Annotated in this window: 57 protein-coding genes (1 of these 57 running past the window's edge); 22 read left to right on the top strand and 35 right to left on the bottom strand. The window is 63.4% G+C overall.

Annotated elements, in window-relative coordinates; translation table 11 throughout:
* Nucleotides 1-91: 91 nt before the first annotated feature.
* A complete protein-coding gene (locus AAG793_RS10780; protein WP_341908001.1) occupies nt 92-511 on the top strand; it encodes a hypothetical protein in 420 nt (139 codons plus the stop codon).
* A gap of 215 nt (nt 512-726) precedes the next feature.
* Here AAG793_RS10780 and AAG793_RS10775 read toward each other — a convergent pair whose 3' ends face one another.
* The 7 genes from AAG793_RS10775 to AAG793_RS10745 all read right to left on the bottom strand — a co-directional run bounded on the left by AAG793_RS10775 (nt 727) and on the right by AAG793_RS10745 (nt 8,665).
* Entirely contained in the window at nt 727-1,464 is a 738-nt protein-coding gene (locus AAG793_RS10775) for an amino acid ABC transporter ATP-binding protein (RefSeq protein WP_341907998.1), read from the bottom strand.
* A 47-nt stretch (nt 1,465-1,511) separates the two neighbouring features.
* On the bottom strand, nt 1,512-2,198 hold the full coding sequence (locus tag AAG793_RS10770; protein WP_341907995.1) for an ABC transporter permease subunit: 687 nt from the start codon (nt 2,196-2,198) through the stop codon (nt 1,512-1,514).
* Nucleotide 2,199: 1 nt separating this feature from the next.
* Complete coding sequence (locus AAG793_RS10765; protein WP_341907991.1) at nt 2,200-2,922, bottom strand: amino acid ABC transporter permease; 723 nt, start codon at nt 2,920-2,922, stop codon at nt 2,200-2,202.
* Between the two features lie 107 nt (nt 2,923-3,029).
* Nucleotides 3,030-3,920, bottom strand: coding sequence for an amino acid ABC transporter substrate-binding protein (locus AAG793_RS10760; protein ID WP_341907988.1), 891 nt, complete (start codon nt 3,918-3,920; stop codon nt 3,030-3,032).
* Nucleotides 3,921-4,159: 239 nt separating this feature from the next.
* Nucleotides 4,160-5,578 (bottom strand): aspartate ammonia-lyase, encoded by a 1,419-nt coding sequence (locus AAG793_RS10755; protein WP_341907985.1) that lies wholly within the window; start codon nt 5,576-5,578, stop codon nt 4,160-4,162.
* 209 nt (nt 5,579-5,787) lie between these two features.
* Nucleotides 5,788-6,750: a LysR substrate-binding domain-containing protein gene (locus AAG793_RS10750; protein WP_341907982.1), complete on the bottom strand. Its 963-nt coding sequence runs from the start codon at nt 6,748-6,750 to the stop codon at nt 5,788-5,790.
* A 76-nt stretch (nt 6,751-6,826) separates the two neighbouring features.
* Nucleotides 6,827-8,665: an ABC transporter ATP-binding protein/permease gene (locus AAG793_RS10745; RefSeq protein WP_341907979.1), complete on the bottom strand. Its 1,839-nt coding sequence runs from the start codon at nt 8,663-8,665 to the stop codon at nt 6,827-6,829.
* Between the two features lie 52 nt (nt 8,666-8,717).
* On the opposite strand from AAG793_RS10745, the gene AAG793_RS10740 reads away from it, so the two are divergent.
* The 5 genes from AAG793_RS10740 (at nt 8,718) to AAG793_RS10720 (ending at nt 12,784) form a co-directional block, all read left to right on the top strand.
* On the top strand, nt 8,718-9,152 hold the full coding sequence (locus AAG793_RS10740; RefSeq protein ID WP_341907976.1) for an acyl-CoA thioesterase: 435 nt from the start codon (nt 8,718-8,720) through the stop codon (nt 9,150-9,152).
* Between the two features lie 42 nt (nt 9,153-9,194).
* Nucleotides 9,195-10,151 (top strand): complex I NDUFA9 subunit family protein, encoded by a 957-nt coding sequence (locus AAG793_RS10735; protein ID WP_341907972.1) that lies wholly within the window; start codon nt 9,195-9,197, stop codon nt 10,149-10,151.
* A 302-nt stretch (nt 10,152-10,453) separates the two neighbouring features.
* Nucleotides 10,454-11,137 carry a glutathione S-transferase family protein gene (locus AAG793_RS10730; RefSeq protein WP_341907969.1) on the top strand — a complete coding sequence of 228 codons (684 nt, stop codon included), beginning with the start codon at nt 10,454-10,456 and terminating at the stop codon, nt 11,135-11,137.
* Nucleotides 11,138-11,162: 25 nt separating this feature from the next.
* Complete coding sequence (locus AAG793_RS10725) at nt 11,163-11,468, top strand: NIPSNAP family protein (RefSeq protein WP_341907966.1); 306 nt, start codon at nt 11,163-11,165, stop codon at nt 11,466-11,468.
* A gap of 68 nt (nt 11,469-11,536) precedes the next feature.
* A complete protein-coding gene (locus tag AAG793_RS10720; RefSeq protein ID WP_341907965.1) occupies nt 11,537-12,784 on the top strand; it encodes a multifunctional CCA addition/repair protein in 1,248 nt (415 codons plus the stop codon).
* A gap of 35 nt (nt 12,785-12,819) precedes the next feature.
* Here the strand turns inward: AAG793_RS10720 and AAG793_RS10715 are convergent, their stop codons facing one another.
* The 10 genes from AAG793_RS10715 to AAG793_RS10670 all read right to left on the bottom strand — a co-directional run bounded on the left by AAG793_RS10715 (nt 12,820) and on the right by AAG793_RS10670 (nt 24,244).
* Entirely contained in the window at nt 12,820-13,326 is a 507-nt protein-coding gene (locus AAG793_RS10715) for a thioesterase family protein (RefSeq protein WP_341907962.1), read from the bottom strand.
* 51 nt (nt 13,327-13,377) lie between these two features.
* Nucleotides 13,378-14,160: an enoyl-CoA hydratase gene (locus AAG793_RS10710; protein WP_341907960.1), complete on the bottom strand. Its 783-nt coding sequence runs from the start codon at nt 14,158-14,160 to the stop codon at nt 13,378-13,380.
* A gap of 69 nt (nt 14,161-14,229) precedes the next feature.
* Nucleotides 14,230-15,066: a thioesterase family protein gene (locus tag AAG793_RS10705; protein WP_341907958.1), complete on the bottom strand. Its 837-nt coding sequence runs from the start codon at nt 15,064-15,066 to the stop codon at nt 14,230-14,232.
* Between the two features lie 49 nt (nt 15,067-15,115).
* Entirely contained in the window at nt 15,116-15,994 is an 879-nt protein-coding gene (locus tag AAG793_RS10700; RefSeq protein ID WP_341907956.1) for an alpha/beta fold hydrolase, read from the bottom strand.
* 159 nt (nt 15,995-16,153) lie between these two features.
* Complete coding sequence (locus AAG793_RS10695; RefSeq protein WP_341907954.1) at nt 16,154-17,353, bottom strand: acetyl-CoA C-acyltransferase; 1,200 nt, start codon at nt 17,351-17,353, stop codon at nt 16,154-16,156.
* Between the two features lie 23 nt (nt 17,354-17,376).
* A complete protein-coding gene (locus AAG793_RS10690; protein ID WP_341907951.1) occupies nt 17,377-17,889 on the bottom strand; it encodes a DUF4442 domain-containing protein in 513 nt (170 codons plus the stop codon).
* Between the two features lie 145 nt (nt 17,890-18,034).
* Entirely contained in the window at nt 18,035-20,449 is a 2,415-nt protein-coding gene (locus AAG793_RS10685; protein WP_341907948.1) for a 3-hydroxyacyl-CoA dehydrogenase/enoyl-CoA hydratase family protein, read from the bottom strand.
* A 133-nt stretch (nt 20,450-20,582) separates the two neighbouring features.
* The gene (locus tag AAG793_RS10680; RefSeq protein WP_341907945.1) at nt 20,583-22,379 is read right to left on the bottom strand and encodes an acyl-CoA dehydrogenase C-terminal domain-containing protein; all 1,797 of its coding nucleotides are present in this window, start codon (nt 22,377-22,379) and stop codon (nt 20,583-20,585) included.
* A 16-nt stretch (nt 22,380-22,395) separates the two neighbouring features.
* A complete protein-coding gene (locus AAG793_RS10675; RefSeq protein ID WP_341907944.1) occupies nt 22,396-23,169 on the bottom strand; it encodes a TetR/AcrR family transcriptional regulator in 774 nt (257 codons plus the stop codon).
* 103 nt (nt 23,170-23,272) lie between these two features.
* Nucleotides 23,273-24,244: a LysR family transcriptional regulator gene (locus AAG793_RS10670; protein WP_341907939.1), complete on the bottom strand. Its 972-nt coding sequence runs from the start codon at nt 24,242-24,244 to the stop codon at nt 23,273-23,275.
* Nucleotides 24,245-24,356: 112 nt separating this feature from the next.
* Between AAG793_RS10670 and AAG793_RS10665 the strand changes: the two genes are divergently transcribed.
* From AAG793_RS10665 to AAG793_RS10655, 3 genes are read left to right on the top strand one after another with little or no spacing between them, the layout of a single operon-like run.
* Nucleotides 24,357-25,322: a 3-hydroxyacyl-CoA dehydrogenase NAD-binding domain-containing protein gene (locus AAG793_RS10665; protein WP_341908417.1), complete on the top strand. Its 966-nt coding sequence runs from the start codon at nt 24,357-24,359 to the stop codon at nt 25,320-25,322.
* A gap of 22 nt (nt 25,323-25,344) precedes the next feature.
* Nucleotides 25,345-26,166, top strand: a complete 822-nt coding sequence (locus AAG793_RS10660; RefSeq protein ID WP_341907937.1) for a 3-keto-5-aminohexanoate cleavage protein — start codon at nt 25,345-25,347, stop codon at nt 26,164-26,166.
* A gap of 58 nt (nt 26,167-26,224) precedes the next feature.
* The gene (locus AAG793_RS10655) at nt 26,225-27,223 is read left to right on the top strand and encodes a tripartite tricarboxylate transporter substrate binding protein (protein WP_341907935.1); all 999 of its coding nucleotides are present in this window, start codon (nt 26,225-26,227) and stop codon (nt 27,221-27,223) included.
* An 84-nt stretch (nt 27,224-27,307) separates the two neighbouring features.
* On the opposite strand, the gene htpX is transcribed toward AAG793_RS10655, so the two are convergent.
* The 4 genes from htpX to pyrC form a co-directional block, all read right to left on the bottom strand.
* Complete coding sequence (gene htpX / locus AAG793_RS10650) at nt 27,308-28,183, bottom strand: protease HtpX (protein WP_341907931.1); 876 nt, start codon at nt 28,181-28,183, stop codon at nt 27,308-27,310.
* 100 nt (nt 28,184-28,283) lie between these two features.
* On the bottom strand, nt 28,284-29,027 hold the full coding sequence (locus AAG793_RS10645; protein ID WP_341907928.1) for a DUF3025 domain-containing protein: 744 nt from the start codon (nt 29,025-29,027) through the stop codon (nt 28,284-28,286).
* Nucleotides 29,028-29,063: 36 nt separating this feature from the next.
* Entirely contained in the window at nt 29,064-29,840 is a 777-nt protein-coding gene (locus AAG793_RS10640; RefSeq protein WP_341907925.1) for an NYN domain-containing protein, read from the bottom strand.
* Nucleotides 29,837-30,880, bottom strand: coding sequence for a dihydroorotase (pyrC, locus tag AAG793_RS10635; protein ID WP_341907922.1), 1,044 nt, complete (start codon nt 30,878-30,880; stop codon nt 29,837-29,839). Before pyrC ends, AAG793_RS10640 begins: the two co-directional genes overlap by 4 nt.
* Nucleotides 30,881-31,025: 145 nt before the next feature.
* Between pyrC and AAG793_RS10630 the strand changes: the two genes are divergently transcribed.
* Nucleotides 31,026-31,574: a toxin-activating lysine-acyltransferase gene (locus tag AAG793_RS10630; RefSeq protein ID WP_341907920.1), complete on the top strand. Its 549-nt coding sequence runs from the start codon at nt 31,026-31,028 to the stop codon at nt 31,572-31,574.
* Nucleotides 31,575-31,702: 128 nt separating this feature from the next.
* Here the strand turns inward: AAG793_RS10630 and AAG793_RS10625 are convergent, their stop codons facing one another.
* On the bottom strand, nt 31,703-31,867 hold the full coding sequence (locus AAG793_RS10625) for a hypothetical protein (RefSeq protein WP_341907918.1): 165 nt from the start codon (nt 31,865-31,867) through the stop codon (nt 31,703-31,705).
* A 281-nt stretch (nt 31,868-32,148) separates the two neighbouring features.
* Here AAG793_RS10625 and AAG793_RS10620 point away from each other — a divergent pair, with 281 nt between their 5' ends.
* On the top strand, nt 32,149-32,460 hold the full coding sequence (locus AAG793_RS10620; RefSeq protein ID WP_341907915.1) for a cupin domain-containing protein: 312 nt from the start codon (nt 32,149-32,151) through the stop codon (nt 32,458-32,460).
* A gap of 37 nt (nt 32,461-32,497) precedes the next feature.
* On the opposite strand, the gene AAG793_RS10615 is transcribed toward AAG793_RS10620, so the two are convergent.
* Nucleotides 32,498-33,568: a DUF6352 family protein gene (locus AAG793_RS10615; protein WP_341907913.1), complete on the bottom strand. Its 1,071-nt coding sequence runs from the start codon at nt 33,566-33,568 to the stop codon at nt 32,498-32,500.
* A gap of 264 nt (nt 33,569-33,832) precedes the next feature.
* Between AAG793_RS10615 and AAG793_RS10610 the strand changes: the two genes are divergently transcribed.
* From AAG793_RS10610 to AAG793_RS10590, 5 genes are all read left to right on the top strand, one after another.
* The gene (locus AAG793_RS10610) at nt 33,833-34,606 is read left to right on the top strand and encodes an ABC transporter ATP-binding protein (protein WP_341907910.1); all 774 of its coding nucleotides are present in this window, start codon (nt 33,833-33,835) and stop codon (nt 34,604-34,606) included.
* Nucleotides 34,607-34,694: 88 nt separating this feature from the next.
* Complete coding sequence (locus AAG793_RS10605) at nt 34,695-35,399, top strand: ABC transporter ATP-binding protein (RefSeq protein WP_341907907.1); 705 nt, start codon at nt 34,695-34,697, stop codon at nt 35,397-35,399.
* A 73-nt stretch (nt 35,400-35,472) separates the two neighbouring features.
* Complete coding sequence (locus AAG793_RS10600) at nt 35,473-36,687, top strand: ABC transporter substrate-binding protein (protein WP_341907905.1); 1,215 nt, start codon at nt 35,473-35,475, stop codon at nt 36,685-36,687.
* A 69-nt stretch (nt 36,688-36,756) separates the two neighbouring features.
* Nucleotides 36,757-37,644 (top strand): branched-chain amino acid ABC transporter permease, encoded by an 888-nt coding sequence (locus AAG793_RS10595; RefSeq protein ID WP_341907902.1) that lies wholly within the window; start codon nt 36,757-36,759, stop codon nt 37,642-37,644.
* Between the two features lie 213 nt (nt 37,645-37,857).
* Nucleotides 37,858-38,814: a branched-chain amino acid ABC transporter permease gene (locus AAG793_RS10590; protein ID WP_341907900.1), complete on the top strand. Its 957-nt coding sequence runs from the start codon at nt 37,858-37,860 to the stop codon at nt 38,812-38,814.
* A 30-nt stretch (nt 38,815-38,844) separates the two neighbouring features.
* On the opposite strand, the gene AAG793_RS10585 is transcribed toward AAG793_RS10590, so the two are convergent.
* The 5 genes from AAG793_RS10585 to AAG793_RS10565 form a co-directional block, all read right to left on the bottom strand.
* A complete protein-coding gene (locus AAG793_RS10585; RefSeq protein WP_341907897.1) occupies nt 38,845-39,711 on the bottom strand; it encodes a transglutaminase family protein in 867 nt (288 codons plus the stop codon).
* 271 nt (nt 39,712-39,982) lie between these two features.
* Entirely contained in the window at nt 39,983-40,699 is a 717-nt protein-coding gene (locus AAG793_RS10580) for an SDR family NAD(P)-dependent oxidoreductase (RefSeq protein WP_341907895.1), read from the bottom strand.
* Between the two features lie 5 nt (nt 40,700-40,704).
* On the bottom strand, nt 40,705-42,123 hold the full coding sequence (gene dbpA, locus AAG793_RS10575) for an ATP-dependent RNA helicase DbpA (RefSeq protein ID WP_341907892.1): 1,419 nt from the start codon (nt 42,121-42,123) through the stop codon (nt 40,705-40,707).
* 56 nt (nt 42,124-42,179) lie between these two features.
* Nucleotides 42,180-43,148 carry a pyridoxamine 5'-phosphate oxidase family protein gene (locus tag AAG793_RS10570; protein ID WP_341907890.1) on the bottom strand — a complete coding sequence of 323 codons (969 nt, stop codon included), beginning with the start codon at nt 43,146-43,148 and terminating at the stop codon, nt 42,180-42,182.
* The gene (locus AAG793_RS10565) at nt 43,145-43,825 is read right to left on the bottom strand and encodes a glutathione S-transferase (protein ID WP_341907887.1); all 681 of its coding nucleotides are present in this window, start codon (nt 43,823-43,825) and stop codon (nt 43,145-43,147) included. Before AAG793_RS10565 ends, AAG793_RS10570 begins: the two co-directional genes overlap by 4 nt.
* A 119-nt stretch (nt 43,826-43,944) precedes the next feature.
* Between AAG793_RS10565 and AAG793_RS10560 the strand changes: the two genes are divergently transcribed.
* The 3 genes from AAG793_RS10560 to AAG793_RS10550 all read left to right on the top strand — a co-directional run bounded on the left by AAG793_RS10560 (nt 43,945) and on the right by AAG793_RS10550 (nt 46,652).
* Complete coding sequence (locus tag AAG793_RS10560; RefSeq protein ID WP_341907884.1) at nt 43,945-44,862, top strand: LysR family transcriptional regulator; 918 nt, start codon at nt 43,945-43,947, stop codon at nt 44,860-44,862.
* Nucleotides 44,863-44,929: 67 nt separating this feature from the next.
* A complete protein-coding gene (gorA, locus tag AAG793_RS10555) occupies nt 44,930-46,312 on the top strand; it encodes a glutathione-disulfide reductase (protein ID WP_341907882.1) in 1,383 nt (460 codons plus the stop codon).
* 4 nt (nt 46,313-46,316) lie between these two features.
* Complete coding sequence (locus AAG793_RS10550; protein ID WP_341907879.1) at nt 46,317-46,652, top strand: hypothetical protein; 336 nt, start codon at nt 46,317-46,319, stop codon at nt 46,650-46,652.
* A gap of 22 nt (nt 46,653-46,674) precedes the next feature.
* Here AAG793_RS10550 and AAG793_RS10545 read toward each other — a convergent pair whose 3' ends face one another.
* Genes AAG793_RS10545 through phnG form a run of 7 tightly spaced genes read right to left on the bottom strand, consistent with a single transcriptional unit; the run spans nt 46,675 to nt 52,632 of the window.
* Nucleotides 46,675-47,814 (bottom strand): alpha-D-ribose 1-methylphosphonate 5-triphosphate diphosphatase, encoded by a 1,140-nt coding sequence (locus AAG793_RS10545; RefSeq protein WP_341907877.1) that lies wholly within the window; start codon nt 47,812-47,814, stop codon nt 46,675-46,677.
* 13 nt (nt 47,815-47,827) lie between these two features.
* Nucleotides 47,828-48,556 (bottom strand): phosphonate C-P lyase system protein PhnL, encoded by a 729-nt coding sequence (gene phnL / locus AAG793_RS10540; protein ID WP_341907875.1) that lies wholly within the window; start codon nt 48,554-48,556, stop codon nt 47,828-47,830.
* Between the two features lie 40 nt (nt 48,557-48,596).
* Complete coding sequence (gene phnK / locus AAG793_RS10535) at nt 48,597-49,442, bottom strand: phosphonate C-P lyase system protein PhnK (protein ID WP_341907872.1); 846 nt, start codon at nt 49,440-49,442, stop codon at nt 48,597-48,599.
* The gene (locus AAG793_RS10530; RefSeq protein WP_341907870.1) at nt 49,439-50,338 is read right to left on the bottom strand and encodes an alpha-D-ribose 1-methylphosphonate 5-phosphate C-P-lyase PhnJ; all 900 of its coding nucleotides are present in this window, start codon (nt 50,336-50,338) and stop codon (nt 49,439-49,441) included. Before AAG793_RS10530 ends, phnK begins: the two co-directional genes overlap by 4 nt.
* Nucleotides 50,335-51,501, bottom strand: a complete 1,167-nt coding sequence (locus tag AAG793_RS10525) for a carbon-phosphorus lyase complex subunit PhnI (RefSeq protein WP_341907866.1) — start codon at nt 51,499-51,501, stop codon at nt 50,335-50,337. The genes AAG793_RS10530 and AAG793_RS10525 overlap by 4 nt, the downstream gene beginning before the upstream one ends.
* Nucleotides 51,502-51,559: 58 nt before the next feature.
* A complete protein-coding gene (gene phnH, locus AAG793_RS10520; protein ID WP_341907863.1) occupies nt 51,560-52,159 on the bottom strand; it encodes a phosphonate C-P lyase system protein PhnH in 600 nt (199 codons plus the stop codon).
* Complete coding sequence (gene phnG / locus AAG793_RS10515) at nt 52,156-52,632, bottom strand: phosphonate C-P lyase system protein PhnG (protein WP_341907860.1); 477 nt, start codon at nt 52,630-52,632, stop codon at nt 52,156-52,158. Before phnG ends, phnH begins: the two co-directional genes overlap by 4 nt.
* Before the next feature lie 99 nt (nt 52,633-52,731).
* On the opposite strand from phnG, the gene phnF reads away from it, so the two are divergent.
* The 3 genes in view from phnF to phnN are tightly spaced (each overlapping or abutting the next) and all read left to right on the top strand, a layout consistent with a single transcriptional unit that may run on beyond the window.
* Nucleotides 52,732-53,499, top strand: a complete 768-nt coding sequence (gene phnF, locus AAG793_RS10510; RefSeq protein WP_341907858.1) for a phosphonate metabolism transcriptional regulator PhnF — start codon at nt 52,732-52,734, stop codon at nt 53,497-53,499.
* The gene (locus AAG793_RS10505; RefSeq protein ID WP_341907855.1) at nt 53,496-54,200 is read left to right on the top strand and encodes a DUF1045 domain-containing protein; all 705 of its coding nucleotides are present in this window, start codon (nt 53,496-53,498) and stop codon (nt 54,198-54,200) included. Before phnF ends, AAG793_RS10505 begins: the two co-directional genes overlap by 4 nt.
* Nucleotides 54,197-54,699 carry the 5' portion of a phosphonate metabolism protein/1,5-bisphosphokinase (PRPP-forming) PhnN gene (gene phnN, locus AAG793_RS10500; RefSeq protein ID WP_341907853.1) on the top strand. Its footprint extends 136 nt past the window's final position, so 503 of the gene's 639 nt are visible here — the first part of the coding sequence; its start codon is at nt 54,197-54,199; the stop codon falls past the right edge of the window. The genes AAG793_RS10505 and phnN overlap by 4 nt, the downstream gene beginning before the upstream one ends.

Genomic DNA, 54,699 nt, shown 5'->3' with positions numbered 1-54,699 from the left:
CCCGAACTGATGGTGACCGGTGGAGTCGGCACAAGCCCAAAGGGGCGGCTGCAACGACCACAACAACGATTCATGCTCAGGGAAATCACGAGTGAAACAACTCTTCAGTTGGCTGACCAGCTCCCGCGGCTTCGACTCCACCGAGTTTCCACCCCTGGTCGACGAAGACCTGATCACCTACGACTGGGCCTGCATCATTGAGCGCAGCCTGGAGCGGCTGGGTATCGCCGAAGACAGTGTCGCAATCGAAATCAGGGTCACTGGCTACCTGCCCAAAGGCCTGCCCTGCTATTCCGGCTTCATCAAGATCATGCGCTGGATGCCACAGGTGACGCCCATCCTTCTGCTCAACCTGCCCCTGATCGACGACCGCATCCGCAAGGACATTCAGGCACTCGACCAGAGCAAGCAGGCCCACTTTGCAGGGCTGTGGATTCATGCCTCCGCCCACATGCGGGACGCACCGCCGGCGTTCATGCGGCCGCAGTCATCACCGGTCTCCGCACTCTGAATCAAGGACATGCGCGAGAAGGTGTTTGCAGGGCAGACTATCCACCAACTGGTTTCCGTCGCAGCCGGGAAATCAGAGATCATCCACTGGCCAGCGGTCACGCCACCGCCTGAGCCGACTAAAGCAGCTGGCAAGAAGTAACCACTGACCCATAAAAAAAGCCCTCGAGAAGAGGGCTTTTTCACGATGCTGAAAAGTTTCAGCGACGGGCACTTTCAGTGTTGCAGGATCTTGTTGAGGAAGTCCTTGGTGCGCGCCTGACGGTTCTCGGGGTGGCTGAAAAACTCGTCCTTGGAGCAGTCTTCCAGAATGCGGCCGCCCACGTCCATGAAAATCACGCGGCTGCCGACTTTGCGGGCAAAGCCCATCTCGTGCGTGACCACCATCATGGTCATGCCTTCCACGGCCAGGCCCATCATGCAGTCGAGCACCTCGCCCACCATTTCGGGGTCAAGCGCAGAGGTGGGCTCGTCGAACAGCATGGCAATCGGGTCCATGCTGAGGGCGCGGGCGATCGCCACACGCTGCTGCTGGCCGCCCGAGAGCTGGCCGGGGAACTTGTCCTTGTGTGCCATGAGGCCCACGCGGTCGAGGTACTTGAGGCCATGGGTCTTGGCTTCATCGATGCTGCGGCCGAGCACCTTGACCTGGGCCAGGGTGAGGTTCTCGGTCACGCTGAGGTGGGGAAACAGCTCGAAGTTCTGGAACACCATGCCCACGCGTGAGCGCAGCTTGGGTAGATCGGTTTTCGGGTCGTGAACGGCCTGGCCGTCGACGAAGATCTTGCCTTTCTGGAAGGGCTCCAGCGCATTGATGGTCTTGATGAGGGTGGACTTGCCGGACCCGGAAGGTCCGCACACCACGACCACTTCGCCCTTCTTGATGCTGGTGGTGCAGTCGTTGAGCACCTGCACCTCGCCGTACCATTTGGAAACTTCTTGCAACTCAATCATGTTCTTCTCCAGTGTGCCCTGATGACCTGTACGCAGTGGGGGCGGTCTTAACGAATGATGGCGATCTTGCTGTTCAGACGCTTGACCATGTAGGACAGGCTGTAGCAGATCACGAAATAGACAACGGCGGCCAGCAAGTAGGCCTCTTCAGGGCGCCCGTAGATCTTGCCTGCGGTGCTGAAACCCTTGAGGAGGTCATAGGCGCCGATTGCATAGACCAGCGAGGTGTCCTGGAACAGGATGATGGTCTGCGTGAGCAGGATGGGCACCATGTTCCGGAAGGCCTGCGGCAGGATGATCAGCCGCATGTTCTGCGAGTACGTCATGCCCAGAGCGCGGCCGGCATTGACCTGTCCGCGCGAGATGGACTGGATACCGGCACGCATGATTTCGCTGAAGTAGGCAGCCTCAAATGCAATGAAGGTGATGATGGCCGAGATTTCCGCGCGGTAGTTGCTGCCACCCGGAATCATGTTGTAGAAGCTGGCTGGCACCAGCAGGAAGAACCACAGGATCACCATGACCAGCGGCACCGAGCGCATGCCATTGACGTAGATGGTGGCGGGCACGGCCAGGAAGGCCTTGCCCGACAGGCGCATCAACGCGAGGATGGTGCCGAAAATGATGCCGCCAATGGTGGCAATCACGGTGAGCTGCACGCTGAAGATGAAGCCCTTGATGACGAACTTGGAGATGATCTCCCAGTTCACGAAGCTCAGGTCGAGTCCGAACATGTCAGTGCCCTCCGCCTGTGGCGCCTGCCACTACAAAACCCGGAATGCGCACGCGCTTCTCGACAAAGGCCATCACGCGGTTCACGATGAACGCGGACAGCGCATAGGCAGCCGTCACGGCCAGATAAATCTCGATGCCGCGCGAGGTCTCTTCCTGGGCCTGCATGGCGAACATGGTCAGCTCTGCGATGGATACCGCAAAAGCCACGGAAGAGTTCTTGAGCAGGTTCATCGACTCGCTGGTGAGCGGCGGAATGATGATGCGGAAAGCCATCGGCAGGATGACGTAACGGTAGGTCTGCAGGGTCGTGAAGCCCATGGCCATGCCGGCGTAGCGCTGGCCACGCGGCAGCGCCTGCACGCCCGCCCTTACCTGCTCGGCGATCCGTGCTGATGTGAAAAATCCGAGAGCGAAAACCACCAGCACGAAGCTGGGCAGGTCTTTCATGGCCGGAATGATTTTGGGAATGACGAAATACCAGATGAAGATCTGGACCAGCAGGGGGATGTTGCGGAACAGCTCCACCCATATGTTTCCGAGGCGAACCAGCACAGGGCTGTTGGGCAGCGTGCGAACGGTGCCGACCAGTGCCCCCATCACCATGGCCACAACCCATGAGGCGCCGGCAACAGCCAGGGTCCAGCCCCACGCGTCAAACATCCACTGGAGGTAAGTGCGCCCTCCACCGTCGTCAGTTAGAAATACCTGCCAATCCCACGTCATTTCGGCTCCAGCAAAGGGTTGTGTTGTCTGTTGTTGTTTTAAGCGACAGTAAACGAGAAACCCCGCCAGGGCAATCAGCCTGGCGGGGTTATTGACTCAATGCCGGTTTACTTCTTGGCGTAGGCTTCCATCGGATTGTCGTTTGGATTGTCCCAGGCGGCCTTGGTACTGGCGCTCAGGGCCAGGCCCACGCGGGTGTTCTTCGGAGGAATTGGCTCCAGGAACCACTTGTTCCACAGCTTGTTCATGTCGCCGGACTTGATCATGGCCTTGACGGTGTCATCAGCCAAACGCTTGAGCAGCGGGTCGTCCTTGCGGATCATGATGGCGATGGGTTCCACGCTCAGCACTTCGCCAACGATGCGGAAGTCAGCCGGGTTCTTGGCAGTGGCGATGTTGCCAGCCAGAATGGAGCCGTCCATCACGAAAGCATCAGCGCGGCCGGACTCGAGCAGCAGGAAGCTGTCAGAGTGGTCTTTGCCGAAGACTTCCTTGAAGTCGATACCGGTGGCGCGCTCGTTCTTGCGCAGGGTCTGCACAGAGGTGGTGCCGGTGGTGGTGGCGACGTTCTTGCCGTTCAGCTGGGCGATGGACGTGATGCCCGAGTTGGCCTTGACTGCAATGCGGACTTCTTCAACGAAGGTGGTCACGACGAAAGCCACGTCTTTCTGACGGGTGGCGTTGTTGGTGGTGGAGCCGCACTCGATGTCCACAGTGCCGTTCTGCACGAGGGGAATGCGGTTCTGCGAGGTCACGGGCTGGTATTTGATTTCCAGCTTGCGCTCGGCTGCCTTCTCCAGATTGGCCAGGATACGCTGGCAGATCTCGACGTGGTAGCCGGTGTACTTGCCATCACCCAGGGTGTAGGACAGGGCACCGGACGAATCACGCACGCCCATGGTGACCACGCCAGAGGCCTTGACCTTGGCGAGAGTGTCGGCAAAAGCGCCGCCGGTGGCGAGCAGAGCGATAGACAGAGCGACTAGCTTGAGTTTCATGGAACTTCCTTTGATGAATGAAACGGTTGACGAAATATTTTAGGGATTTGCCAATGGTGCAGGACGCAGGTTTACCCGTGTCAGACAACCACCGGTATCACTTGGCGGGAAACTCGGCATGACTTCAACACGCCGGGCGATACCGCGAGCGGGTCTCGCTTCTGGTGCGCGCAGGGCGCAATCGGCGGGGCAGAACATCACGATCAATCCTTGTAGCAGTCTTTGTGCCAAGCGCTGACTCAGGCGACGAGCCGCAAGGGCTGCGTCAGCTTGTCGGGCACCAGCAGTGCCTCGACCTCGGCCTGGGTCATGATGCCGAGCGACTCGGCAATCTCGGCAATCGGCGCGCCGCTGGCAATAGCGGTCTTGGCAATCAGGGCCGCCTTTTCATACCCAATGATGGGGTTCAGGGCGGTCACCAGCGTGACGGACTCGCGCACCCGCTTGGCCAGCAGTTCGTGGTTGGCCTCAATACCGGCGACGCAGTGGGTTTGCAGCGTGAGACAGGCCTGGCTGAGGTGCTCAATGCTCTTGAACAGGCTCCAGCCCATGATGGGTTCGAAGGCGTTGAGCTGCAGTTGCCCGGCCTCGGAGGCCATGGTGACGGTCATGTCGTTGCCAATCACCTCAAAAGCCACCTGGTTCATGACTTCCGGAATCACCGGATTGACCTTGCCCGGCATGATGGACGAGCCCGCCTGGCGCGGTGGCAGGCGGATGTCGCCAAAACCGGCTTGCGGACCGCTGGAGAGCAGGCGCAGGTCGTTGCAGATCTTGCTGAGTTTGGTGGCAATGCGTTTGAGTACACCGGACAGCTGCACAAAAGCACCGGTGTCCTGCGTCGCCTCGATCAGATTGGCGGCCTTGACCACCGGAATCCGGCTTTCTTCGGCCAGATATTTGCAGGCGAGTTCGGCATAGCCGGCCGGCGCGTTGATACCGGTGCCAATGGCGGTGGCACCAAGATTGATTTCCTGAATCAGGGCGCGGGCCTCCTGCAGGCGGGCCTCGTCTTCCCCGACCATGACGGCATAGGTCAGGAATTCCTGCCCCAGGGTCATCGGCACAGCGTCCTGCAACTGGGTGCGGCCAATCTTGAGCACATCCTGAAACTCGGTGGCCTTGGCTTCGAACCCGCGGCGCAAGGTGGCCATGGAGGCGAGCAGGCGGTCAATGGCCGACCACAGCGCGACGCGCATGGCGGTCGGGTAGACGTCGTTGGTGCTCTGCGACGCATTCACATGGTCGTTGGGGTGCAGGATGTCGTAGCGGCCCTTTTCGTAGCCAAGCTTTTCGAGCGCGAGGTTGGCGATCACCTCGTTGGCATTCATGTTGGTGGAGGTACCGGCGCCGCCCTGGATCACATCCACCACGAACTGGTCGTGGTACTGGCCGCCGACCAGCTTGTCGCAGGCGCTCATGATGGCGCTGGCTCGCTTGTGATCAAGCACACCCAGCTCGGAATTGGCGCGGGCAACGGCCTTTTTCACGAAGCCAAAGGCGCGCACCATGTCTGGCATGGCCGAAACCAGCGTGCCGGAAATCGGGAAGTTCTCGACCGCCCGTGCGGTGTGCACACCCCAGTACGCGTGCGCCGGGATGAGTTTTTCGCCCAGAAAGTCGTGTTCTGTACGGGTTGTCGCAGAGGCTTCAGCCAAGGGGGAACGAGCAGGAAAGGAAGAAACAGGGGTCACAGGGATCACGAGGGCCACGAAAAGCCATCAAATTGGGAACGTGACGAACTGTAAGTTTGCGAATGTCAAAACACCAATGCCATTTCAGCGAGCTTTGATGCATTTTGCTTATAACCAGCAAGGGTTACTACTAATGCACCGAGAGCGCTCCCGCCCCGCCGTGTGCGGCAGGGTCAGCGGGCGGTCCCCAGAAGGCTGCTGCGGCTGAGTACTTTTTCCTTGCTGTTGCTCTGGGCCTGAAGGTAGGCCCACAAGGCCTGGGCATGGCTTTTGGCGCCTTCCTTGGAGGTGGGTCGCTCCCGGTAAACCCGCACGTCCATGGTCATTTCCAGATTGGAACCGGCGCTGACGAGTTTTTTGGCCCGCAGCTCCTTTTTGACCGCACTCAGCGGCAGGAAGGCAATCCCGTGCCCTTCCAGTGCCATGGCCTTCAGGCCTTCGGCCATGTCGGTCTCGTAGACGCGGTCCAGATGGATGGCGGTGCTCGATTGTTTGAGGATCATGTCCACCATGCGGCCCAGGTAGGCGCCGGGGGCGTAGCCGAGGTAGGGCAAGGGCTGACCGGGCTTGCCCGGCAGGCTGAACTCGGGTTCGCCCGCCGCATTGGCCCGCACAAAGGGGGCCAACAGCTCCTGGCCCAGCGACACCATCTCGTATCGGTCGGGATCCAGCTGGAAAGGCTGTGAGTCGTGGTGGTAGGCAATCAGCAGATCGCAGCTGCCTTCAACCAGACGCAGCACGGCGTCATGCACATTCAGGGCAATCAGGCGGCTTTTGATGGGACCGAACTTCTCGCGCAGGCTGCTCACCCAGGCCGGGAAAAACGTGAAGGCCAGTGTGTGCGGTACCGCAAACTCGATCACGTCCTGCGCCGCAGAGGTGTGGCCACGCAGCATGGCGCGCGTGGACTGCAGGCCCTGCAGCATTTCGAGCGACTGGCTGTACAGCGTTTCACCGGCGGGCGTGAGCCGCGTGGGGTAAGAGCTGCGGTCCACCAGATCAGTCCCTGCCCATGCCTCCAGCGCCTGAATGCGCCTTGAAAACGCGGGTTGCGTGACATGCCGCAACTGGGCAGAGCGGCTGAAACTGCGGGTTTCAGCCAAACTGACGAAATCTTCCAGCCATTTGGTTTCCATGGGCGGATTATGCGATTACCGTGCCAGCCCCCGCCTACGGGGATTCCATGGGTCGCTTCAGGCGTTCAGCTGGGCGTCAGGCGTCAGGCGAGCTTTGCTGCAGCGCCCACATGCGGGCGTAAGCGCCTTCCATCGCGAGCAACTGCGTGTGCGTGCCGCGCTCCACAATGCGGCCGCCGTCCATCACCAGAATCTCATGCGCGTCCACCACCGTCGAGAGTCGATGCGCGATCACCAGCGTGGTTTTGTTCTGCGCGGCGGTGCGCAGTTCAGCCTGAATGGCACGCTCGTTGGCCGAGTCCAGCGCGGACGTCGCCTCGTCAAAAATCACCACCGGCGGGTTCTTCAGCAGCGTGCGGGCAATCGCCACGCGCTGCTTTTCACCGCCCGAGAGCTTCAGCCCGCGCTCACCGACCATGGTCTGGTAGCCCTGGGGCGTCGACGCAATGAAGTCATGGATGCGCGCAGAGCGGGCGGCCTCTTCCACTTCTGCATGGGTCGCGCCCGGTTTGCCGTAGGCGATGTTGTATTCCACCGTGTCGTTGAAGAGCACGGTGTCCTGCGGCACGATGCCAATCGCCTGGCGCACGCTGGCCTGGGTCACCTGCTTGATGTCCTGATCGGCAATGGTGATCTGCCCTTGCTGAATGTCATAAAAGCGGTACAGCAAGCGCGCCAGCGTGGACTTGCCAGCCCCTGACGACCCCACCACCGCCACCGTCTTGCCCGGTGGAATGTCGAAGCTCACGCCGTGCAGGATGGGCCGCGCCGGGTCGTAGGCAAAGCTCACGTCCTTGAAGCGGACAGCGGGCGTGAACTCAATGCGCAGCGGCTGGGCGCCGGGCATGTCGGCAATTTCGCGCTCGCGCTCCATCAGCAGGAACATCTTGTCGAGGTCAGTCAGGCTCTGCTTGATCTCGCGGTAAATCACGCCAAGAAACCCGAGCGGAATATATAGCTGGATCATGAAGGCATTGACCATGACCAGATCGCCCAGCGTCATGCGCCCGTCGACCACGCCCTGCGTCGCACGCCACAGCATGGCCACGAGACCAATCGCAATGATGAGCTGCTGCCCGGTGTTGAGCAGGCTCAGCGTGTTCTGGCTCTTGATGGCCGCCTTGCGGTAGCGCTTGAGGTTCTCGTCGTAGCGCTGCGCCTCGAATTCCTCGTTGTTGAAGTACTTGACGGTTTCATAGTTCAGCAGTGAATCGATCGCCCGGCTGTGCGCCGAGGAATCCAGCTCGTTCATGGTCTTGCGGAACTGGGTGCGCCACTCGGTCACCGTAACGGTGAAGAAGATGTAGAACACCAGCGCGATGCCGGTGATGCCGGCGAACCAGGCGTCGAACTTCACTGCCAGCAAGACCAGCACCAGCGTCACTTCGATCAGCGTGGGAACGATGCTGTAGAGGGAATAGGAAATCAGCGAATGCACGCCGCGTGTGCCGCGCTCGATGTCGCGCGTCATGCCGCCGGTCTGCCGCTCCAGGTGAAAGCGCAGGCTGAGCGCATGCAGGTGGCGGAACACCTCCAGCGAGATGCGCCGCGCCGCACCTTCAGTGGCCTTGGCAAAGACCAGCTCGCGCAGCTCGGCAAACAGCGTGGTCGACAGGCGCAGCAGGCCGTAGCCGATCAACAGTGCCACGGGCACCACCAGCACCGCCTGCACGTCGGTGGCCTTGACGTTCATGGTGTCCACGAGGTTTTTCAGCAGCAGCGGCACGCCCACGTTGGCCAGCTTGGCGCCGACCATGAAGCTCAGCGCCGCCAGCACGCGCCATTTGTACTCCCACAGGTAGGGAAACAGCTTCTTCAGTGTGTCCGCATCGGAGCGTGTGCGCTGCGGCGCGGCGGGCGCGCCATTCGCCGGCACGGGCGGGGTGAATTCAACAGTGGAAGCACGGGAGCGCATGGGCGACAATCATTTCTATTGGTGTTTTACTCAATTTCCACAGATTGTGCCTATGTCCCCTGAAACAAGCATTCCGCACGACACCCGCGCCGCGACCGGCTCCGTGGAGTTGCCGACCGACAAGGAGCTGGTGCTCAAGGTCATTCCCATGCCGGCCGACTGCAACGCCAACGGCGACATCTTTGGCGGTTGGGTCATGGCGCAGGTCGACCTGGCCGGCTCGGTGGTACCCGCACGCCATGTTGACGGGCGCCTGGCCACGGTGGCGGTGAACCAGTTCATCTTCAAGCAGCCGGTGCGTGTGGGCGACATCCTGTCGTTTTTTGCGAGCGTCACGCGCATCGGCAACACCTCCATCACGGTGCAGGTCGAGGTGTACGCCGAACGCTTCCGCGCGCAGGGCCGGTATGTGAAAGTCACTGAAGCCAGCCTGACTTATGTGGCGATTGACGACGACGGCAAGCCACGGAAAATTGTCCGCAACTGAAATTGACATTGGAAGTCTGGCCGAGAGGCCGGATGGGGCTTTATGAACAACGTACTTCTTCTGGGGGGCACCGGCTTTGTCGGGCGCCATGTGTGTGAAAAACTCGCCCGGCTGCAATGCCGCGTGACGGTGGCCACCCGCCGCCGCGAGCGGGCCAACCATCTCCTGATGCTGCCGCTGGTGAATGTGGTGGAGGTCAATGTCCACGACGCCGCCGCGCTGACCGCGCTGGTCGCAGGCCACGACGCGGTGGTGAATCTGATGGCCATCCTGCACGGCACTGAAGCGGCGTTCGAGAAAGCCCATGTGCAGTTGCCACTGGCGATTGCCAAGGCCTGTGAGGCGGCGGGAACGCGCCGCCTGGTGCACGTGAGCGCGCTGGGCGCCTCGGCCAGCTCGGCCTCGATGTACCAGCGCAGCAAGGCCCGTGGTGAAGCCATCCTCAAGGAGGCAGGCCTCGACGTGACGGTGCTGCGCCCCAGCGTAATTTTTGGCGCCGAAGACAAGTTTCTCAACACCTTCGCGAGCCTGCAGCAGATCTTTCCGGTGGTGCCGCTGGCCTCGGCGGGCGCGCGCTTCCAGCCGGTGTGGGTGGAAGACGTGGCCGGTGCCGTGGTGAGCTGCCTGCAGGACGCCGACACCATTGGCCAGACCTTCGAGGTGTGCGGACCCGATGTCTACACACTCAAGCAACTGGTCGAGCTGGCTGGCCAGTACGCTGGCATCAACGGCGGCAAGGGCCGGCCGGTGTTGCCGCTGCCCGATGCACTGGCGCGCATTCAGGCCCGGCTGATGGAGCTGGCCCCGGGCGACCCCTTGATGAGTCGCGACAACCTCGACGCCATGCAGACCGACAACGTGGCCTCCAACCAGTTGCCCGGCCTGCAGGCGCTGGGCATTGTGCCGTCGTCGCTGGAGGCGATTGGGCCCTCTTACCTGGGCGACCAGGGTCTGCGCAGCGGGTTGATGGCGAAGCGTAAAACTGCTGGAAGGTTTTAGCCCCCACGCTGGAACTGGAGCCCCCACGGTCGTTCGCTTCGCGTAACTCCCTGCCCCCCGAGGGGGCCGCCCGCCTGTGGCCCGGCAGAGCCGGTTCCACGGCTCAGCTAGTGAAGACATGTCTCTGCCGTCATCTTACGAACCGTTTGTCCTGAGGTATCGAAGGACCGTCCCTGACGCGCAACCGCAGGTCTGGGTCCTCATCAATTCCCGGCTTTTTCGGCATCAATGCGCCGGCTGGGCCGCGTTAGCATGGCAGTCGATTCTGATTTCGCTGTCACACACTGCTCACCGGAGATCCCATGCTCAAGCTCTACATCGGCAACAAGAACTATTCGTCCTGGTCCATGCGCCCATGGGTGGTACTCAAGCAGGCGGGTATTCCGTTCGAGGAGATCAAGCTGCGCTTTGACTCCTTCGACCCCACATCGACCTTCAAACAGAAGATTGCCAGCGTGAACCCGGTGGGCAAGGTGCCGGTGCTGGAACACGACGGCTTCATGGTGTGGGACACGTTGGCGATTACCGAGTACCTGGCCGAGCAGTTCCCGGAAAAACACCTGTGGCCTGCCGATGTGAAAGCACGTGCGCGGGCCCGCAGCATCTGCGCCGAGATGCACAGCGGCTTTGGCGCGCTGCGCGCGGCCTGCCCGATGAACATCGAGGCCGATCTGGCCACCACTGGCCAGCTGATCTGGCGCGACAAACCGGCGGTGCGCGCTGACGTGGCGCGTTTGACCACCATGTGGCGCGAACTGCTGGCTGAACACGGTGGGCCACTGCTGTTTGGCGGTTTCACGATTGCCGATGCCTTCTTTGCACCGGTGTGCATGCGGCTTCGCACCTATGGGTTGCCCGTGGATGCCGACATTGCCGCTTACGCTTCCCGCGTAGCCGCTCTCCCCGGCGTGAAGGCGTGGATCGACGATGCACTCGCGGAGAACGACTTCCGTGATTTCGAAGAACCCTACCGCCTCAAGCCCTGAACGCCCCTGAAGGACTTCCACGCCCATGGTCACCATTTACCTGCGCTACGTGCTGGACCCCACACGCCTCAAAGAGTTCGAACACTACGGCAAGCTGTGGATACCGCTGGTCGAGAAGTTCGGCGGCAAGCACCACGGTTACTTCCTGCCGTCGGAGGGCGCCAACAACATTGCGCTGGCGCTGTTCACCTTCGAGAGCCTGGCCACTTACGAAAGCTATCGCCAGCGATCTTTCGCCGACCCGGACTGCCAGGCGGCGTTCAAGTACGCGGAAGAAACCCGCTGCATCCTCAGCTACGAGCGCAGCTTCTTCCGGCCGGTGTTTCAGTGATCGCGTACTAGGCTATTGCCCCTAAGACATCACCTTCAGCAAGTACCTTGAGCCGCTAAACTGCCTCGATGCAGATTTACATGGTCGGTGGCGCGGTGCGCGATGCCTTGCTGGGCTTGCCGGTGCAAGACCGCGACTGGGTGGTCGTGGGCGCCACACCCGAAGCCATGGCGGCACAGGGCTACGTGCCGGTGGGTAAGGACTTCCCGGTGTTCCTGCACCCCGACACACGCGAGGAATACGCCCTCGCCCGCACCGAACGCAAGACCGCCCGTGGCTACCGCGGCTTTGCAGTGCACGCCGAGCCCGGCGTCACGCTGGAGCAGGACCTGGCACGGCGCGACCTGACCATCAATGCGATTGCGGCTCCAGCAGGCGCATCGCCGTCCACCGCCGACCTAGCGGCGCTGATCGATCCCTACAACGGCCAGCAGGACCTTGCTGCCAAAGTGCTGCGCCACGTGACCGATGCGTTCCGTGAAGACCCGGTGCGCATCCTGCGACTGGCGCGCTTTGCCGCGCGCTTTCCGGATTTTTCCGTCGCACCTGAAACCCGGGACCTGATGCAGCACATGGTGGCCGATGGCGAGGTCGATGCGCTGGTGCCCGAGCGGGTGTGGCAGGAGCTCTCACGCGGGCTGATGGCCGACAAACCTTCACGCATGTTCGAGGTGCTGCGCGACTGCGGCGCGCTGCAGCGCCTGTTGCCAGAGGTTCAGCGGCTCTGGGGTGTGCCCCAGCGTGCCGACTACCACCCGGAGGTAGACACCGGCATTCACCTGATGATGGTGCTGGACATGGCGGCCCGCCTGGGCGCGCCGCTGCCGGTGCGTTTTGCCTGCCTGTGCCACGACCTGGGCAAAGGCACCACGCCCGCTGATGTGTTGCCACGGCACATCGGCCACGAAGAGCGCAGTGCGCGCCTGCTCAAGGATGTGTGCAACCGCCTGCGTGTGCCGGTGGAGTGCCGCGAGATCGCCGACGTGGTGGCGCGGGAGCACGGCAACATCCACCGCTGCCTCGACTTCACCCCCGCAGCGCTGGTGCGGCTGCTGGAGCGCTGCGACGCCTTCCGCAAGCCGCAGCGTTTTGCCGATATTTTGCTGGCCTGCGAATGCGATGCACGCGGGCGGCTCGGGCTGGAAGAGTCCCCCTACCCACAGCGCCAGAAGCTGCTGGATGCGCTCACTGTCGCCCAGTCGGTGCCCACAGACCAGGTGGCAGCAACCGCACAGGCCGCAGGGCAGGATGGCCGGCAGATCGGGGAGCAGATTCATGCCGCCCGGGTGGCCGCCCTGACCCAAGCCTTGCACTGACCCAAGCCTCGGCGTGAGGCTGAGCGCCGCGGCGCTCAGGACACGATGTAAGCGGCTGCGCCGGTCGAGAACAGTTTGCCGTCGGCACCCAGAAATTCCATGCGCGTGCTGGCCACGCGTGAACCCAGACGCAACACCTCGGCGCGCAACTCAAAGTGGTCGCTGATGCCCGGGCGCAGGTAGTCGATGCGCAGGTCGATGGTGCCGAGTTTGGCAAAGCGGTGCAGGCGCTGCGCCGGCGCCTCGTCCATGTGCCGGGCGCCGATGGCGGCCATCACGGCCAGCCCGCCCATGGCATCCAGCCCTGCCGCAATCACGCCGCCGTGAATGCGGTTGTGCGCGTAGTGCCCCACCAGATCGGGTCGCATGTCGATGCGCGCCGTGGCCCGTTCAGCTGTCAGCGATGTGATGCGCAGGCCCAGCAGGTGGTTGAAGGCGATCTTTTCTTCAAACAGCTGGCGAAGCCCGGCAATGAAATCTTCTTCAAATTCCACAGGGGCCAGCGGCCCCGTGTGAGCGCTTTTCGCGGTCGTTTTGGTCATGCTGTGATTGTGGCTCATGCACTCTGCAACAAGCCCGGGGAGATGCCCCGGTCAGAGTGCAGAGAAATCTGGCTTGCGCTTCTGCATGAAAGCGGTGAAGGCCTCGCGGGCGGCGGGCTCCTTGAGCATACGGCCGAAGCTGGCCGCTTCTTCGTTCATGCGCTCGGCTACCAGCGCCGTGCTGCCCTTTTTCATCAGGCGCTTGGTTTCGATCAGCGAGGTCAGCGGCTTGGCCGCGAGCTTGCGGGCCTGTGCCTGCGCCAGCGCGTTGGCCTCGGTGGGCGGCACGATGCGGTTGATCATGCCGATCTCCAGCGCGGTTTCAGCAGTGATGGGCTCGCCCAGCAGCAGGGCCTCGGCCGCACGCGGATAACCCATCAACTGCGGCACCAGCAGGCTGGAGGCCGCCTCGGGGCACAGGCCAAGGTTGACGAAAGGCATCGCAAACGCCGCGTTGTCGCCCGCGTAGATCAGGTCGCAATGCAGCAGCAGCGTGGTGCCAATGCCAACGGCTGGCCCGCAGACCGCAGCCACCAGCGGCTTGGGGAAGGTGCTGATCGCCCGCAGGAAGCGGAACACTGGCGACTCGGGCGTGGACGGCGGGTTGTTCAGAAAGTCACCAATGTCGTTGCCGGCCGAGAAGATGGTCTCGTGCCCCTGAATCACCAGCACGCTCACTGAGTCGTCAGCGCGTGCACCTTCCAGCACATCGGCCATCGCCGCATACATGGCGGCGGTGATGGAGTTTTTCTTGTCCACGCGGTGCAGCGTGAGAGTGAGCACGCCGTTGTCGGTATGGCTGAGGATTTCGGGAATGCTGGAGGTGGTGCTCATGGTGGGTCCGTATAGGGAAAGTGATTGGCAGTCAGTGGGCAAGGCGTCAAAGTAGCGGTGGCCGGCACGTCATTCCTTGTAGTAGACCATCTGGCTGCTCGTGGCCAGCAGTGTGCCAGCCGCGCTACATATCTGCGCGGTCTGGTCAAAAAATCCGTTGTTGAAAACCTGCCCGCGCGCCTGCGCCAGCAGGTAGCCGTCGCCGCAGGCGGCCAGTTGCTGGCTGCTGGCATGGAAGTAGGTGGTGATGGAGACGGTGCCCGCCGGCACGCGCACAGCACGGCGCAGCCAGACGCGGGGATAGAAGGCATCGGACATGGCCGTCAGTGCGCAGAAGTCGAGCGGGCGCGGCGGGTCGTCGCGCACCCACAGCTGCGTGAGGCTGGCCTCTTCAGGCCGGTCACCACCCTGGCAGGCGCCGTTCCAGTCGCGCGGAATCATGCCGCGCACGGCACGCATGTCGTAGCGCTGGGTCCAGGCCGAGGTTGAGAACTGCAGGCGCGGCAAACCGTCAGGCGGGCTGACCGCAGGCATCGGCATGTCGTTCACGCCCCAAGTTTCGCGCCGCGCCGCAGTCACGGCGGTCGCCGTCATGATGGCCTCGCCGGAGGTGTCCTGCATCAGGCTGATGCGCCAGTGCTGCGTCGAGCGGTTGGTCCGCACCGGCTCGGCGACCACGGTAAACGGGCCCTCGCCCATGGCAGCGGCGTAGTTCACCGTCAGCGCAATCGGCTCGCCCAGCAGCGCCGGGTGCTGCAACACGGCCTGTAGCGCCGTGGCAGCTGTGGTGCCGCCGAACGGCCCCACCATGTTCCAGTAGTCCGGGCTGCTGTGCCCGTGCCAGGTGTTCGGCTGTTCGGCTGCTGCAGTCAGGCCAATGGCGCGGTCGAAGGGGTGTGTTGCCATGGCCTCAATTGTGCGGCAGCGTGCGGTTCAAGCAGACCTCCATCGGGTCTCAGGCAGTCGTGTTTGCGACGCTGCCCATGCGCTCAAACATCCGCCGGGCATGCGGCCAGAGTGTCTGGCTGAACTGTTCCCTGAAGAAGCCGAAATGCCCGATGCGCCGCGCTTTCACATCGGCCGGCGCGATGCGCTCCACGCTGCGCGGCGCGTTGGCATACAGGTTGATCAGGTTCTGCGTGCCGCGCCAGGTCATCAGTTCGTCGTCGGTGATGGCCACCGCCTGCACCGGGAAGGTGACCTGTTCATAGCTGCGCCGGGCCGCCTCGCCTTCTGCACCCACGCTGTATTGGGGATTCAGACACCAGCGACGCCACTGCAACATCACACCCGCAGGCAGGTCGCCCACCTTGCGGAGCGAGCGCCCGGGAAAGTAGCCGCACAACCGAGTGGCCAGCGGCACCAGCACGTACCAGAAATACAGCACCATGCGACGTAATTGCGGCGCATTATCACGCCAGTAGCCGCTGCCGGCAGCGATGCTGACCAGCCCGCTCACCTTGTGCTGGTTGCGCAGAAAGCCCGGCAATTGCGCGCCGAGGCTGTGGCCCAGCAGATAGAGCGGTGCATCCGGCAAGGCGGCCTTGGCCGCATCGACCACCGCTTCGTAATCGCGCGCCCAGTCCAGCAGATCGGCCTTGAAGCCGCGCAGACCGCCATTTGGTGTGTCAGTGGGCGAGTCACCCGAGCCGCGGTAATCAAACGTGGTGACGCGAAAGCCCTGGCCCGACAACCACTCGGCGAAAGGCGCGTAATAGGACTGCTTCACGCCCATGGCACCGCCGATCACCACGCTGGTGTGGGGCGCTGACGTGGTGTCATACACCCGCAGGGAAATCTGCGCTGTTCCTGTGTTGAGCGTCTGTGTCTGCATGATTACCTCCGAACAACTGACTCAAAGACCTCGGCCTTCACGGCGTAGCGAGCGGGATACCGTGCGAGGCGCGGGTGCCCGAAGAAAACCGGAGCGACCTTTCGGGTCGTGAGGATTTTCTCTGGGCTGCAACGACGCAATGCGCCCGCGCAGTAGCCGTCACACCCGCTCGAAGATGCCGGCGGCGCCTTGTCCCATCCCCACACACATCGTCACCATGCCGCGCTTGAGCTGGTGGCGGTGCAGTGCGTGAATGACGGTCGCCGCGCGAATCGCACCCGTGGCGCCCAGCGGATGGCCCAGCGCAATCGCGCCGCCCATCGGGTTGACCTTGGCCGGGTCCAGCCCCAGCGTCTGCATGACTGCCAGCGACTGGGCCGCGAAGGCCTCGTTCAGTTCAAACCAATCGATGTCGTCCTGCTGGAGGCCGGCGTAGCGCAGCGCGGCGGGAATCGCCTCGATCGGGCCGATGCCCATGATGTGCGGCGGCACGCCCTTGGAGGCGTAGCTGACAAACCGTGCCAGCGGCTTGAGGCCGAAGTCCTTCACCGCCTTCTCACTGGCGAGGATCAGCGCGCCGGCGCCGTCAGAGGTCTGCGAGCTGTTGCCGGCAGTGACCGAGCCGCGCGCTGCGAACACCGTCTTGAGTTTGGCCAGACCTTCGAGCGAGGTGTCGGGGCGCGGGCCTTCATCCAGGCTCACGGTACGGGTGCTGGTGACCACTTCGCCAGTCTCCAGATTCGGGCTGCGGTCGGTCACTTCCACCGGGGTGATCTCGTTCGCAAACTCGCCCGCCTGCTGGGCCTTGATGGCTTTCTGGTGCGACGCCAGCGCGAACTGGTCCTGCGCATCGCGCGAGACCTTCCACTGCTGCGCCACCTTCTCGGCGGTCAGGCCCATGCCGTAAGCGATGCCGACGTTTTCATCGTTGGCAAACATCTGGGGGGAGAGCGACGGCGAGTTGCCCGACATCGGCACCATGCTCATGCTCTCGGTGCCGGCGGCGATCATCACATCGGCCTCGCCCACACGGATACGGTCGGCAGCCATCTGCACCGCCGACAGGCCCGACGCGCAGAAACGGTTCACCGTGATGCCGCCCACGCTGGTTGGCAGGCCGGCCAGCACCGCCCCGATGCGCGCGATGTTCAGGCCTTGCGGGCCTTCTGGAATGGCACAGCCACAGATGATGTCTTCAATCGCCTTCGGGTCCAGCGACGGCACCTGGGCGAGTGCGGCCTGCAGCGCCTTGACGAGCAGATCGTCGGGCCGCATGTTGCGGAAAAAACCGCGGTGCGATCGCCCGATGGGCGTGCGCGTGGCAGCAACGATATAGGCTTCCTGGACTTGTTTGGCCATGATGATTTCCTTCGATTTCTCGGTTAACTTTTACGTGGGCCAGCGGGAATCCAGGCCCAGACAAATTCGCATTCCACCGGATTCACACCGGCCTCGTCGGTCACCGTGACCGCGACGTTGACTTCGCCCTTGTCACTGGCCTGCATGGCCGCGCGCTGCTCATCGGTGAGGTTGGCGACGGCGTGCAGCGCACCGGTGGCGCGCTTTTTGAACGCCATCTTCAGCTCCTTGGCCAGCGGCACGCAGTCGTCGCGCACATTCATGCCCACCACCATGCCAGTGGCGGTTTCAGCCAACAGGTTCATGGCCGAGGCGTGAATGCCACCGATGTGGTTCTGCACCTTTTTCTCGTTCTTGAGCGCCACCTCGACCCGCTCGCGCCCCATGTGCACAAACTCAATGCCTGCCGTACCGATAAAAGGCACGGCACGACGCAGCACCACGTTGCGGAACCACGGACGGGCAAAGGCAGGCACGTCGGTCAGGCGTTCCAGCTGGCGTTCGAGGCGGCTCATGGGAATGGCAGAAGTGGTCATTGAGATAAAGGATTCGTGATTGAGCAAGCGTCGCGAGGGGCCATCAGGCGAGGCGCGGGCGCCCGAAGGAAACCGGAGCGACCTTGAAGGTCGTGAGGATTTGCTTTGGGCTGCAACGACGCATGGTGGCTCCGCAGTAGCTTGATCAATTACGAAGCGGTTTACCGGTGCTCATCATTGCCATCACCCGCTCCTGCGTTTTGGGATGCTCCAGCAGCGAACAGAAAGCCTGGCGCTCCAGCGTCATCAGGTACTCCTCGGTCACCAGCGTGCCTGCATCGACGTCACCGCCGCACACCACGTTGGCAATCAGGCTGGCGATGTGGAAGTCATGCGCGCTGATGAAGCCGCCGTCACGCATGTTGACCAGCTGACCCTTGATGGTGGCAAGACCATTGCAGCCCACCACCGGGAAGGGCCGGCGGTGCGGTGCGCGGTAGCCCGAATGGAACATCGCGCGGGCTTCGTTGATCGCGACAAACAGCAGCTCGTCCTTGTTCGGCACGATGACGTCGCTGTCGAGCAGATAGCCGATCTTGCGGCTCTCGATCGCGCTGGTGCCGACCTTGGCCATGGCAGCGGCGGTGAAGCCTTCGGTGAGAAAGGGGAGGATGTCCTTGTTGGTGGAGGCAGCGGCGTTTTCTGCAGCGCGGCGGGCGATGTAGGCCAGACCACCCGCACCCGGCACCAGGCCCACACCGACTTCCACCAGGCCGATGTAGCTTTCCATCGCGGCCACGCGTTTAGCAGAGTACACCGCCATCTCGCAGCCACCGCCCAGCGCCAGCCCGCGAATTGCCGACACCACCGGAACAGCGGCGTAGCGCAGTTTCAGCATCACGTTCTGCAACTCCGCTTCTGCGCCTTCAATCGCCTTGGCGCCGCCCATCATGAAGGCGGGCAGCATGGCCTGCAGGTCGGCACCGGCAGAGAACATCTCGTCATTCGACCAGATGACCATGCCCTTGTGGCTTTTCTCTGCCAGCTCCACGCCCATCGCCAGGCCTTCGGCCACGTCCGGGCTGATGGCATGCATCTTGGTCTTGATGCTGGCGATCAGCACGTCGCTGTCGCTACCTGCCAGCGTCCAGAGGCGGATCGCGTCGTCTTCATGTAGCGTGGTGCCGGCGGTCTGGAAGGCAGGCGCTTTGGCGCCCAGCACGTCTTCAGGAAAATGCTGCCGTTCATACACTGGCAACTGGCGACGGGGGATGAACTTATTGGCAGAGGCGCTCCACGAACCTTCCAGCGTGTGCACACCGCCTGCGTCCGCGACCGGGCCCTTGAACACCCAGGCGGGCAGCGGCGCCTTGCACAGGGCCTTGCCGGCGTCGATGTCTTCCTGGATCCAGGTCGCGACCTGCTTCCAGCCGGCCTGCTGCCACAGCTCGAAGGGGCCCTGCTTGGAGCCAAAGCCCCAGCGCATGGCAAAGTCGATGTCGCGTGCGGTTTCGGCAATGCTCTCCAGATGCACGGCGGCGTAATGGAACTGGTCGCGCAGGATGGCCCAGAGGAAGCGCGCTTCGGCGCCCTCGGCTTCGCGCAGCAGCTTGAGGCGCTCGCCAGCAGGCTTCTTCAGCATGCGGCCCACCACCTCGTCAGCCTTGGCACCGGCGGTGACGTACTCCATCGTCTCCGGGTCCAGGCGCAGGATGTCGCGCCCGACCTTCTTGTAAAAGCCGGCGCCAGTCTTCTGGCCCAGGCTTTTGGATTCAAGCAGTTTGGCCAGCACCGGCGGCGTGCCGTAGGTGTCGGCAAACGGGTCTTCGACCTTGCCGGGGCCGAGATTGTCCTGCAGTGTCCTGATGACATGGGCCATGGTGTCCAGCCCCACCACGTCGGCAGTGCGGAAGGTGCCCGAGCTGGCGCGGCCCAGCTTCTTTCCGGTGAGGTCGTCGACCACGTCATAGGTCAGGCCGAAATTTTCAGCTTCCTTGATGGTGGCCAGCATGCTGGCAATGCCCACCCGGTTGGCGATGAAGTTGGGCGTGTCGTGCGCACGGATCACGCCCTTGCCCAGCGCGCTGACGGCAAAGGCTTCCAGGTCGTCGAGCACGCGGGGTTCGGTGGTGGGCGTGTTGATCAGCTCCACCAGCGTCATGTAGCGCGGCGGGTTGAAGAAGTGAATGCCGCAAAAGCGCGGCTTGATGGACTCGGGCAGCGCCTCGCTCAGCTTGGTGATCGACAGGCCCGAGGTGTTGCTGGCGACGATAGCGCCTTCGGCAATGAAAGGCGCGATCTTGTGGTACAGGTCGGTCTTCCAGTCCATGCGCTCGGCAATCGCCTCGATGACGAGGTCGCATTCGCGCAGCAGCTCCATGTGCTCCTCGTAGTTGGCCTGCTGGATCAGCGCCGCGTCTTCCGGCACGCCCAGCGGCGCAGGCTTGAGCTTCTTGAGCCCTTCAATCGCCCGGGTGACGATGCCGTTCTTCGGGCCTTCCTTCGCCGGAAGGTCAAACAGGATCACCGGCACCTTGACGTTGACCAGATGAGCGGCAATCTGCGCACCCATGACACCGGCACCGAGCACGGCGACTTTCTTGACCTGAAAACGTGACATGTTCATTCCTTATCGATGACGCATTCTGTTAGGTCCCTTGCCAGTGGCAGCGTGGAACCGGCTTCGCCGGGCCACTGCTGCCGCCCCTGGAGGGGGGATGCATCTACACGAAGTGAGATGCAGGCGGGGTGAATCAAACCAACGCCGCGTCGGTATCCATCAGCGCCTTGCTGCCGGAGCGGGCGGTACGCATCAGCGTTGCCGTCTCCGGGAACAGCTTGGCGAAATAGAAGCGTGCCGTCTGCAGCTTGCCCAAATAGAAGGGGTCGGCGTTGCCGGCGGCCACTTCGCGCAATGCCACCTGCGCCATGCGAGCCCAGAAGTAGCCGAACACCAGATGCCCGGCCACGCGCAGGTAGTCGACCGCAGCGGCACCCACTTCGTCCGGGTTCTGGAAGCCCTTGAAGCCGAGTTCGGTGGTGAACTTGGTCATCTGGTCAGCGAGGTAGGCCAGCGGGTTGATGAACTCGGCCATCTTCTCGTTGACGCCCTCTTCCTCGATCAGCGCAGCGATCAGTTTGCCGAATTTTTTGAGCGTGGCGCCGTTGTTGCCCAAAATCTTGCGGCCCAGCAGGTCCAGCGACTGGATGGTGTTGGTACCTTCATAAATCATGTTGATGCGGTTGTCGCGCACCAGCTGCTCCATGCCCCATTCCTTGATGAAGCCATGGCCGCCGAACACCTGCATGCAGGCGTTGGTGGCGATGTGGCCGTTGTCGGTGAGAAAGGCCTTGACGATGGGGGTGAGCAGAGCCACCACCTCGCCAGCGTCTTTGCGCACCTTTTCGTCGGGGTGGTAAAGCTCCTTGTCGAGCAGTAGCGTGCAGTAAATCGCCAGCGCACGGCCACCTTCGGCGTAGGCCTTGGCGGTCAGCAGCATCTTGCGCACATCCGGGTGCACGATGATCGGATCGGCGGGTTTGTCCTTGGCTTTCACGCCGGACAGCGAGCGCATCTGGATGCGGTCCTTGGCATAGGCCAGCGCGTTCTGGTAGGCCACTTCCGTCAGGCCCAGCGACTGGTTGCCCACCCCCAGGCGGGCCGCGTTCATCATCACGAACATCGCGGCAAGACCCTTGTTGGGCGCACCCACCAGTGTGCCCACCGCGTTGTCCAGCACCATCTGCGCGGTGGCGTTGCCGTGGATGCCCATCTTGTGTTCGAGGCCGCCGCAGAAAATGCCGTTGCGCGCACCGAGGCTGCCATCGGCATTGACGTTGTACTTCGGCACTGCAAACAGGCTGATGCCCTTGCTGCCCTGCGGCGCGTCCGGCAGGCGGGCCAGCACCAGGTGCAGGATGTTGGGGGCGAGGTTGTGCTCACCGGCGCTGATGAAGATCTTGGTGCCCGTCAGGCGATAGGTGCCGTCAGGCTGTGGCTCGGCCTTGGTACGCAGCATGCCGAGGTCGGTGCCGCAATGCGGCTCGGTCAGGCACATGGTGCCGGTCCACTCGCCGCTGACCAGCTTGGGCAGGTAGAGTTTTTTCTGCTCTTCGGTGCCATGCGCGTGCAGCGCTTCATAGGCACCATGCGAGAGGCCGGGGTACATGGTCCAGGCCTGGTTGGCCGAGTTGAGCATTTCATAGAAGCACTGGTTGACCACAAACGGCAGGCCCTGGCCGCCGTATTCCGGGTCGCAGCTCAGCGCGGGCCAGCCGCCTTCGACGTACTTGGCATAGGCTTCCTTGAAGCCTTTGGGTGCGGTGACCTCGTGGGTGGTCTTGTCGAGCGTGCAGCCTTCTTCGTCGCCGCTGATATTGAGCGGAAAGGTCACCTCGGCGGCGAACTTGCCGCCCTCTTCAAGCACGGCGTTGATGGTGTCGGCGTCGATGTCGGCATGGCGCGGAATCAGCTTCAGTTCGTCGGTGACCTTGAGCACTTCGTGCATCACAAACTGCATGTCGCGCAGGGGCGGGGTGTACTGGGGCATGGAATGTCCTTGGAAATTAACGGGTGGGGGAACCGGGCGCTTTGATGGGAGATTTCACAGACGCTTTGCCGGAAGATTTTTTGGTGGGATTCGTTGGCTGGTCGCTGGCAGCGGCGCTGCCGTAGCGCATGAGGATGTTGGTGAAGCCCGCCTTGGCCCTGTCGATGGATCCGGGGGTCTTCAGGAAACGGGCTTCGTAGTGAAGGGCGAGAATCAGGCCGTGGATCTCGAACGCCATCTGATGTTCATCGGCATCGGAATTCAGGTGGCCGGCTTCCTTGGCCTGCACCACCGCGCGGTACATGGCCGCAAGCCAGGTGCGCACCGAACCGGCCAACGCATCGCGCACCGGGCCCGGGCGGTCGTCAAACTCCACCGCGCCGCTGATGTAAAGGCAGCCCGAGTCGATTTCGACCGAGGTGCGGTTCATCCAGTTCTGGAAAAGCGCGCGCAAACGGGGCAGGCCGCGCGCTTCGCGCAGCGCGGGGAAGAACACCTCTTCCTCAAAGCGTGCATGGTATTCGCGGATCACGGAAATCTGCAGTTCCTCACGCGAGCCGAAATGGGCGAACACGCCGGACTTGCTCATCTGCATCACCTCGGCCAGCGCGCCTATGCTCAGGCCTTCCAGCCCGATCTGTGTGGCCAGTCCGAGCGCGGCGTCCACGATGGCGGCCTTGGTCTGCTGGCCTTTTTGCTGGCTTTTCAGAAGCGCACCCGTGGTCACACCTGAGCTTGCCCCCTTGGCCGGGCGGCGCGTCGAGAGGGCAACAGGTGGAGCTAGTGTCATGGTGCTGAGGAATAAAACGAACGGTCGTTCTATTCTGCAGCACTTTCCCTTGTCGCGTATTGCAGTGGCGCCTTATTTTTCTAGAGCCCGGTCACTAGCCGAATCAAGGGTTAACCCTTGATTTGATCGGTTTCCGGGCCTCGCCGCTTGCCACGGGGCGAGCGGTGGCTGGTGCAAGCCGCGCCATTTCCTCGCGCAGCATCGCCACCAGCGCGGTCGCAGCTGGCGACAGGCTGCGAAATCGCCGGGTGACCAGCCCGATGGGCCGTGAAATATCGGGCTCCACAATGCGCCGCCGCACCACGCCGGGCATGGGCGCCACCGCTGCGGCGAGTTCAGGCAAGGCCGCCACACCCAGTCCGCTGGCCACCATGGCGGTGATACTGGCTAGGTGCTCCAATTCATAGACCGGCGCAAAACGCACGCGGTGCTGCAACAGGGCGGCGTCGGCGTACTGCCGCACGCTGGTCGGCAAGGGCATGGAGATGTGCGTGAGGTTGGCAATGTCCACCCAGCGCAGCGGGCCACGCGCGGCCGCCAGCGGATGCCCGGGCGGAATCAGCAGCACAAAGCCATCTTCTGCCAGCGGCGTGTAGTCGAGGTCGGTATAGGCCGGGTTGGCGGCAGTGAGGGCAAAATCCACTTGCCCGGCACGCACCAGATCGAAGGCGGGCCCTGACAGGCTGTCGAAGATCTGGAACTGCACACCTGGAAAGCGCAGGCGGTAACGCGCACAGGCCATTGGCACCACCGTGGCTGCCAGCGACGGCATGGCCGCCAGCCGGACATTGCCCACCTGCAGTTCCGCCACATCGCGCACCGCACGCACGGCTTCGTCGGTCTGGGTGCGCATCAGCAGCGCCTGGTCGGCAAACACCTGGCCGGCGCCGGTGAGCTGCACGCTGCGCGTGGTCCGGTCAAAGAGACGCACGCCCAGCGCCTCTTCCAGCCGGGTGATGACGCCGGACACCGCCGACTGCGACAGGTTGACCTGCGCGGCAGTGCGCCGAAAGCTCAGCGTCTGCGACAGCGACAAAAACACGTCCAGCTCACGGACCGACCAATTGATTTGCATGACGAGTCAGTTTATCGATAAAAACGGTTGGACAGCTCAATACCCGCTTCCTACACTTCGCCTACTTTCACTTCCCCCGCCCTGCCCGCAGAGCCCACCCTTCACCGTGAACCTGTTGCCCGCCCATCCCAAAAACACCCATGCCGTGGTCATCGGCGCCGGCACTATGGGTGCCGATGTCGCCGTCGTTCTGGCCCGTGGCGGCTGCCGCGTGACGGTGGTGGACACCCACGAAGGCAAGCGCGCCGGCCTGCGCGACCATGTCCGCGCCGGGCTCGAACCCCTGGGCCTGGCACGCCGTACCGACCGCGTCACCGCCGTCGCCCTGCTGAGCGATGTGCCGTGGGCTGATGTGGCGCTGGTGATTGAATGCATTCCTGAAAAGCTCGCGCTCAAGCAGGCGCTGTTTGCCGAGCTCGTGAAACTAGCGCCCGCGGGCACCGTGCTGGCCAGCAACAGCTCCAGCTTTCCGATCAGCGCCATCGCTGAAGGTCTGCCAACCCGGGCGCGCATGCTGGGCCTGCACTTCTTCATGCCGGCCCATCTGGTGCCGCTGGTGGAAGTGGTGCTCGGCCCGCAAAGCGATATGGCCCAGGCCGAGCGCCTGTGCACCTACATGCGCGGCTGCGGCAATGTGCCGGTGCTGGTACGCAAGGACAAGCCCGGCTTTCTGGCCAACCGCCTCCAGCACGCATTGGCCCGCGAGGCCTTCGCGATGATTGACGAAGGCGTGGCCACCGCCGAAGACGTAGACGCAGCAGTGCGCTTCGGCTTTGGTTTTCGCTTCCTCGCCGCAGGCCCGGTGATGCAGCGCGACCACGCGGGTCTGGACGTGCACTGCGCCGCAGCGGCCACCATGTACCCCAGCCTCAGCAAAGCCGACCAGCCGGCGCTGGCGCTGCGCGAGCGCGTGGCCGCTGGCCGTCTGGGCATGAAAACCGGTGCCGGCTTTTACGACTGGCCTGAAGACAAGCGCATGGCCGAGCAGGCCCGCTACAACCGCCTGCTGCAACAAGGTCTGGCCCTGCTGGCCAGCGAGCTGCCCACGCTCGATACCGCAGATGAGCACGAGAACTGAAGAGAAAGACCCAAGGCAACTCATGAGCATGACTCCCCTGATCCTGATGGCAGCGCCCAACGGCGCTTACAAACAGACCACCGACCACCCAGCTCTGCCGGTCACCGCCGACGCGCTGGCCCGCACCGCCAAGCAATGTCTGGACGCTGGCGCGGCCATGCTGCACCTTCACATCCGCGACAGCCAGGGGCGTCACAGCCTGGATGTGGAAGGCTACCGCGAGGCACTGGCCGTGGTGCGCACTGCTGTCGGCAAGCACATGGTGCTGCAAGTCACCAGCGAGGCCGCCAAGGTTTACCAGGCGCCGGCGCAAATCGCCATGGTGCGTGAGCTGCGTCCGGAAGCCGTCTCCGTCGGCCTGCGCGAACTGGACCAGCCCGAGATTGGCGAGGCAGGTCTCGCTGAGTTCTTCAGCTGGCTCGCCGCCAGCCGCATCATGACCCAGGTGATCCTGTACGACGTGAAAGACGTGCAACGCTGGCAAGCCCTGCGCGCCAGCGGTGTCATTCCCGACAACGCCTGGTCGCTGCTCTATGTGCTGGGCCGTTACAGCGTCGGCCAGGTCTCGGACCCGCGCGATCTGGTGCCCTTTCTTGCCGCCCATCAGGGCCCGGAGCCGTGGTCGGTGTGCGCGTTTGGTGCGTCAGAGCACGCCTGTGTCACCGCCGCTGCGGCGATGGGGGGTCATGTGCGGGTGGGCTTTGAAAACAACCTGTACCTGTACAACGGCGACAAGGCACCCGACAACGCCGCGCTGGTCGCCCAGGCCGCTCGCGCTGCCGCCAGCCTGGGCAGGCCGCTGGCCACCCCAGACGACATCCGCGCGATGTATCAGGTCGCCTGACCAGACACGCTGCAAGATTGAACCATTCGCTTTCTATCGATAACCATACGGAGACAACATGAACCGCTCGACCTTCCTGAAACAGCTCACCGCCGTCGGTGTCGCGAGCCTGGGCGTCGCCAGCCTCGGCGCGCTGCCTGCCTTTGCGCAAGACAACTACCCCAGCAAACCAATCCGCTTCATCGTGCCTTACCCACCGGGTGGCCCGACTGACCTGATGGCGCGCCTGCTGCAGACAGAGCTGCAAACCCGACTGGGCCAGACCGTGGTGATCGACAACCGCGCCGGTGCGGGGGGCAACGTGGGCAGCAACGAAGTCGCCAAAATTGCGCCTGCCGATGGCTACACCCTGCTGCTGGCCGCCAGCGGCCCGATGGCGGTGAACACCAACCTGTTTCGCAGCATGCCCTTCAATCCGCTGACCGATCTGGCGCCTGTGATCCAGATTTCATCGTTCCCGCTGGTGCTGGAAGTCAACCCTGCACTCGGCGTGAAAAGCGTCAAGGACCTGGTGGCCATGGCGAAGTCGAAGAAGCCTGAGTTGAGCTTTGCGTCTGCTGGCAATGGAACGCCGCAGCACCTGGCTGGTGAGATATTCAACACCCAGATGGGTGTGAAGATGGCCCACATCCCCTACCGCGGTGCTGGCCCAGCCCTGAACGATCTGCTGGGCGGCCAGGTGAATGTGATGTTCGACATCCTCGGCAGCTCGCTGCCGCACATCCAGGGCGGCAAGCTGGTCCCGTTGGCTGTGACATCCACCAAACGCAGCCCCTCGCTGCCCAATGTGCCCACCATGGCTGAAGCGGGCGTGCCTGGCTACGAGTTCACCGGCTGGCACGGCATTGCGGTGCGCGCCGGCACGCCACCTGCCATCATCGAAAAACTCAACAGCACCCTGAACGCCATCTTCAAGACACCCGAGTTCCGCAAGAAATGGGAAGCCCTGGGCACACCCGTGGTGGGTGGCTCGGCAGAGCAGTTCGGCGGATTGATCCGGACCGAGACGGTGCGTCTGGGCAAAGTGGTCAGGGAATCTGGTGTGACGGTAGACTGAAGCTCAACCTGATCTCGAAGTCCATATCTGACCAGAAAAAGAAAAAGCCGCTTCAAGAGCGGCTTTTTCGTGAGCATCAGCGCATCAGACCTGAGAGTTCTGCAGCGCAGCAATCCGCTCTTCAATCGGCGGGTGGGTGGCAAACAGCTTGCCCATGCCGCCGGTGATGCCCATGGCTTCCACCGCCTTGGGCAGTTCGCCGGGCTGCATGCCGCCCAGGCGTGCCAGCGCGTTCATCATGGGCTGCTTGCGCCCCATCAGCTGAGCGGCACCCGAATCGGCACGGAACTCGCGCTGGCGAGAGAACCAGGCCACGACGATGGCGGCGGCAAAGCCGAGCACGATGTCCAGCACGATGGTGCTGACGTAGTAGCCAATGCCCGGGCCGGAGTTGCTGTCGCTGCCGCGGCGCAGGAAGCTGTCGACCGCGTAACCGATCACGCGGGACAGGAACACCACAAAGGTGTTCATCACGCCTTGAATCAGGGCCATGGTGACCATGTCGCCATTGGCAACGTGCGCCACCTCGTGGGCCAGAACGGCCTCGATCTCTTCGCGCGTCATGCCTTGCAGCAGGCCGGTGGAAACTGCCACCAGCGACGAGTTCTTGAACGCACCGGTGGCAAAAGCGTTGGGCGCGCCCTCAAAAATACCGACCTCGGGCATGCCGATCCCGGCCTTTTCCGACAGCTTGCGGACGGTTTCTACAATCCAGGCCTCATCGGCGTTCCGGGGTTGGTCAATGATCTGCACCCCGGCGCTCCACTTGGCGACCGGCTTGCTGATCAGCAGCGAAATGAAGGCGCCGCCAAAACCCATGATCAGCGCAAAGCCGAGCAGGGCCGTCAGGTCAAGGCCATTGGCCGTCAGGAAGCGATTGACGCCCAGCAGGCTGGCCACAATACCCAACACCACGACAACCGCGACGTTGGTGAGGACAAACAAAAAGATGCGTTTCATGGATTCTCCGTGGGGTCGGTGGTGAAATTCCGCCGTGCACAGGATATGAGGGTCACCTCTGACTCTTCAAGTCGCGCTGCCGGGGTATGTCACTGATTTTTTAAGCTTGTTGGGGTGGCAGGCGCGGGCGGAATACAGAAGAGTCATCATAAAATGAAAAGTTCTCGTTCCCGGCGCACCAACCAGGCACGCCCAGCACCGGCAGAGGGACAAAAGGCTTGCCAGCGAGCTTGGCCGCGCTCAGGTCGGCTGCCACCCAGGCATCCAACGCCGCCAGAGACAGTTCGGTCTCCGGTACCTTGTACACATGGGCGGTGATGGCCTTTCGCGGCTGCACCAGCTTTTCGAGCAGAGCATGCCCAAAGAGCACCAACCGTGCCTGCTGCCACAGCGGCCGGTGCATAACAAACAGCCGGTGCCAATCCCTTGCCTGCAATGCGTCCCAGAGCGGCTCGGGCGCCGACAGAAACGCAGCGTTCTCATCAAACAGAGTCAGCGCGTCGCGCACCGGGCCGCGCACATTCTGCACACCCGCTTGGGCAATCTCAGCCGCCTGCAGACTGTTCAGCCGCCTCTTCGTGGCCGGAAACTGCAGCCAGCACAGGCCATTGAAGAAATCGTGCAGGTTGTCGCGCGTGGGTACAGTGCCAGTATCAAAAATAAATTGCTCGTAGGCTACACCGTGAGGTAACTCGCTCTGAGGCACGAAACGCACGGGTGAGTCCAGCGCACTGTTCAGCGTCTGATCTAGCGCTCCGCCGTGATGGTGCTGCTCCAAGACACGTTCTCCAAGCGCCCGAAGGTGCGTGAGCCAGGGCTGATTCCAGTCAATACCTTTGATCATTCGGAAACAAGTGGCGCCTACGCGTCAACGTAGCGCTCAGACTTTGTTGCTTTTGCCGACGCGCCGATCCCGAACCGACACATTATTCGAGCCCTCCCCCTGCAGCTCAAACAGATCGATCACCTTGAACAGTTTGGTCCAACTGGAATAGCCGTAGTTGCGAAAGTGGTCAGAAGACTGGTTCCGGATCTGATGACCAACTTCACTGACGCGGGCCCAGCCGTCCTCCTCGGCGGCAGCCTTAATGGCATTGCGCAGGAGAAGAATGAGTGCGGTATTCTGCTTGAGCTCTACAGGCGAAGCACGCAGGTGACCGCCGGTTTTACTCCCCGCTTCTGAATCTGGTCCAGGTTCGCTGTCGGACTCGTCGCCCAGCTTCTCGACATACAGAAACAGCGAGCAGGCGTTCAAAAATGGTTTGGGGGTCTCGGTATTTCCAAAACCGAATACTTCGGCACCCTTGGAGCGCAAATGCATGACTAGGGGTGTGAAATCGCAATCCGAAGAAACAATCGCAAACGCGTCGGGCTTGTCAACATAGAGAAGCTCTAGCGCATCGACGGTCATCGCGATATCCGTAGCGTTCTTTCCCTTGATCAGATCGAATTGCTGGATCGGGCGGATGGCGTGCTCATGCAGCTTACTTTCCCACCCCTTGAGACCGTCTTTTTTCCAGTTGCCATAGGCGCGGCGAACATGAGTGGTTCCCACAGTGGAAAGTTCGCTCAAGATGCCCTCAATTTTTGCTGCCGGCGCATTATCGGCATCAATCAGCAAAGCAATCTTGTAGCCATCTGGCCGGGTGCCCTTCATGTCAGCCTCCACGCAAGGGCTTCGCCTGAGCGCAGCGGCTTGAGCTCACCCTCACCAAACGCAAATCTCTCTGGCGGACGCCAGCTCTCGCGGGTCAGCGTGATGTGGCCCGTGTTGCGCGGCAGCCCATAAAAATCAGCGCCATTGAAGCTGGCAAAAGCCTCCAGCTTGTCGAGCGCACCTGCTGCCTCAAACGCTTCGGCATACAGCTCCATCGCCGCATGAGCCGTGTAGCAGCCCGCGCAACCGGTAGCGTGTTCCTTCAGATGTGCCGGATGCGGGGCGCTGTCAGTGCCAAGAAAGAATCGTGCGTTACTGCCAGTTGCCGCCTTAACCAGCGCCAGCCGATGCGTCTCACGCTTGAGTACCGGCAGGCAGTAGTAGTGCGGCCGAATGCCGCCCATGAAAATCGCGTTGCGGTTGTAGAGCAGGTGGTGCGCCGTGATGGTCGCACCTGTGAACCGGTCTGCCTCGTCGACATACTGCGTCGCCTCTTGCGTCGTGATGTGTTCAAACACAATCTTCAGCTCGGGGAAATCACGGCGCAGCGGAATGAGCTGCTTGTCGATGAAGACTGCCTCGCGGTCAAACAGGTCAATGTCAGGCGAAGTCACTTCGCCATGCACCAGCAGCAGCAGGCCCTCGCGCTGCATCGCCTCCAGCGTGGCGTAGGTCTTGCGCAGGTCCGTCACACCCGCATCGCTGTTCGTCGTCGCGCCAGCCGGGTACAACTTGGCTGCCACCACACCCGCATCTTTCGCCCGCTTGATCTCGTAAGGCGCCAGGTTATCCGTGAGATACAGCGTCATCAGGGGCTCAAACTGCACACCCTCAGGCACCGCCGCCTGAATGCGCTGGCGATAAGCCACCGCCTGCGCAGCCGTCGTCACCGGCGGCCGCAAGTTGGGCATGATGATCGCCCGGCCAAATTGCACCGCAGTGTGCGGCACCACAGTGTTCAACGCATCGCCATCACGCACATGCAAATGCCAGTCGTCGGGGCGGATCAGAGTGAGGGTTTGAGGGGTGGCTGAAGTCATGGGACGAATTGTCGCATTGCTGGTTTTCCACCCATTACAGTTAACATGACCCAACGGGATTGAGGTTTACGCTTGATGCCTCGAATGCGATGTTGAGCGAAGCGGATTTGAAGGTCATGAATAATCTGCTGGAGGAATAGACACCATGAAAAAACGTACTGCCGCCGCGACACCGGATGCATCACCGCCTCCAGCAAGTGACGCGAAAGCCCCAGATAACCTGGCGGCATTGGTAACGCAGGCACAGGCTCAGGTGCAGCGAACACTCACCAAGATTCCGTTGTTCGGCGCGGTGACATGGCTGCTGATGCAACAACCGGCTGGCCGCCACACGCTGCTGGGGGAACTGGAATGGCGCGTCATGCCGCCGCTGATTCTGGAGCAGTCCAAGGTGTACCTGCGGGAGGGTGCCCCCGCAGCGTTCGTGTCCTGGGCACGGCTCAGTGATGCCGTGGCTCAGCGGTATCAATCTGCACCACATCAGTTGACGATGAGCGACTGGAATTCAGGCTCGCAGATATGGCTGATCGACATGGTGGCGCCTTTCGGTGGCGCTCAGGAAATACTAAAGGACATGCGCGAAAAGGTGTTCGCTGGGCAGACCATCCACCAACTGGTTTCAGTGGCCGCAGGGAAATCCGAGATCATCCGATGGCCTGCAATCGCCTCGACACCTACTTCCAACAAAAACTGAAGGTGGTGTAGTTGCACTACAAGCACCTCCTCTGCTGTTGAAGTTATCCACGGAAACAGGCATGAAAAAGCGCCCCTCAGGGCGCTTTTTCGATTCGGGCGCTGTACGGGCCACAAACCGGTGGGGGCTCAGCCGCCCTTCTTGGGGCGCTTGCCCGGGTTCTTCTTGCTGCGGGTGGATGTGCCGCGCTCGAGGCTCACCTTCTGGCCACGGCCGGAAGTGATGGTGTAGCCCTTGGGGGGGATGGGTTTCGGGGCGCAGATGTCGGCCTCGACTCTGATTTTCTTGGGCATGGAAGACTCCGTATAAAAAAAGGCGTACCCGCGGATTTTAAGCCAGTCGGGCGGGCGGGCCTGTGAGGCCTGGAACACCCCTCCCTGCGGGTGTCTTGTTCGATGCTTGCTGGGTGGCTGGGCTGACCGTCCTCGCCCGCGATGACCGGCGATGGCAGCTTGCACGCGCGGCCACCGATGCGTAACCGGAATGAATCACCGCGCCGAAATCATGATTGCCGACCGGCAGCCGCGTAGCATCCCGTTCAGTTCCACTCGGCGGCCCGGGCCGCATCACAGCCATGAACATCATCCGCAGCAAGGACTTCACCGCCAGCCGGGCCTGGGGCGCATTGCCCGTAGCCAATATGCGCGGCATCACCACCCGCCTGCACTGGACGGACCAACCCTACAAATGGCATGTGAACGACGGCGAAGAAGTGTTCGCCGTGCTCGACGGCCGGGTGGAGATGCGCTACCGCGACGGCGGTGGCCAGTGCAGCACGGTGCTGGAGGCCGGTGACATCTTCTTTGCCGGCGAGGGCTGCGAGCACCTGGCCGTGCCGCTGGGCGTGGCGCGGGTACTGGTGGTGGAGGCCGAAGGCAGCGTTTGAGCCACCGCGTCAGGCACTACCGGCGCGCCGACACCAATCAGACTGTCGCCGCCAGCGGCAGGTTCACCAGCAGGTTCTGCGGCTTGAGCCGCACCACGCCGTCGGTGTTCATCATCAGGCCCAGATAAACCGGCTTGCCCGACACATCGGCGCGCATTTCCTGCGGGTTGGCAAAGCCGAGGCGGAACAGGCTCACCAGGCGCTGCATGCGCTCGGGCGCCACTTCACGGTCTTCGTACAGGTCGTTGAGCAGACCGGTGGCCTCCACATCCAGCCCGACATGCCAGCGCCAGGCCTCGTCGTCCACCTTCTGCAACGGGCGGATGGTGACCGCCACGCCCAGAAAGTGCTGCACCCACAACTGCAGCACACTGGCCAGCGCCTTCAGACCAGAGCGCGCGCGTGTCATCGTGAACACCAAGCCGTGGCTGAGGTCGTTGGTCACCTCGTGTGTCAGGTCCAGCAAGTGGCGGTGGCGCTGGGCGGACTGCCAGTAATCGGCGGCGTTGTCGTCAGTGAGCACCTGAAGCTCGATGGTGCGCAGGGGCGCACCCGCTTCGGCCAGAAAGCGGCCAAAGTCGCCCACGCCGCCGGTGTCCTTGAAGAGGTCGATCACCTCGCGGTCGCCGCTGAGCACCTGCCCCTCCTGATTGCTGATGCGCTGCGGGCGAAACAGCATTTCGCCAGCGCGCACCGCGTAGGCGTCTTCGGATGACTCCAGCAGGCTGTGCACCACCGCCTCGACCATCAGATCGATGAAAAGCGGCGGGATGTTGATGTGCCCCCCACCCTGGCGCGGAAACAGGCTGAGGTAGTAGGCTTCCAGCGTGCCGGCAGCCAGCAGGCCGTCGCGAAAGCGCAGGAACAGCGCGTAGCTTTCGCGGGCGTCCGCGTCTTTCATGGCTTTGATTTCTGCAGGCGTGACAGGGCGCGACGGCGCGGCCAGCAGACCCGCATGCAGGGCGCGCTCGGCCTTGCAGGACTCCGGTACGGGAGCCAGTTCGGGCCGGGCCAGAAACAGGCGGAAGTAGTCGTCGGTGGGCCTCAGCCAGCCGCGCGCGTCGCGCTGCAGCTGGGCCAGTCCGCTGGTGGGCCAGAAATTTTGCATGGCCGCCATCCTCTCACATCGCGCCGCCCAGTTTGTGCAAAAGACCTTTTCACCCGCATTGCCGACAACCCAAGGCGAGTGCACCCCGAAGACCCCGGTCAACTCACACTTCAGCGGCACGCAAAACTACTTAAGGGTCTGACCCGGTAGCCCCGTACAGGAGCGATTGATACGATCACACAGCAATTTCGGGGGCGCTGCAGGGCAGCGTCTGGCGTGTCCGCCGCCCGGCGACTGCGTTGTTCTTATTGCCGGAGAGTCAATTTGTCAGTGGAGTTCATTCTTGAAACGCGGGGTCTGGCGAAGGAGTTCAAGGGCTTCGTCGCCGTCAACGACGTGGACCTCCAGGTCCAGCGCGGGCACATCCATGCGCTGATCGGCCCCAATGGTGCGGGCAAGACCACGTTCTTCAACCTGCTGACCAAGTTCCTCACGCCCACGCGCGGCACCATCAGCTTCAACGGCCAGGACATCACGCACGAAAAACCGGCGCAGACGGCACGCCGCGGCATCGTCCGGTCATTCCAGATTTCCGCCGTGTTTCCGCACATGACCGTGCTGGAAAACGTGCGCGCCGCGCTGCAGCGCAATCTGGGCACCTCATTCCATTTCTGGAAGCCGGAATCCACGCTGTTCCACCTGCACGAGCGGGCTCATCAGCTGCTTGCCGAGGTGGACTTGACCCAATTTGCCGACGAGCTCACCGTCAACCTGCCCTATGGCCGCAAGCGCGCGCTGGAGCTGGCCACCACTCTGGCGCTGGAGCCCGAGCTGATGCTGCTTGATGAACCCACGCAAGGCATGGGCCACGAGGACGTGGACCGGGTGACTCAACTGATCAAGAAGGTCTCAGCCGGCCGCACTATCCTGATGGTGGAACACAACATGAACGTGGTGGCCTCAATTGCCGACCGCATCACCGTGCTGCAGCGTGGCGCCATCATTGCAGACGGGCCATATGCCGAGGTATCAAAGAACCCACTAGTCATCGAGGCGTACATGGGTGCCACCGATGCCGAACTGCAGGGAGCCCACTAGATGTTGGCCCCCACGCTTTTCACCTCGTGTCATGCACTGTGCACCGGGGGCGCTTTTGCACCTCTGGGGCAACACGGCGGAGTCCAGAATGTCTACTGAAGCCCTCCGGATCGACGAACTACACGCCTGGTATGGCGAATCGCATGTGCTGCATGGCGTCAACCTGTCCGTCAATGAAGGCGAAGTGGTAGCGCTGCTCGGACGCAACGGCGCCGGCCGCACCACCACCATGCGCGCCATCCTCGGCCTGACCAGCTCACGCAAAGGATCCATCCGCATCCGCGGCCAGGAAGCCGTCAAAATGCCGCCGCACCGCGTGGCCCGCCTCGGCGTGGGCTACTGCCCCGAAGAGCGCGGCATTTTCGCCAGCCTCACTGCGGAAGAGAACCTGATGCTTCCGCCGACACTTGGCGAAGGCGGCATGTCGGTGGCCGACATTTACGACATGTTCCCGAATCTGAAGGAACGCGCCTCCAGCCCGGGTACGCGCCTGTCCGGCGGCGAGCAGCAGATGCTGGCAGTAGCTCGCATCCTGCGAACCGGCGCACGCCTGCTGCTGCTGGACGAGATTTCTGAAGGTTTGGCGCCGGTCATCGTGCAAAAGCTGGCCGAAATGATCCGCACCCTCAAGGCCAAGGGCTACACCATCGTGCTGGTGGAGCAGAACTTCCGCTTTGCCGCGCCACTGGCCGACCGCTTCTACATCATGGAGCACGGCAAGATCGTGCGCGAATTCGCACAGAGCGAGCTCAAAGCCAATACCGCAATGCTCCAGGAGTTCCTGGGCGTCTAGGGCCTGCTAACGCTATTTTTGTAAATGCCACTTTCCCGTTCGCATCGAAACTGATTTTTAAAAGGAGACATACATGAAGTTCAACCGTCTGTTCACCGCCGGCGCACTCGCTGCCTCGGCCCTGTTTGGCGCTGCCGCGCCTGCATCTGCCCAGATATCCGGTGACGTCATCCGCATCGGCGTCATCACCGACATGTCCAGCGTTTACGCGGACATCGGCGGCCAGGGCAGCGTCGAAGCCATTCGCATGGCCATCCAGGACGCTGGCGGCAACATCAACGGCAAGAAAATTGAAGTTCTTTCCGCTGACCACCAGAACAAGCCTGACGTTGCCGCCAGCAAGGCGCGCGAGTGGTTCGACACCCAGGGTGTTGACATGCTCATCGGTGGCACCAACTCCGGCACGAATCTCGCCATGGCCAAGGTCGCGGCTGAAAAGAAAAAGCCCTTCATTTCTATCGGCGCAGCGACTTCGGCGCTGACCAACGACCAGTGCACCCCCTACACCCTGCACTGGGCCTATGACACGACCGCACTGGCCAAAGGCACGGGTGCTGCCGTGGTCAAGCAGGGCGGCAAGAGCTGGTACTTCCTGACCGCCGACTACGCGTTCGGTCACCAGCTGCAGGCCGACACCACCAAGGTGGTCGAAGCCAACGGTGGCAAGATCGTCGGCTCGGTGCGCGCACCGCTGAACGCCAGCGATTTCTCTTCCTTCCTGCTGCAGGCACAGGGCAGCAAGGCGCAGATCCTCGGCCTGGCCAACGCCGGTGGCGACACGATCAACTCCATCAAGGCCGCCAACGAGTTCGGCATCACCAAGACCATGAAGCTGGCGGGTCTGCTGGTGTTCATCAACGACATCCACTCGCTGGGTCTGAAGACCACGCAGGACATGTACCTCACGGACAGCTGGTACTGGAACCAGAACAAGGAATCGCGTGACTGGAGCCGCAAGTTCTTCGACAAGATGAAGCGCATGCCGTCGTCCATCCAGGCTGGTGACTACTCCGCTTCGCTGCAGTACCTGGCCGCAGTCAAGGCTGTGGGCAGCGACGACACCGAGAAGGTGCTGGGCCACATGAAGAAAGCCAAGTTCAACGACGTCTTCATGAAGAACGGCTACGTGCGGGCCGACGGCCGCGTGATTCACGACATGTACCTGATGCAGGTGAAGAAGCCTTCGGAATCCACCGAGCCATGGGACTACTACAAGGTCGTGCAGGTGTTCAAGGGCGAGGAAGCCTGGACCACCAAAGCCGAAAGCAAGTGCCCGCTCTGGAAGTAAGCGAAAGCTTGGGATAAAGACAGAGCAGAACCGGCCCCTGGAGGGCCGGTTCACCAACAGAGACACCTTATGACAGAGATCTTCGGGATACCGATCCAGGCTTTTCTCGGGCAGCTGATGCTGGGACTGGTGAACGGCGCCTTTTACGCCATGCTCAGTCTCGGACTGGCTGTGATTTTCGGGCTCCTGGACATCGTGAATTTTGCGCATGGTGCGCTGTACATGGTCGGCGCATTCGTATCCTGGATCCTGATGGACCAATGGGGAGTGAACTACTGGCTGGCCCTGGTGATCGTGCCGCTGCTGGTGGGCGCCCTGGGCGTTGTCATCGAGCGCACCATGCTCAAGCGGCTCTACGGGCTCGACCCGCTCTACGGCCTGCTGCTCACCTTTGGCCTGGCGCTGATCCTGGAGGGTATCTTCCGCGACCAGTACGGCGTGTCCGGACAGTCCTACCCGGTGCCAGAGGCCCTGCAGGGCGCCACCAACCTGGGCTTCATGGTCCTGCCGAATTACCGGGCATGGGTGGTGGTCGCCTCACTCGTGATCTGCCTAGGGACCTGGTTCCTCATTGAGCGCACCCGGCTGGGCGCCTACCTGCGCGCCGCGACCGAAAACTCGAAGCTGGTGCAAGCCTTCGGCGTGAACGTGCCCGTGATGGTCATGCTGACCTACGGGGCCGGCGCCGCGCTGGCCGCGCTGGCTGGCGTGCTCGCTGCCCCCATCTACCAGGTGCAGCCCCTGATGGGCTCCAACATCATCATCGTCGTGTTCGCCGTGGTTGTGATTGGCGGCATGGGGTCCATCCTGGGCTCCGTGATCACTGGCATGATGCTCGGCATCATTGAGGGTTTCACCCGCGTGTTTTATCCCGAAGCCTCCAGCGTGGTGGTGTTTGCGATCATGGCCATCGTGCTGATGGTGCGGCCTGCTGGCCTTTTCGGTAAAGAGGCCTAGGATGTGGCCCCCCACGCTCCCCACTTCGTGTGGTTCGCTGCCCCCCAAGGGGGCGCGTTTTCCCTTGGGGCGGCCCGGCGGAAAAACCTTGGCCCCCACGCTCCCCACTTCGTGTGGTTCGCTGCCCCTTGACGGGGCGCTACCCCTGCGGACAGGCAGAGCTAGGTCTGCGGCCTCTGCTGAAACCATGCTTCACAGTGCGATGGATATTCGATGAACAACGCCAAAAAATTGACGGGCATCACCTACGTTGCACTGCTGGCGCTGGCGCTGGTGGCGCCGCTGATCGGCTTGTATCCGGTCTTCGTGATGAAGCTGCTGTGCTTCGCCCTGTTTGCCTGCGCCTTCAATCTGCTCCTCGGCTTCACCGGCTTGCTGTCCTTCGGCCACGCCGCCTTCTTTGGCATGGCCGCTTATGTGACCGGTTGGGTGGTGAAGGCTTTGGGCTTCACGCCTGAGCTGGGCTTGGTGGCAGGCATCCTGACCGGTGCCGGCCTCGGTCTGCTGTTCGGGGTGGTGGCCATTCGCCGTCAGGGCATTTATTTCGCCATGATCACCCTGGCGCTGGCACAAATGGTGTTTTTTGTCTGCCTGCAGGCACCGTTCACCGGCGGCGAGGATGGTCTTCAGGGTGTGCCGCGCGGCAGCCTGTTCGGCGTGCTGCCGCTGACCTCGGACATCACCATGTACTACGTCGTGCTGGCGATCTTCGTGGCCTGCTTCCTGGGCATCATGCGTGTCGTCACCTCCCCCTTCGGGCAGGTGCTGAAAATGATTCGCGAGAACGAGCCTCGCGCCACGTCGCTGGGCTATGCGGTGGACCGCTACAAGCTGCTGGCCTTTGTGCTGTCTGCCGCACTGTCAGGCCTGGCCGGCGGACTCAAGACCATCGTCATGGGGTTCGCCTCGCTGACCGATGTGCACTGGTCGATGTCGGGCGAGGTGATCCTGATGGGTCTGCTCGGCGGCGTAGGGACCTTCTTCGGACCCGTCATGGGCTCGACGATTGTGATCTCGCTGCAGAACCTGCTGGCCGACAAGGTGGGCGCCTGGGTCAATGTCATCATCGGGGTGATCTTCGTGCTGTGCGTGCTGGCTTTCCGCAAAGGCGTGGTCGGCGAGTTGCAGGCCTGGCGCGAGCGGCGCCGGCGTGCCGCCGCCGAGGCCTGAAACAGGCAGGCCAGCAAGCACGCAGCGAACTCAGGCGCTGTCGGTCGACAGCGCGCTGTTCACCCGCTGCGGCATCACCACTTCGCCGTGCGCGTTGGCAACCGGCTGAATCTGTATCACCGGCGCCCCGGAGCTGACGGTGCCAAACATCATGGCAAATGCCGCATCGGCTGCATCGCGACCGGTGGCAAAGCGCACAAAACCCATCGGAATCGCTGTGCCTGACGGATCGAACAGGTACCAGCGGTGCCCGAGGTACACCTCCACATAGGCGTGAAAGTCTGTCGGGCCCAGCGACGGGTCGGCGCCGAAATCAATGCCAGTGGCAAATCGTGCTGGAAGGTTGATGGCGCGGCACAGCGCAATCATCAGGTGCGCAAAGTCGCGGCACACGCCGACGCGCTCGATCACCGTGTCCACTGCCGACGTGCTGCCGTGCGTGCTGTTGGACTGAAAACTCACCCGCTGCTGTACCCACTGGCAGATCGCCTCGGCCCGGCTGTAGCCCTGCGGCAGATGGCCAAACTCGTTGAAGGCCAGCTTCTGCAGCCGGTCAGACTGGCAATAGCGGCTGGGATACATATAGGGCAGCACCGCACCGGGAATCTGGCAGACCGGCACCTCGCCCAGTTCCAGCGGCATGGCCTCATGGTGGGCGATGTCCACCGTCGCGGCGTAGCGCACCTGCAGCGGACCACCGCCGGCCTGCATGCGCAGATAGCGGTTGCGGCTCGCCGGGTCGGTGTCGATGGTGTAGGGCACGTTCTGGCTGACCTGCAGGTCTTCGCTCAGCACGGTCTGCTGGGGCGTGTGGGCGGCGTGGATGTTGAAAATGAAATCGGCGCCGGGCGGCGCGATGTCGTAATGCAGGTCAATGGAAAACTGGAGCCGGACCATGGGTGCTTTCGGGAGGATGTTCGAGGAATGCCCGGAGGCAGGCGTCGCCGCACGGGGGGCCATGGGCGTTGAACAGCGATTGTGGGCGCCACCAGCTACCAGAGTGAGTGGTCGCGCACTTGGCCCGGGCACTGCGCCTGCAGTGTCTGGCACCGGCGTGGCGCGAAGGACTACAGGAAGCGCAGCCGACGGCAGAGGCACTCTGCCCACGGTCACAGCGCGTCGGGCGAACTGGATCAGGCAGGCCGGCTGCCCTGGCCCTTCTGCAGTCTCAGAACGGCAACGTCTGCCCCTGGTAGTCCACCAGCTGGCCTGTCGCATCTAACGGCAGTTGCTGAAGCACCGTCAGAATCTCGCGCGCCGCCTGCGCGGGCGGGCGCACATTCAGGCCGGTTTTGGAAAACGGCTGGCTCAGCGCCGTGTCCACCGTGCCCGGGTGCACCGCCACACACAGCGCCTGCCGGTTGCGCCGCGCCAGCTCGATGGAGGCCGTCTTGACCAGCTGGTTGAGCGCTGCCTTGGAGGCCCGGTAGCCGTACCAGCCGCCCAGCGCGTTGTCGCCGATGCTGCCGACCTTGGCCGAGATGAAGGCCGCCACGCAGCGCCCCTGCTTGGGCAGCAGCGGCAGCAGGTGCTTCATCAGCAGTGCCGGGCCGATGGTGTTGACCAGAAACACCTGCTGCAGGTAGTCAGGGCTCAGCTGCGACCAGCTGCGCTCGGGCTGACCGGCCGCGCCATGCAGAAAGCCGCTGGCCACGACGATCAGCCGCAGCTCGCCTTGCAGCCGCTGGCACTCGGCGGCCACCCAGGCCGCTGCGCTGGCGATACTGGCCTCGTCAGAAAAATCAATCGCCGGCTGGGTGGTCCGGCCCAGTGCCAGCACGGTGCCGTGGCTCTGCGAGAGTTCTGCCACCAAAGCGGCACCCAGGCCACCGCCTGCGCCCACCACAAGGGCTACTGAATGCGGCACTGTCTGCGAGTCAGCCATGACCATCAGGCCTCTTCATCCAGCAGGCGCACCTTCACGCTCTTGCCCTTGACGCGCCCGGTCGAGAGCTTGTGCAGCGCCTCATTGGCAATACGGCTGTCCACCGCCACATAGGTGGAGAACTCGTTGACATTGATCTTGCCGACCTGCTCGCGCGTGAAACCCGCCTCGCCCGTGAGCGCGCCCAGCACGTCGCCGGCGCGGATTTTTTCCTTGCGGCCGCCGACGATCTGCAGCGTTCGCATCGGTGGTGTCAGCGGCTCCTTGCTGGCGGGTGTCAGCTCGGTGAGTTTGTGCCAGTCCGACTCGGCCTTCTGCAACTGCTCGATCTTGCCGACCGAACCCATCTCGTTCATGCTCGCCAGACTGATGGCCCAGCCCTCTTCATCGGCACGGCCGGTGCGGCCGATGCGGTGAATGTGAACCTCGGGGTCGGGCGTCACATCGACGTTGATGACCATTTCGAGTTGTGTGATGTCGAGGCCACGCGCCGCCACGTCGGTGGCCACCAGCACCGAGCAGCTGCGGTTGGCAAACTGCACCAGCACCTGGTCGCGCTCGCGCTGCTCCAGCTCACCATAAAGCGCCAGCGCGCTGAAGCCCTGCGCGCGCAGCACAGCCACCAGGTCGCGGCACTGCACCTTGGTGTTGCAGAACGCCAGCGTGCTCACAGGCCGATAGTGATTGAGCACCAGCGACACGGCGTGCAGTCGCTCGCTTTCCTTCACCTCGTACCAGCGCTGGCGGATTTTGCTTTTCTCGTGCTGCGCCTGCACACTGATGGTCTGCGGCGCCTTCATGAACTGCTGGCTCAGCTTGGCAATGCCTTCCGGGTAAGTGGCCGAGAACAGCAGCGTCTGCCGCTCGGGTGGGCACTGCCGCGCCACCGTGGCGATGTCGTCGAAAAAGCCCATGTCCAGCATGCGGTCGGCTTCATCAAGCACCAGCGTGTTGAGCGCTTCCAGATTCAGGTGGCCACGCGCCAGGTGGTCCATGATGCGGCCGGGTGTGCCAACCACGATGTGCGCGCCGTGTTCCAGGCTGGCCGTCTGCCCGCGCAGCGCGACGCCGCCACAGAGCGTGACGACCTTGATGTTCTCTTCGGCCCGCGCGAGGCGACGAATTTCAGTGGTCACCTGATCGGCCAGCTCGCGCGTAGGGCACAGCACCATGGCCTGCACCGCAAAGCGGCGCGCATTGAGGTTGGCCAGCAGCGCCAGTGCGAAAGCCGCCGTCTTGCCACTGCCCGTCTTGGCCTGTGCGATCAGGTCCTTGCCCAGCAGCGCCACCGGCAGGCTGGCCGCCTGGATGGGCGTCATGCGGGTGTAGCCCAGCAGCGCCAGGTTGGCGAGTATCGCCGGGTTCAGTGGCAGGCGACTGAAGTCGGCGGCGGCGTTGTCAGTGGTATCAACGGAAGAGGTCATGCGCCGATTATCGGCGGGGCCCCTTCTGCGCTGGTTCTGCGATGTTGTTCAGCACCTCAAGCCCACTGCCCCGTACCAGCCAGCACCGGCGACAGCTCCGCCGCACCCCAGCGCAGCGGCAAGGCCGCTTCCACCCGGCGGGACGAGACCACCTTGAGCTTCAACAGGCGCTGCGCGCCCTCGAAGGCCTGCAGTTCAGCGCCCTCCCACACGATCTCGGCATTGACCGCCAGATACAGCAGGTCGCCGGATTCAAAGTCCATGAACAGCAGCCCCGCGCGCGGGTTCACCGTCAGATTGCCCAAGGTGTTGAAGAAAAAGTTGCCCAGAAAATCCGGCACGGTGAGCATGCCATCGGCATCGACCCGGACAAAGCCGGGTTTGCCGCCACGGTGCGACACATCCACACCACCCGCCGCGCCTGTGGCTTCGCGTTCGCCCGCATACGCAGTGGCGATGAAAAAGGTGTCGGCCTGGCTCACCATGCGGCGGGTGGCGGCGTCCAACTCTGCAGATTCATGTACCACTGGGGTAGTCGCGGGAACGTCTACAAACAGTGGCTCACGCGCCTGAATGTATTTGGGGCAATTGCCAAAGCTCTGGCGCAGCACCACCTCGAAACCCGCGTTGCCACGGTTCTGCACCACCCCATTCATACGGTTGCGCCGCCGCGTGTGCGGCTCGATGCCCAGCAGGCCGATGTCGGCGCCGTTGACCAGGGTGTGCTGCAGAGGGTCACCTGCCAGCGGCACCGCTTGCACCTGCAGATGGCGATCGTCCGGCGAGTGGATGAAGCCGGGTGGCGCCGCCAGCACCGAGGCCCAGGGCTGACCATCGGCATCCACTGTGCCCACCAGCACGAAAGGCAGTTGCTGGAAAAAATCGCGGTGCTGGTCGGGCATGAAGTCGCGGATCACACGCGGCCCCATCTGCGCCAGCCGCTCGCGCACCACAGCGCCGACACGCGCCTGCACGGCGCGCTCGCCTTCGTGAAAGGTGTCGGCCACAGACGGTGAGGAGGTCATGCTGCCAGCCCGATGGGTGTGCGCACCATGGGCACAAAGCGCGGCAGCGCCTCGATGCGCGCCAGCCAGGCCTGAACGTGGGGGTAAGCCGCCAGCGAGACATTGCCTTCCGGCGCATGGGCCACATAGCTGTAGTGGGCGATATCGGCCAGCGTGGGCGCGGCGCCCACCAGATACGGCGTGCTCGCCAGTTGCTGCTCCATCACCTTCAGCAAACCATGTGCGCGGGCAATCGCCTCATCGGGCGGAGTGGGCAGCTTGAACAGGTTGATCACCCGCGCCGAGGCCGGGCCAAAGGCCAGTGGCCCTGACGCCGCCGACAGCCAGCGCTGCACCTGCGCCGCCTGCAGCGGATCGCGCGGCAGCCAGGCATTGGCGTCTGCCGCATAGCGCAGTGTGAGGTAGACCAGGATGGCGGTGGAGTCGGCCAGCGTCACATCGCCGTCCTGAATCACCGGCACCTGGCCAAACGGATTCATGGCCAGGAACTCGGGCGACTTGTGCGCTTTGGCGGCCAGGTCCACATTCACCAGCTCAAAAGGCAAGCCGAGCAGCGACAGAAACAGCTCCACCCGGTGCGAATGGCCGGAGATCGCCACGCGGTGCAGCTGGATCGGCTGGGCGGGCAGGGAACGGTTGGCAAAGGCAGTGGCTGATACGTTGGCGGTTGGGGTCATGGTGATCTTTCGTGAAACGGGATTGGGGTGTGATGAGCTGAATTCTGGTTGAACCGATCCCATCAATAAATACCCGTGAACGTATTTGACTGCTCCGATTAATGGAGTAATCTGCGGCCATGGACAAACTCCGCGCCATGCAGGCCTTCATCCACATCGCCGAAGAAGGCAGTCTCACCGCCGCTGCACGCGTGATGGCCTCATCTCTGCCCGCCATGGTGCGCACACTGGCCGCGCTGGAGACGCATCTGGGCGTGCGCCTCTTCAACCGCAGCACGCGCCGCATCTCGCTGACCGACGAAGGGCGCCGTTACCTCGACCAATGCCGGCAGGTGCTGGCCTCGGTGCAGGAGGCCGAAGAGTCCATCAGCCCCCAGGTCGGCGAGCCCCGCGGCCCACTGGTGATCACCGCGCCGGTGCTGTTCGGGCAGATGTATGTGGCGCCTGCCGTCACGCGCTTTGTGCAGCGCCATCCCGAAGTGCGCTGCAGCCTGATGCTGTACGACCGCGTGGTCAACCTGCTGGAAGAAGGCGTGGACGTGGGCATACGCATCGGTGCGCTGGACGATTCCACGCTGGTGGCGCAGACCGTGTTCCACATCCGCCGCGTGGTGGTGGTCAGCCCCGCCTACCTCAAGCGCCACGGCAAACCCAAACACCCGCGTGATCTGCTACAGGCCAACTGCATCCGCTTTGCACCGCCGAGCGGGCCCTGGTGGACCTTCCATGAAAAGGGCAAGAGCTTCACCGTGCCCGTTTCAGGCAACCTCGAATTCAACAACGCCGCCCCGGCGGTGGAGGCATGCGCGGAGGGCATGGGCTACGGCATGTTCATCTCCTACCAGGCTGCGCCCTATATCGCGAGCAAGAAGCTGGTGGTGGTGCTGGAAGAGTTCGAACCGCCGCGCCGGCCGGTGAGCGTGGTCTACCCGCACGCCCGGCTGCTGCCGGCGCGCACCCGCATGTTCATCGACTGGATGAAGGACGAACTGGGCCAGCTGACGCACACCAACGCACCGCTCGCGAGGCGCCAATGACCCGGTCTGCAAAGGCCATAGCGACGGTGGTAAGGTCATGGCCTTCGGCGGATACAGAGGATTCGGAATGCCTGCTTTTGACTTTGACCTTTTTGTAATTGGCGGCGGCAGCGGCGGCGTGCGCGCGGCCCGCATGGCGGCGCAGCGCGGCGCCAAGGTGGCGGTGGCCGAAGTGGCTGCCATGGGCGGCACCTGCGTGAATGTGGGCTGCATCCCCAAAAAGCTCTACAGTTACGCCGCCCACTTTGCCGAGAGCTTTGAGGAATCGCACGGCTTTGGCTGGAAGGGCGAGGCGCCCACGCTCGACTGGGAACTGCTCAGGACCAACCGCGCACGCGAAATCAGCCGACTCAACGGCATCTATGTGCAGCTGCTGGAAACTCCCGGCGTGACCATCGTGCGCGGATGGGCGCGTCTGAATGACGCACACACCATAGCGGTCGACAACCAGACCTTCACCGCGAAGAACATCCTGATCGCCACTGGCGGCAAGCCCGTCGTGCCCGACATTCCCGGCCGCGAGCACGTGGTGACCTCCAACGAGATGTTCGACCTCGACCCCTTCCCGCGCCGCTTGCTGGTGGTGGGTGGCGGCTACATCGCCTGCGAGTTCGCGTCGATCTTCAATGGTCTGGGTTCGCAGGTCACGCTGATCCACCGCCGCGACAAGCTGCTGACGGGTTTTGACGAAGACGTGCGCAGCTTCATCGCCAGCGAGATGGCCAAGACTGGCGTCAACCTGCAGTTGGGGCAGGAAGTGGCTGGCATCGACAAGACGACTGACGGGCTGCTGGTGCACCTGAAAAACACGGGTCAGGGAAGCGACGCCAGCTTCGTCGTCGACACCGTGCTCTACGCCACCGGCCGCTCACCCAACACCGCCGAACTGGGGCTGGAAGCGGCCGGCGTGGCACTGGGCAAGGCGGGCGCCATCGAGGTGAACAGCCAGTACCAGACCTCGGTGCCGCACATTTACGCTGTGGGTGATGTCACCGCGCGGGTACAGCTCACGCCGGTGGCGCTGGGCGAAGCCATGGTGGTAGTTGATGCACTGTTCGGCCCTGCTACCGGCAAGGCGGCGCGGCAGATGAGCTATGACTTCATTCCCACAGCCGTCTTTACCCACCCCAACATCGGCACGGTGGGTTATTCGGAAACCGCCGCGCGCGAGAAGTTCGGCAAGGTCACCGTGTTCCGCTCGGACTTCAAGGCACTCAAGCACACGCTGAGCGGCAGCACCGAACGCACGCTGATGAAGCTGGTGGTGGAAGACGCCACCGACCGCGTGGTCGGCCTGCACATGGTGGGGCCAGACGCCGGTGAAGTGGTACAGGGTTTTGCGGTGGCGATGAAAGCCGGTGCGACCAAGGCCATCTTCGACAGCACCATCGGCATTCACCCCACGGCAGCTGAAGAGTTTGTGACCATGCGTGAACCAGTGAAAGGGTAAGCCGGTGAAGACGCGTCTTGTCACTCTGGCGCTGGGTGCCGCTTGGCTGGGCAGCACTGCAATAGCGTCCTCTCCCGCCGCGTGGTCGGTCCACGACAAGGAAGTCGCTGAGGCGTGCACCAAGGCCAGCGGGCTGAACGCGGCCAAGGTTGCCGGCACGCCGATAGCATTTGACGATGCCGTAGGCATCACCGCGTGGGTAGTGACGGGCCGCTACCCGCAGCCGCACATGAAGAACCAGCGCGCCAGGGTGCTTTGCCTGTTTGACCGCAGGAAGCGCGAGGCCAGCGTCACACCGGCAGACCAGCTGCGCGTGAGTGTGCCGTCGGCACAGCGCTAAGCAGGTACACCGGTCAAGCGGTTCAGAACGCGCGTTCGCCCTTATGCCAGCAGGCCCGCACGATGGGCATACCGCCACTCATGCGCACCCGAATCAGGTCGGCGCGCAGGCCGGGGGCCAGCTCGCCGCGGTCCATGAGGCCAATGGCGCGGGTCGGGTTGCGGGTCACCGTCGCCACGGCCTTGGGCAGGCTCCAGCCGGCCACGGTGCGCAGCAAAAAGGCCGACTGCAGCAGGCTCGCCGGCACATAGTCCGACGAAAAAATATCCAGCAAATCCAGCTGCGCCAGCTCGGCCGCCGACACATTGCCGGAGTGTGAGCCACCTTTGACCAGGTTCGGGCTACCCATCACGATGCCCATGCCTGCCGCGCGCGCCGCTTTGGCTGCGGCCACCGTGGTGGGGAACTCGGAAATCGCAATGCCTTCAGCGGTGGCCTGCTCAACGTGTTCGATCTCGGTGTCGTCGTGGCTGGCGACTGGCAGGTCGCGGGCCAGGCTGCCAGCAATGACTGCAGCACGGTTCGGAGTCGCGTACTGTTCCTGATGGGTGCGGCGCTCCGCGATCATGGCTTCGTATTCAGCCTCGTTAAAGCTGCCATAGCGCTCGGCATAGCGGCGGTACTTGGCTAAATCGCGCCACTGGCGCTGGCCAGGGGTGTGGTCCATCACGCTGACCAGTTCAAGCAGCGAGTCATCGGCGTACTGCTCGAAGACTTCCACAATATCCGGCGCCGAAACCTCGCAGCGCAGGTGCAGCAGGTGCTCGACGCGCAGCAGGCCCTCCTCGCGGCATTCGTGCAGGGCCTCGATGGACACATGCTGCGTCTGGCTGCGCGTGCCGCCCTGGTCCATGTCGCCAATCACCACCGAATCGAGCACCGTGGTGATGCCCGCCGCAGCGCACAGGGCATCGTGCATCACGGTGGCGGAATGGGCGTTCCAGAGCACGCCGGGGCGCGGCACCAGGTGCTTTTCAAGGTTGTCGGTGTGCAGCTCCACCAGACCGGGCAGCAGCCAGTCGCCCTGCCAGTCTTCTGCGCCCAGCGCGCTGGTCTCACCCCGGTCCATCTGGCGGATGATGCCGCCCTCCACCACCATGGAGCCAGTGAACTCTTCGGTGGCCGTGACGATGCGTGCGTTCTTGATGATCATGGTGTTCATGGCTGTCGGGTTTTCAGGCGTTCATGGGTGCAGGGGCAGGTTCGGCAGCGTTCTGGCGGTAAGACTCCACGTCCAGACACCGGCTGGCCACCGCCTCGCGCACCTCATCGTCATGGAAGATGCCGACCAGCGCCGCACCACGGGCGCGGGCGGCATGGATCAGCTCGACCACCACGCGGCGGTTGTCGGCATCGAGCGAAGCGGTCGGCTCGTCGAGCAGCAGCACCGGGTGGTTGGCGATCAGGCCGTGTGCGATGTTCACGCGCTGCTGCTCACCGCCTGAAAACGTGGCGGGCGGCAAATGCCACAGCCGCTCGGGCAGGTTCAGCCGCGCCAGCCAGTGGGACGCCTGCTCGCGCGCCTCATCAGCGGCAACGCCATTGCGCCGCAGAGGCTCGGCGACGATATCGAGCGCCGAGACCCGCGGAATCACGCGCAGGAACTGCGACACATAACCCAGCGTGCGGCGCCGCACATCCAGCACCTCACGCGGTGCAGCGGTGGACAGGCTGACCCAGCGCTGCTGGTGGCGAATGCGCACCTCGCCGCCGCTGGCGCCGTAGTTGCCATAGAGGCAGCGCAGCAGCGAGCTCTTGCCGCTGCCAGAGTGACCAGTGAGCGCCAGGCATTCGCCCGGCTTCACGCTCATTGAAATGCCGGAAAACACCGGCAGCGCCACGCCGCCGCGCGCGTGCAGCGTGAAGGTTTTGGAAAGGTCGGAGGTTTCAAGGACTGCAGTCATGGCGTCGCTGTGGTGAGGATGGAAGATTGCGAGCTGAAAGTCAGGGCGTCAGCACCGACGACACCAGCAACTGGGTGTAGGGGTGTTGCGGGTCGTCGAGCACGCGGTCGGTCAGGCCCTGTTCGACCACGCAGCCGTCTTTCATCACCAGCATGCGGTGCGCCAGCAGGCGGGCGACTGCCAGGTCGTGCGTGACGATGACGGCGGCAAGGTTCAGCTCGTCCACCAGCTCACGCAGCAAGTCGAGCAGGCGCGCCTGCACCGACACATCAAGGCCGGTGGTCGGTTCGTCCATGAACACCAGACGCGGGTGGGTCACCAGATTGCGGGCAATCTGCAGCCGCTGTTGCATGCCGCCGGAATAAGAACCCGGAAGATCGTCAATCCGCTCCACGTCAAGCTCGACGCGTTCCATCCAGTCGAGGGCCTGGCTGCGCAGCTTGCCGTAGTGGCGTGCGCCGAGCGCCATCATGCGTTCGCCGATGTTGGCGCCACCCGAGACATTCATGCGCAGCCCGTCCCGGGCATGCTGCTCGACAAAGCCCCAGTCGGTACGCGCCAGCCAGCGCAGCCGTGCCTGCGAAAGCTGCGCCAGATCCATCAGTCCGCCGGTGGCCGACTCCACCGCACTGCCCGCTTCGCTGCGCACGTCGTAGTGCACCGAGCCCTCATCGCAGGCCAGCCGTGCAGCCAGCAGGCGCAGCAGGGTGGACTTGCCCGAACCGGATTCGCCCACCACCGCCAGCACCTCGCCGGGGAAGAGGTCAAAACTCACATCGCGGCAGGCCCAGCGCATGCGGCTGCCCTGCATGAACTGCTTGCCAGCACCGCGCACCGAGAGCAGAAGGTCGTCTTGCAAATCGACTTGCACATCGTCTTGCATCATGCGGCCTCCCCGGTGGTTGACAGCGCATTGCTCATGCGCACCGCCTGCTGCGTGCCCACGTGGCCTGCTTCGCGGCGGGTACTGCAGAAGTCGCTGTCGGAGCAGACAAACAGGCGGCTGCCTTCGTTGTCCACAATCATCTCGTCCAGAAAGCTGCTGCCGCTGCCGCACAGCGCGCAGGCATGGGCCCAGCGCTGCACCTCGAACGGGTGGTCTTCAAAGTCGAGGCTGCGCACCTCGGTGTAGGGCGGTATCGCGTAGATGCGCTTTTCGCGCCCCGCGCCAAACAGTTGCAGGGCCGGGTTCATGTGCATCTTGGGGTTGTCGAACTTGGGTATTGGCGAAGGCGATGTGAGGTAGCGGCCGTTCACCAGCACCGGGTAGTCGTAGGTTCGGGAAATCGCACCGAGCTGGGCGATGTCTTCATACAGCTTGACATTCATCAGCCCGTACTCACCCAGCGAATGCATGGTGATGGTCTGCAGGCGCCGGGGCTCCAGCCTGAACAGCGGCTCGGGCATCGGCACCTGGTACACGATGGTCTGCGCCTCGGTCAGGGGCTGCTCGGGAATGCGGTGCCGCGTCTGGATGACGGTGGCTTCTGTCGTCTTCTCGGTGGTGGGCACGCCGGTGGTGCGGGCAAAAAAGCGGCGGATGTTGACCGCATTCGTGGTGTCGTCCGCGCCCTGGTCGATGACCTTGAGCACATCGCTGCGGCCGATCAGGCTGGCGGTGACTTGCACGCCGCCCGTGCCCCAGCCGTAGGCAAATGGCATTTCGCGCGAGCCGAACGGGACCTGGTAGCCCGGGATCGCCACCGCCTTGAGCATCGCGCGGCGGATCATTTTCTTGGTGCGCTCGTCGAGGAATCCGAAGTTGTAATGCGGGTCCATCATGCGGCTTTCTGCAGGGATGTGTTGTCAGACGGCGCCGTGGGCGCGCCGGAGTCTGCATCGCGGGCGTGCGCCGCGCGCAACTTGCGCACCAGCTCCAGCTCGGACTGGAAGTCCACGTAATGCGGCAGCTTCAGGTGCTGCACAAAGCCGGAGGATTCGAGGTTATCGCTGTGGGACAGCACGAACTCTTCGTCCTGCGCCGGGGCCACCGCCACCTCACCCAATTCGCGGGCGCGCAGTGCCCTGTCGACCAGCGCCATCGCCATGCTCTTGCGTTCGGCGCCGCCAAACGCCAGGCCATAGCCCTGCGTGAACTGCGGCGGCACGTCGCGGTTGCCGGCGAACTGGTTGATCATCTGGCACTCGGTCACGTCGATGTCGCCGATGTCGATGGCAAAGCCCAGCTCGTCGGGCATGATCTCCACCGCCACCTGGCCGCGGCGAATCTCGCCAGCAAACGGATGGGCGTTGGCATAGCCGCGCTGCGTCGAGTAGCCCAGGCCCAGCAGCCAGCCCTCGTCACCACGGGCCAGTGCCTGCAGGCGCAGCGTGCGGTCGGCCGGGAACATCAACGGCTCGCGCGTCAGGTCACGCGGCTCATCGGTGGCGGTGGGCCGAGGGGTTTCGATCAGGCCTTCGCGCGCCATCAGGTCGTTGACGCGCGGCATGTGCGAAGCCAATGGCTTGTCTGTGGCCGGTGCAACCACGGAATCGGCAGTATCGGTGGTCGCGGTGGTAGCGCCCTCCACATGGTCCTCAGCGAGCAGCGCGAAATCCAGCAGGCGCTGGGTGTAGTCGTAGGTGGCGCCCAGCACCTGCCCGCCCGGCACATCCTTGAAGGTGGCCGACACGCGGCGCGTGATCTGCATCTGCGCGGTGTCCAGCGGCAGGCTGTAGCCAAAGCGCGGCAGCGTGGTGCGGTAGGCGCGCAGCAGAAAGACCGCTTCGATCAGGTCGCCGCTGGCCTGCTTGATGGCCAGCGCGGCCAGCTCGGGGTCATAAAGCGAGCCCTCGGACATCACGCGGTCCACCGCCAGCGACATCTGGCTGCGGATCTGTGCCACCGACAGCGCAGGCAGGGCGGCGTCGCCCCGGCGCTGCGCGGCCAGCAGGCGCCAGGAGTTTTCAATGGCGGTGGTTCCGCCCTTCACAGCAACGTACATGGTCAGGCCTCCTGCGGGGCCGCCCCAAAGGGCAGCAGATCAATGTGAGCACGGGTATTCATGCCACGCCCTCCAGCCGTCGAACACGGGTGGTACGCGGCAGGCCAATCGCCTGATCGCCGCAGATGAAAATCAGGTCCACACCCTGCGGGAAAGCTGCGTGGTTGAGCTGCCACTGCGCCCAGAAGTCGTCTGGCAAGCCGGCCAGCCGCACGGTATGAACATCGGCGATGCCTGGCCCGCGCCATTCAACAGCGGGGCCGCTGTCAAACGATGGCAACGTGATCAGGAGCGTGGCAGAGTGCTCCGGGCACTCTGCCGAGCCGGCCGCAAAGGCGCTCAGCTCGGGCATCCGTGCCGCCTCATTCACCACCGCGAAAGCAGCAGCGGCTGATTCGTCAGCACGCGGTGCACCGGTGTGAAACCGCAGCCAGTCAGCCGGCGCTGCATCGCCCTGCTGCCACCACACCGGGGTGTCGTCGTCGGTCAGCGTGAGCAGCAGATGTGCCATGGCGGCATCCAGCGCCAAACCGTCCACCGGCGCACCGAGGGTCACGCGCCGGCCAGGCCGCGCCAGGGCATCCAGTGCGCTGCGAAAAGCCGCTTGCGATTGATGAACCGGGTCGGCCAACCCGACACTGAGCATGGGCTGCGTCATGCCGCACCCCGCACAAAGGTGAAGAACTCGACGGCCGACGATGCACTGGCCCGGCTCTTTACATCGCGTTGTGCGGCCTGCTGCTGCGCGAGGGGTTCAACGACTTCGCGCATCAGACGCTCGCGGTGCGTCTCATCCTGCAGCACGGCATCAAAAGCGGCGATGAGTTCAGCCTTGCGCTTGTCGCGGCCGAGGGCGTAGCCCACACCCAGCGCACCGGCACCAAAGCGCAGTGCGCAGCGCGTGACGCTTGCCTCGCCCAGATTGAAGGTATCGCCCGTGCCGCCCACACGGCCGCGCAGCATCACCATGCCGGACTCGGCCGGGCGCACCTGCTGCATCGCAGGCAGTTCAGGAAGGCAGCTGTGCGCGGCCTCCAGCTCGGCGCGACTGGCACGGGCCAGCACGGCAAGCCAACGCTTTCGGGCGGCGTGGGTCGCGCTTTCAGGGTCTGCTGTCGGGTCTGTTGTCATATGGATGTCTAAATCAGTGGATAGATTCGTCTGCATTAGCCACAGCCCGTGGGTGATGGCTTCTTGGAACATAGTTCAACCGGACAACATGTCGAAATCATGACAAGCGAACGAACAATTCACAGCACACCCGGGCGGCGCAGCGGTGTCTCGGTGTGGAAGCAGATCGCCGACACGCTGGGCAACGAGATCCGCAACCGCGCCTTCAATGCCACCGGCCGCCTGCCCAGCGAGAGCGAGCTGTCTGCCCGCTTTGGCGTGAACCGGCACACGCTGCGTCAAGCCGTGGCTGCGCTGCAGGTTGACGGCCTGGTGCGCATCGAGCCGGGCCGCGGCACCTTTGTGCAGCACGAACTGCTCGACTACGTACTCTCACGCCGGACCCGCTTCAGCGAGAACCTGCAGCGACAGGGCTTGCTGCCCAGCAAGCAGTTACTCACGGCGCGCGAGGTGCCGGCCTCAGAGCGTGTCGCGCACGAGCTTCAGATCGACCGCTCAGCCAACGTGCTGATGGTGGAGCTGCTTGACGAAGCCAACCAGCAGCCGATTGCGCTAGCCACCGCCTACTACCCGGCCGCACGCTTCTCGGGTCTGCTCGACATGCTGGGCAACCTCGGCAATGGCACTGGAACCACCGATATCCTCAGGCACTTCGGTATCGAGGACTATGTGCGCGCCGAGAACCGCATCACCACACAAATGCCGTCCGAAGAAACCGCCCGATTGCTCAAGCAGCCCACCACCCGCCCGGTGCTGTGCGTCGAGTCGCTGGACGTGGACATGACAGGCCGCCCCATCAAATACGGTGAAACCGTTTTCTGTGGTGACCGCGTACAACTGGTCGTGAACCCTGGAGTCCCCGCATGAGCACACGCTACGCCATCTACTTCGCCCCCGACAAGCCCTCGCCCTGGTGGCGACTGGGCGCACACTGGCTGGGCCGCGACGAGCACGACAACGCACCGCTGCCGCAGCCCGGTATTCCAGATATGCCTGGGATCCCCGCACCCTCGCTGGCCAGCATCACCACCCACCCGCGCCGCTACGGCTTTCACGCCACACTGAAGGCGCCCTTCCGTCTGTCTGCAGGCCACCAAGAGCAGGACCTGATGGCGCGACTGGGTCAGCTCGCACGCACCCTTGCGCCTTCACCGCTGGGCCCGATGCAGGTCACGCGGCTGGACAGCTTTGTGGCGCTGGCACCCGTAGCGCAAACCAGTGCTGTGAACGCCATCGAAGCCGCCTGTGTGACGCAGCTTGACGACCTGCGCGCACCGCTCACGCCTGCCGAACTGGCTCGCCGCAACCCCGACCAGCTCGACGCCCATGAAGCCGAACTGCTGGCACGCTACGGCTATCCGCATGTGCTGGACCGCTTCCGCCTGCACATGACACTGACCGACCCGGTGGATGCGGATACCGCCAATGCCGTCATTGCCGCACTGGCGCCCGAGGTGAACCGGCTGAACCAGACCGACCCGCTGGTACTCGACAGGCTGTGCCTGTTTGTCGAGCGTGAGCCGGGTGCCAACTTCCAGCGCCTGCTGGATGTGAGGCTGCCGTCATGACCTGCACAACCACCGATCACCCAACAGCCGGCGCCTGGGTCTTTGTCTGCGGCCCCTCCGGCTCTGGAAAGGACAGCGTGATCCGCTGGGCGCAGCAAGCCTTGCAGGATCGCGCCGACATCGTGTTTGCCCGCCGCTACATCACCCGCCCGGTGCATACCGGCTCAGACCACGACCCGGTCACCGGGCCCGACTTTGAGGCGATGGTGCAGTCCGGTGCGTTGCGGTGGCACTGGACGGCGCATGGCTTTGGCTACGGCATCCCGCAACACTATGAACGCGACATCGCCGCTGGCAAACGCGTGGTGGTGAATGGCTCGCGCGAACACGTGCTGGCGCTGGCGGGTGCACCTGGCCTGCAGGTGGTGCAGATCACCGCCGACAGCACCGCGCTGGCCCAGCGGCTGCGGGCGCGCGGGCGAGACAGCGCAGAGGCCGTGGCAAATCGGCTGCAGCGCAATGCCGACTTTCAAGGCATGGCCTGTGACCTGTTGATCAC

It is taken from the genome of Polaromonas sp. YR568 (genome assembly GCF_943372955.1).
Classification (GTDB): domain Bacteria; phylum Pseudomonadota; class Gammaproteobacteria; order Burkholderiales; family Burkholderiaceae_C; genus Polaromonas.
The sequence above is the reverse complement of the archived record's forward strand: the minus strand, read 5'-3'. Positions and strand labels throughout refer to the sequence as shown.

What these genes read in the sequence shown, in the direction of transcription:
- AAG793_RS10775 (WP_341907998.1), bottom strand. Translation starts at nt 1,464, where the DNA reads ATGATTGAGTTGCAAGAAGTTTCCAAATGGTACGGCGAGGTGCAGGTG.
- AAG793_RS10770 (WP_341907995.1), bottom strand. Translation starts at nt 2,198, where the DNA reads ATGTTCGGACTCGACCTGAGCTTCGTGAACTGGGAGATCATCTCCAAG.
- AAG793_RS10765 (WP_341907991.1), bottom strand. Translation starts at nt 2,922, where the DNA reads ATGACGTGGGATTGGCAGGTATTTCTAACTGACGACGGTGGAGGGCGC.
- AAG793_RS10760 (WP_341907988.1), bottom strand. Translation starts at nt 3,920, where the DNA reads ATGAAACTCAAGCTAGTCGCTCTGTCTATCGCTCTGCTCGCCACCGGC.
- AAG793_RS10750 (WP_341907982.1), bottom strand. Translation starts at nt 6,750, where the DNA reads ATGGAAACCAAATGGCTGGAAGATTTCGTCAGTTTGGCTGAAACCCGC.
- AAG793_RS10745 (WP_341907979.1), bottom strand. Translation starts at nt 8,665, where the DNA reads ATGCGCTCCCGTGCTTCCACTGTTGAATTCACCCCGCCCGTGCCGGCG.
- AAG793_RS10740 (WP_341907976.1), top strand. Translation starts at nt 8,718, where the DNA reads ATGTCCCCTGAAACAAGCATTCCGCACGACACCCGCGCCGCGACCGGC.
- AAG793_RS10735 (WP_341907972.1), top strand. Translation starts at nt 9,195, where the DNA reads ATGAACAACGTACTTCTTCTGGGGGGCACCGGCTTTGTCGGGCGCCAT.
- AAG793_RS10730 (WP_341907969.1), top strand. Translation starts at nt 10,454, where the DNA reads ATGCTCAAGCTCTACATCGGCAACAAGAACTATTCGTCCTGGTCCATG.
- AAG793_RS10725 (WP_341907966.1), top strand. Translation starts at nt 11,163, where the DNA reads ATGGTCACCATTTACCTGCGCTACGTGCTGGACCCCACACGCCTCAAA.
- AAG793_RS10720 (WP_341907965.1), top strand. Translation starts at nt 11,537, where the DNA reads ATGCAGATTTACATGGTCGGTGGCGCGGTGCGCGATGCCTTGCTGGGC.
- AAG793_RS10715 (WP_341907962.1), bottom strand. Translation starts at nt 13,326, where the DNA reads ATGACCAAAACGACCGCGAAAAGCGCTCACACGGGGCCGCTGGCCCCT.
- AAG793_RS10710 (WP_341907960.1), bottom strand. Translation starts at nt 14,160, where the DNA reads ATGAGCACCACCTCCAGCATTCCCGAAATCCTCAGCCATACCGACAAC.
- AAG793_RS10705 (WP_341907958.1), bottom strand. Translation starts at nt 15,066, where the DNA reads ATGGCAACACACCCCTTCGACCGCGCCATTGGCCTGACTGCAGCAGCC.
- AAG793_RS10700 (WP_341907956.1), bottom strand. Translation starts at nt 15,994, where the DNA reads ATGCAGACACAGACGCTCAACACAGGAACAGCGCAGATTTCCCTGCGG.
- AAG793_RS10695 (WP_341907954.1), bottom strand. Translation starts at nt 17,353, where the DNA reads ATGGCCAAACAAGTCCAGGAAGCCTATATCGTTGCTGCCACGCGCACG.
- AAG793_RS10690 (WP_341907951.1), bottom strand. Translation starts at nt 17,889, where the DNA reads ATGACCACTTCTGCCATTCCCATGAGCCGCCTCGAACGCCAGCTGGAA.
- AAG793_RS10685 (WP_341907948.1), bottom strand. Translation starts at nt 20,449, where the DNA reads ATGTCACGTTTTCAGGTCAAGAAAGTCGCCGTGCTCGGTGCCGGTGTC.
- AAG793_RS10680 (WP_341907945.1), bottom strand. Translation starts at nt 22,379, where the DNA reads ATGCCCCAGTACACCCCGCCCCTGCGCGACATGCAGTTTGTGATGCAC.
- AAG793_RS10675 (WP_341907944.1), bottom strand. Translation starts at nt 23,169, where the DNA reads ATGACACTAGCTCCACCTGTTGCCCTCTCGACGCGCCGCCCGGCCAAG.
- AAG793_RS10670 (WP_341907939.1), bottom strand. Translation starts at nt 24,244, where the DNA reads ATGCAAATCAATTGGTCGGTCCGTGAGCTGGACGTGTTTTTGTCGCTG.
- AAG793_RS10660 (WP_341907937.1), top strand. Translation starts at nt 25,345, where the DNA reads ATGAGCATGACTCCCCTGATCCTGATGGCAGCGCCCAACGGCGCTTAC.
- AAG793_RS10655 (WP_341907935.1), top strand. Translation starts at nt 26,225, where the DNA reads ATGAACCGCTCGACCTTCCTGAAACAGCTCACCGCCGTCGGTGTCGCG.
- htpX (WP_341907931.1), bottom strand. Translation starts at nt 28,183, where the DNA reads ATGAAACGCATCTTTTTGTTTGTCCTCACCAACGTCGCGGTTGTCGTG.
- AAG793_RS10645 (WP_341907928.1), bottom strand. Translation starts at nt 29,027, where the DNA reads ATGATCAAAGGTATTGACTGGAATCAGCCCTGGCTCACGCACCTTCGG.
- AAG793_RS10640 (WP_341907925.1), bottom strand. Translation starts at nt 29,840, where the DNA reads ATGAAGGGCACCCGGCCAGATGGCTACAAGATTGCTTTGCTGATTGAT.
- pyrC (WP_341907922.1), bottom strand. Translation starts at nt 30,880, where the DNA reads ATGACTTCAGCCACCCCTCAAACCCTCACTCTGATCCGCCCCGACGAC.
- AAG793_RS10630 (WP_341907920.1), top strand. Translation starts at nt 31,026, where the DNA reads ATGAAAAAACGTACTGCCGCCGCGACACCGGATGCATCACCGCCTCCA.
- AAG793_RS10625 (WP_341907918.1), bottom strand. Translation starts at nt 31,867, where the DNA reads ATGCCCAAGAAAATCAGAGTCGAGGCCGACATCTGCGCCCCGAAACCC.
- AAG793_RS10620 (WP_341907915.1), top strand. Translation starts at nt 32,149, where the DNA reads ATGAACATCATCCGCAGCAAGGACTTCACCGCCAGCCGGGCCTGGGGC.
- AAG793_RS10615 (WP_341907913.1), bottom strand. Translation starts at nt 33,568, where the DNA reads ATGCAAAATTTCTGGCCCACCAGCGGACTGGCCCAGCTGCAGCGCGAC.
- AAG793_RS10605 (WP_341907907.1), top strand. Translation starts at nt 34,695, where the DNA reads ATGTCTACTGAAGCCCTCCGGATCGACGAACTACACGCCTGGTATGGC.
- AAG793_RS10600 (WP_341907905.1), top strand. Translation starts at nt 35,473, where the DNA reads ATGAAGTTCAACCGTCTGTTCACCGCCGGCGCACTCGCTGCCTCGGCC.
- AAG793_RS10595 (WP_341907902.1), top strand. Translation starts at nt 36,757, where the DNA reads ATGACAGAGATCTTCGGGATACCGATCCAGGCTTTTCTCGGGCAGCTG.
- AAG793_RS10590 (WP_341907900.1), top strand. Translation starts at nt 37,858, where the DNA reads ATGAACAACGCCAAAAAATTGACGGGCATCACCTACGTTGCACTGCTG.
- AAG793_RS10585 (WP_341907897.1), bottom strand. Translation starts at nt 39,711, where the DNA reads ATGGTCCGGCTCCAGTTTTCCATTGACCTGCATTACGACATCGCGCCG.
- AAG793_RS10580 (WP_341907895.1), bottom strand. Translation starts at nt 40,699, where the DNA reads ATGGCTGACTCGCAGACAGTGCCGCATTCAGTAGCCCTTGTGGTGGGC.
- dbpA (WP_341907892.1), bottom strand. Translation starts at nt 42,123, where the DNA reads ATGACCTCTTCCGTTGATACCACTGACAACGCCGCCGCCGACTTCAGT.
- AAG793_RS10570 (WP_341907890.1), bottom strand. Translation starts at nt 43,148, where the DNA reads ATGACCTCCTCACCGTCTGTGGCCGACACCTTTCACGAAGGCGAGCGC.
- AAG793_RS10565 (WP_341907887.1), bottom strand. Translation starts at nt 43,825, where the DNA reads ATGACCCCAACCGCCAACGTATCAGCCACTGCCTTTGCCAACCGTTCC.
- AAG793_RS10560 (WP_341907884.1), top strand. Translation starts at nt 43,945, where the DNA reads ATGGACAAACTCCGCGCCATGCAGGCCTTCATCCACATCGCCGAAGAA.
- gorA (WP_341907882.1), top strand. Translation starts at nt 44,930, where the DNA reads ATGCCTGCTTTTGACTTTGACCTTTTTGTAATTGGCGGCGGCAGCGGC.
- AAG793_RS10545 (WP_341907877.1), bottom strand. Translation starts at nt 47,814, where the DNA reads ATGAACACCATGATCATCAAGAACGCACGCATCGTCACGGCCACCGAA.
- phnL (WP_341907875.1), bottom strand. Translation starts at nt 48,556, where the DNA reads ATGACTGCAGTCCTTGAAACCTCCGACCTTTCCAAAACCTTCACGCTG.
- phnK (WP_341907872.1), bottom strand. Translation starts at nt 49,442, where the DNA reads ATGATGCAAGACGATGTGCAAGTCGATTTGCAAGACGACCTTCTGCTC.
- AAG793_RS10530 (WP_341907870.1), bottom strand. Translation starts at nt 50,338, where the DNA reads ATGATGGACCCGCATTACAACTTCGGATTCCTCGACGAGCGCACCAAG.
- AAG793_RS10525 (WP_341907866.1), bottom strand. Translation starts at nt 51,501, where the DNA reads ATGTACGTTGCTGTGAAGGGCGGAACCACCGCCATTGAAAACTCCTGG.
- phnH (WP_341907863.1), bottom strand. Translation starts at nt 52,159, where the DNA reads ATGACGCAGCCCATGCTCAGTGTCGGGTTGGCCGACCCGGTTCATCAA.
- phnG (WP_341907860.1), bottom strand. Translation starts at nt 52,632, where the DNA reads ATGACAACAGACCCGACAGCAGACCCTGAAAGCGCGACCCACGCCGCC.
- phnF (WP_341907858.1), top strand. Translation starts at nt 52,732, where the DNA reads ATGACAAGCGAACGAACAATTCACAGCACACCCGGGCGGCGCAGCGGT.
- AAG793_RS10505 (WP_341907855.1), top strand. Translation starts at nt 53,496, where the DNA reads ATGAGCACACGCTACGCCATCTACTTCGCCCCCGACAAGCCCTCGCCC.